Source organism: Hominimerdicola aceti (assembly GCF_025567495.1).
Lineage (GTDB): Bacteria > Bacillota > Clostridia > Oscillospirales > Ruminococcaceae > Hominimerdicola > Hominimerdicola aceti.
On the sequence record NZ_JAOQJZ010000014.1, the window covers coordinates 1 to 57,671 of the forward strand.

General features: G+C 40.8%; 45 protein-coding genes, 3 tRNA genes and 3 pseudogenes (1 of these 51 running past the window's edge). 32 read left to right on the forward strand and 19 right to left on the reverse strand.

From position 1 onward, the window contains the following. Positions 1–175: 175 nt before the first annotated feature. Positions 176–1,285, reverse strand: a complete 1,110-nt coding sequence (locus tag OCV57_RS11830; RefSeq protein WP_267301716.1) for a tyrosine-type recombinase/integrase — start codon at positions 1,283–1,285, stop codon at positions 176–178. A gap of 277 nt (positions 1,286–1,562) precedes the next feature. Between OCV57_RS11830 and OCV57_RS11835 the strand changes: the two genes are divergently transcribed. The 10 genes and pseudogenes from OCV57_RS11835 (at position 1,563) to OCV57_RS11880 (ending at position 14,029) form a co-directional block, all read left to right on the forward strand. Continuing rightward, positions 1,563–2,315 (forward strand): zinc-ribbon domain-containing protein, encoded by a 753-nt coding sequence (locus OCV57_RS11835; protein WP_041337444.1) that lies wholly within the window; start codon positions 1,563–1,565, stop codon positions 2,313–2,315. 13 nt (positions 2,316–2,328) lie between these two features. Continuing rightward, positions 2,329–2,970, forward strand: a complete 642-nt coding sequence (locus OCV57_RS11840) for a zinc-ribbon domain-containing protein (protein ID WP_041337446.1) — start codon at positions 2,329–2,331, stop codon at positions 2,968–2,970. A gap of 2 nt (positions 2,971–2,972) precedes the next feature. Then, positions 2,973–3,938, forward strand: a complete 966-nt coding sequence (locus tag OCV57_RS11845; protein WP_041337447.1) for a zinc ribbon domain-containing protein — start codon at positions 2,973–2,975, stop codon at positions 3,936–3,938. 39 nt (positions 3,939–3,977) lie between these two features. Further along, positions 3,978–4,670 (forward strand): vWA domain-containing protein, encoded by a 693-nt coding sequence (locus OCV57_RS11850; RefSeq protein ID WP_041337448.1) that lies wholly within the window; start codon positions 3,978–3,980, stop codon positions 4,668–4,670. Positions 4,671–4,744: 74 nt separating this feature from the next. Then, entirely contained in the window at positions 4,745–6,142 is a 1,398-nt protein-coding gene (locus tag OCV57_RS11855) for a protein phosphatase 2C domain-containing protein (protein ID WP_267301719.1), read from the forward strand. Continuing rightward, positions 6,132–8,045 carry a protein kinase domain-containing protein gene (locus tag OCV57_RS11860; protein WP_041337450.1) on the forward strand — a complete coding sequence of 638 codons (1,914 nt, stop codon included), beginning with the start codon at positions 6,132–6,134 and terminating at the stop codon, positions 8,043–8,045. The genes OCV57_RS11855 and OCV57_RS11860 overlap by 11 nt, the downstream gene beginning before the upstream one ends. Before the next feature lie 343 nt (positions 8,046–8,388). Further along, positions 8,389–11,118 (forward strand): zinc ribbon domain-containing protein, encoded by a 2,730-nt coding sequence (locus tag OCV57_RS11865; RefSeq protein ID WP_267301720.1) that lies wholly within the window; start codon positions 8,389–8,391, stop codon positions 11,116–11,118. A gap of 39 nt (positions 11,119–11,157) precedes the next feature. Next, on the forward strand, positions 11,158–12,330 hold the full coding sequence (locus OCV57_RS11870; RefSeq protein WP_117864413.1) for a tetratricopeptide repeat protein: 1,173 nt from the start codon (positions 11,158–11,160) through the stop codon (positions 12,328–12,330). Between the two features lie 13 nt (positions 12,331–12,343). Beyond that, positions 12,344–12,805, forward strand: coding sequence for a CFI-box-CTERM domain-containing protein (locus OCV57_RS11875; protein ID WP_147337891.1), 462 nt, complete (start codon positions 12,344–12,346; stop codon positions 12,803–12,805). A gap of 323 nt (positions 12,806–13,128) precedes the next feature. Beyond that, positions 13,129–14,029 (forward strand): annotated as a pseudogene (locus OCV57_RS11880) (IS256 family transposase). 396 nt (positions 14,030–14,425) lie between these two features. Here OCV57_RS11880 and OCV57_RS11885 read toward each other — a convergent pair. From OCV57_RS11885 to OCV57_RS11895, 3 genes and pseudogenes are all read right to left on the reverse strand, one after another. Continuing rightward, the gene (locus OCV57_RS11885) at positions 14,426–15,172 is read right to left on the reverse strand and encodes a hypothetical protein (RefSeq protein ID WP_195388591.1); all 747 of its coding nucleotides are present in this window, start codon (positions 15,170–15,172) and stop codon (positions 14,426–14,428) included. Further along, the gene (locus tag OCV57_RS11890) at positions 15,166–16,116 is read right to left on the reverse strand and encodes a MarR family transcriptional regulator (RefSeq protein ID WP_117893587.1); all 951 of its coding nucleotides are present in this window, start codon (positions 16,114–16,116) and stop codon (positions 15,166–15,168) included. Before OCV57_RS11890 ends, OCV57_RS11885 begins: the two co-directional genes overlap by 7 nt. A 146-nt stretch (positions 16,117–16,262) precedes the next feature. Next, positions 16,263–16,391, reverse strand: a pseudogene (locus OCV57_RS11895) (AbrB/MazE/SpoVT family DNA-binding domain-containing protein); the annotation flags it as partial. 343 nt (positions 16,392–16,734) lie between these two features. On the opposite strand from OCV57_RS11895, the gene OCV57_RS11900 reads away from it, so the two are divergent. From OCV57_RS11900 to bglS, 5 genes are all read left to right on the forward strand, one after another. Next, positions 16,735–17,757, forward strand: coding sequence for a glycoside hydrolase family 5 protein (locus OCV57_RS11900; RefSeq protein WP_267301722.1), 1,023 nt, complete (start codon positions 16,735–16,737; stop codon positions 17,755–17,757). 421 nt (positions 17,758–18,178) lie between these two features. Beyond that, the gene (locus OCV57_RS11905) at positions 18,179–19,036 is read left to right on the forward strand and encodes a hypothetical protein (protein WP_267301724.1); all 858 of its coding nucleotides are present in this window, start codon (positions 18,179–18,181) and stop codon (positions 19,034–19,036) included. A 17-nt stretch (positions 19,037–19,053) separates the two neighbouring features. Beyond that, positions 19,054–20,478 carry an ABC transporter substrate-binding protein gene (locus tag OCV57_RS11910; protein ID WP_022288049.1) on the forward strand — a complete coding sequence of 475 codons (1,425 nt, stop codon included), beginning with the start codon at positions 19,054–19,056 and terminating at the stop codon, positions 20,476–20,478. A 119-nt stretch (positions 20,479–20,597) separates the two neighbouring features. Then, complete coding sequence (locus OCV57_RS11915; protein WP_117878607.1) at positions 20,598–21,359, forward strand: helix-turn-helix domain-containing protein; 762 nt, start codon at positions 20,598–20,600, stop codon at positions 21,357–21,359. 114 nt (positions 21,360–21,473) lie between these two features. Then, the gene (gene bglS / locus OCV57_RS11920) at positions 21,474–22,241 is read left to right on the forward strand and encodes a beta-glucanase (RefSeq protein WP_081856063.1); all 768 of its coding nucleotides are present in this window, start codon (positions 21,474–21,476) and stop codon (positions 22,239–22,241) included. 227 nt (positions 22,242–22,468) lie between these two features. Here the strand turns inward: bglS and OCV57_RS11925 are convergent, their stop codons facing one another. Continuing rightward, on the reverse strand, positions 22,469–22,690 hold the full coding sequence (locus tag OCV57_RS11925) for a hypothetical protein (protein ID WP_117956564.1): 222 nt from the start codon (positions 22,688–22,690) through the stop codon (positions 22,469–22,471). Positions 22,691–22,963: 273 nt separating this feature from the next. Between OCV57_RS11925 and OCV57_RS11930 the strand changes: the two genes are divergently transcribed. After that, the gene (locus OCV57_RS11930; RefSeq protein WP_117956561.1) at positions 22,964–23,278 is read left to right on the forward strand and encodes a hypothetical protein; all 315 of its coding nucleotides are present in this window, start codon (positions 22,964–22,966) and stop codon (positions 23,276–23,278) included. 113 nt (positions 23,279–23,391) lie between these two features. Here the strand turns inward: OCV57_RS11930 and OCV57_RS11935 are convergent. Then, a pseudogene (locus tag OCV57_RS11935) lies at positions 23,392–23,721 on the reverse strand (transposase); the annotation flags it as partial. Between OCV57_RS11935 and cas13d the strand changes: the two are divergent. Continuing rightward, on the forward strand, positions 23,684–26,131 hold the full coding sequence (cas13d, locus tag OCV57_RS11940) for a type VI-D CRISPR-associated RNA-guided ribonuclease Cas13d (protein ID WP_267301726.1): 2,448 nt from the start codon (positions 23,684–23,686) through the stop codon (positions 26,129–26,131). The pseudogene OCV57_RS11935 and the gene cas13d sit on opposite strands and share 38 nt — an antisense overlap. Positions 26,132–26,182: 51 nt before the next feature. Here the strand turns inward: cas13d and OCV57_RS11945 are convergent, their stop codons facing one another. After that, positions 26,183–26,530: a hypothetical protein gene (locus OCV57_RS11945; RefSeq protein WP_041337481.1), complete on the reverse strand. Its 348-nt coding sequence runs from the start codon at positions 26,528–26,530 to the stop codon at positions 26,183–26,185. A 766-nt stretch (positions 26,531–27,296) separates the two neighbouring features. Further along, positions 27,297–27,373 (reverse strand) — tRNA-Pro (locus OCV57_RS11950). Positions 27,374–27,599: 226 nt separating this feature from the next. Between OCV57_RS11950 and OCV57_RS11955 the strand changes: the two genes are divergently transcribed. Continuing rightward, a complete protein-coding gene (locus OCV57_RS11955; protein WP_267301727.1) occupies positions 27,600–31,085 on the forward strand; it encodes a hypothetical protein in 3,486 nt (1,161 codons plus the stop codon). Positions 31,086–31,678: 593 nt separating this feature from the next. Here OCV57_RS11955 and OCV57_RS11960 read toward each other — a convergent pair. From OCV57_RS11960 to OCV57_RS11970, 3 genes are all read right to left on the reverse strand, one after another. Then, positions 31,679–32,776, reverse strand: coding sequence for a glycerol dehydrogenase (locus tag OCV57_RS11960; protein ID WP_022286582.1), 1,098 nt, complete (start codon positions 32,774–32,776; stop codon positions 31,679–31,681). Positions 32,777–32,986: 210 nt separating this feature from the next. Further along, positions 32,987–34,309 (reverse strand): sensor histidine kinase, encoded by a 1,323-nt coding sequence (locus OCV57_RS11965; protein ID WP_267301728.1) that lies wholly within the window; start codon positions 34,307–34,309, stop codon positions 32,987–32,989. Next, a complete protein-coding gene (locus OCV57_RS11970; RefSeq protein WP_022286578.1) occupies positions 34,309–35,022 on the reverse strand; it encodes a LytR/AlgR family response regulator transcription factor in 714 nt (237 codons plus the stop codon). The genes OCV57_RS11965 and OCV57_RS11970 overlap by 1 nt, the downstream gene beginning before the upstream one ends. A gap of 225 nt (positions 35,023–35,247) precedes the next feature. Here OCV57_RS11970 and OCV57_RS11975 point away from each other — a divergent pair, with 225 nt between their 5' ends. The 4 genes from OCV57_RS11975 to OCV57_RS11990 all read left to right on the forward strand — a co-directional run bounded on the left by OCV57_RS11975 (position 35,248) and on the right by OCV57_RS11990 (position 41,981). Next, positions 35,248–36,966: a GLUG motif-containing protein gene (locus OCV57_RS11975; RefSeq protein WP_267301729.1), complete on the forward strand. Its 1,719-nt coding sequence runs from the start codon at positions 35,248–35,250 to the stop codon at positions 36,964–36,966. Positions 36,967–37,167: 201 nt separating this feature from the next. Beyond that, positions 37,168–39,099, forward strand: coding sequence for a GLUG motif-containing protein (locus tag OCV57_RS11980; RefSeq protein ID WP_267301730.1), 1,932 nt, complete (start codon positions 37,168–37,170; stop codon positions 39,097–39,099). A 508-nt stretch (positions 39,100–39,607) separates the two neighbouring features. After that, complete coding sequence (gene pckA, locus OCV57_RS11985; protein ID WP_186491626.1) at positions 39,608–41,212, forward strand: phosphoenolpyruvate carboxykinase (ATP); 1,605 nt, start codon at positions 39,608–39,610, stop codon at positions 41,210–41,212. Positions 41,213–41,333: 121 nt separating this feature from the next. Then, positions 41,334–41,981: a YczE/YyaS/YitT family protein gene (locus tag OCV57_RS11990; RefSeq protein WP_242998826.1), complete on the forward strand. Its 648-nt coding sequence runs from the start codon at positions 41,334–41,336 to the stop codon at positions 41,979–41,981. A 111-nt stretch (positions 41,982–42,092) separates the two neighbouring features. Here the strand turns inward: OCV57_RS11990 and OCV57_RS11995 are convergent. After that, positions 42,093–42,182: transfer RNA gene (locus tag OCV57_RS11995), tRNA-Ser, on the reverse strand. A 22-nt stretch (positions 42,183–42,204) separates the two neighbouring features. Continuing rightward, positions 42,205–42,293: transfer RNA gene (locus OCV57_RS12000), tRNA-Ser, on the reverse strand. A gap of 245 nt (positions 42,294–42,538) precedes the next feature. Here OCV57_RS12000 and ilvB point away from each other — a divergent pair. The 3 genes from ilvB to ilvC all read left to right on the forward strand — a co-directional run bounded on the left by ilvB (position 42,539) and on the right by ilvC (position 45,874). Continuing rightward, complete coding sequence (gene ilvB, locus OCV57_RS12005) at positions 42,539–44,164, forward strand: biosynthetic-type acetolactate synthase large subunit (RefSeq protein ID WP_267301733.1); 1,626 nt, start codon at positions 42,539–42,541, stop codon at positions 44,162–44,164. A 118-nt stretch (positions 44,165–44,282) separates the two neighbouring features. Continuing rightward, on the forward strand, positions 44,283–44,780 hold the full coding sequence (gene ilvN, locus OCV57_RS12010) for an acetolactate synthase small subunit (protein ID WP_022287490.1): 498 nt from the start codon (positions 44,283–44,285) through the stop codon (positions 44,778–44,780). A gap of 68 nt (positions 44,781–44,848) precedes the next feature. Continuing rightward, complete coding sequence (gene ilvC, locus OCV57_RS12015) at positions 44,849–45,874, forward strand: ketol-acid reductoisomerase (RefSeq protein WP_041337504.1); 1,026 nt, start codon at positions 44,849–44,851, stop codon at positions 45,872–45,874. A gap of 168 nt (positions 45,875–46,042) precedes the next feature. On the opposite strand, the gene OCV57_RS12020 is transcribed toward ilvC, so the two are convergent. The 6 genes from OCV57_RS12020 to OCV57_RS12045 form a co-directional block, all read right to left on the reverse strand. Beyond that, positions 46,043–47,572, reverse strand: coding sequence for a hypothetical protein (locus tag OCV57_RS12020; RefSeq protein ID WP_267301734.1), 1,530 nt, complete (start codon positions 47,570–47,572; stop codon positions 46,043–46,045). Further along, positions 47,569–48,060 (reverse strand): RNA polymerase sigma factor, encoded by a 492-nt coding sequence (locus tag OCV57_RS12025; RefSeq protein ID WP_117864722.1) that lies wholly within the window; start codon positions 48,058–48,060, stop codon positions 47,569–47,571. The genes OCV57_RS12020 and OCV57_RS12025 overlap by 4 nt, the downstream gene beginning before the upstream one ends. A gap of 113 nt (positions 48,061–48,173) precedes the next feature. After that, a complete protein-coding gene (locus tag OCV57_RS12030; RefSeq protein ID WP_267301735.1) occupies positions 48,174–48,668 on the reverse strand; it encodes a hypothetical protein in 495 nt (164 codons plus the stop codon). Further along, on the reverse strand, positions 48,668–49,336 hold the full coding sequence (trmB, locus tag OCV57_RS12035) for a tRNA (guanosine(46)-N7)-methyltransferase TrmB (RefSeq protein ID WP_267301737.1): 669 nt from the start codon (positions 49,334–49,336) through the stop codon (positions 48,668–48,670). Before trmB ends, OCV57_RS12030 begins: the two co-directional genes overlap by 1 nt. 18 nt (positions 49,337–49,354) lie before the next feature. Then, on the reverse strand, positions 49,355–49,891 hold the full coding sequence (locus OCV57_RS12040; RefSeq protein ID WP_022287484.1) for a hypothetical protein: 537 nt from the start codon (positions 49,889–49,891) through the stop codon (positions 49,355–49,357). 13 nt (positions 49,892–49,904) lie between these two features. Next, positions 49,905–51,149, reverse strand: coding sequence for a galactokinase (locus OCV57_RS12045; protein ID WP_394804285.1), 1,245 nt, complete (start codon positions 51,147–51,149; stop codon positions 49,905–49,907). Positions 51,150–51,548: 399 nt separating this feature from the next. Between OCV57_RS12045 and iorA the strand changes: the two genes are divergently transcribed. The 7 genes from iorA to OCV57_RS12080 all read left to right on the forward strand — a co-directional run. Beyond that, positions 51,549–53,276 carry an indolepyruvate ferredoxin oxidoreductase subunit alpha gene (gene iorA / locus OCV57_RS12050; RefSeq protein WP_117893695.1) on the forward strand — a complete coding sequence of 576 codons (1,728 nt, stop codon included), beginning with the start codon at positions 51,549–51,551 and terminating at the stop codon, positions 53,274–53,276. A gap of 28 nt (positions 53,277–53,304) precedes the next feature. Then, positions 53,305–53,880, forward strand: coding sequence for an indolepyruvate oxidoreductase subunit beta (locus tag OCV57_RS12055; RefSeq protein WP_046441561.1), 576 nt, complete (start codon positions 53,305–53,307; stop codon positions 53,878–53,880). Further along, positions 53,880–54,377, forward strand: a complete 498-nt coding sequence (locus tag OCV57_RS12060) for an HD domain-containing protein (protein ID WP_267301739.1) — start codon at positions 53,880–53,882, stop codon at positions 54,375–54,377. Before OCV57_RS12055 ends, OCV57_RS12060 begins: the two co-directional genes overlap by 1 nt. A gap of 64 nt (positions 54,378–54,441) precedes the next feature. Next, entirely contained in the window at positions 54,442–55,749 is a 1,308-nt protein-coding gene (locus tag OCV57_RS12065; RefSeq protein ID WP_195551234.1) for a phenylacetate--CoA ligase family protein, read from the forward strand. 18 nt (positions 55,750–55,767) lie between these two features. Then, complete coding sequence (locus OCV57_RS12070; RefSeq protein WP_022287478.1) at positions 55,768–56,202, forward strand: ACT domain-containing protein; 435 nt, start codon at positions 55,768–55,770, stop codon at positions 56,200–56,202. 155 nt (positions 56,203–56,357) lie between these two features. Then, positions 56,358–56,528 carry a DUF362 domain-containing protein gene (locus OCV57_RS12075; protein ID WP_022287477.1) on the forward strand — a complete coding sequence of 57 codons (171 nt, stop codon included), beginning with the start codon at positions 56,358–56,360 and terminating at the stop codon, positions 56,526–56,528. A 543-nt stretch (positions 56,529–57,071) separates the two neighbouring features. Then, positions 57,072–57,671 carry the 5' portion of a transglutaminase-like domain-containing protein gene (locus tag OCV57_RS12080; RefSeq protein ID WP_138338225.1) on the forward strand. It continues 597 nt past the right edge of the window, so only the first 600 of its 1,197 coding nucleotides appear in the window; its start codon is at positions 57,072–57,074; the stop codon falls past the right edge of the window.

Below are 57,671 nucleotides of genomic sequence, written 5' to 3' on the forward strand. Positions count from 1 at the left end.
TTTCTTTCCGCATTTTTTGCAAAACATAATAAAGCTCCTTCACTTGAATAAATCTAAGTGTCTATACCTATCTTATAATATACCACTATAAGAAAAAGAGCCCCGCAATCCCCGATAAATCAAGGCTTTGCGGAGCTTTCCGACCACAATTCTGACCAGAAATAAAATAAAAAAGCTAAACGCAGGCATATAATTTTTCAAGCTGCTTACGTTTCATATCCATATTGGAATGTACATACCTCTCAAGTGTAATTTTCACACTTGCATGACCTAAAAGTTCGCTGACAGTTTTAACATCAATCCCAAGCCGAATGCATTCCGTAGCAAAGGTATGCCGCAGAACATGAAAATTCCTATACGTTACACCAATGTGTTTCAGAAAAGTTTTGTACCTGTACTGATAAGTCCTCGGTTCGGTATGTTGAACTGATTGTGTCAGGAAGCAGCAGTCAGGATTGACATTTCGTTTGATTTTAGCAATCTGCGACAGCATAAAAGTCGGAATAGGAATATCACGGATAGACTTAGCGCTTTTTGGCTCATCGATTAGCACAACTGTTTTAGGTGTTATTGCATTAGGGTTTTTAATTCTCTGGAGCGTTTTCCGTACACGAATCACCTGATTTACAAGGTCAATATCCTGCCACTTCAAAGCGCATATCTCACCTATTCTCAGACCAGTATAAAGGCAAAGCAGAATACCGAGAATTTGGCAATCATCACATAAAGCATTCTTACGAATTTTCTCTATTTCAATGCTTGTAAAAACCTCAATTTCCTTATGCTCCGATTTTGGCAGCGATACATTTTTAGCAGGGTCATCAAGCTTGTATTCAATTTCTCCGTAAGCAAATACAGATTTCATCATGATTAGAATTGCCTGCACGCTCCTTGATGAAAGTCCTTTTCCGTCATCTCTGCCGCATTCCAACAGTTCGGACACATAGCGATTGATCATAAATGAAGTCACTCTGTCAACACGCATATCTCCAAGCGGTGCAGCGATGTAATTCTGATACATGGTGCGATAACTGACATAGGTTGATGATTTAATACTATTTTTACGGCTTGCAAGCCAGACCGCAAACAACTCGTTCACAGTTATCGGGTTGTTTTTTGGCAACAAATCAACTTTAGCAAGCTGTAGCTTCTGCGAACATTCCACATAGCTGTAAGCGTAAACAGACGAATACTTTGCTCTACCGTTTTCCATGTAACTTGAAATATACCTGCCCTCCCAGCGACCGTCCTTGCGTTTGAATATGTTTTCTCCTCGTCTTGACATAGCGATACCTCCTTAAAATATGTACTTTAAGTATACACCCGTTTTGACGAGATTTTTGACCAGAAATAGAAGAAAAAAGAGTTATAAACATCTCGAAATCCTTGATATTTTACCGTCAATTATATAGATTGACAGAAAGCTATCATTGAATTTGTACAAAATATATAATTAGTTTTGTCAGTTTTAGTCAATCCGTGGATTGACATTTTTATCTTTTAGTGGTATATTATAAGATAGGTATAGACACTTAGATTTATTCAAGTGAAGGAGCTTTATTATGTTTTGCAAAAAATGCGGAAAGAAATTATCAGACAACACAGTTATTTGTCCCGTTTGCGGAGAACCTACGGGAATGCAGCCGACGCCTTTCCCTCAACCAAAACCTACGGGAATGATGCCGCCGCCTTACACTCCACCAAAACCTACGGGAATGATGCCGCCTTACACTCCACCACAGCCACCCATTCATCCGGATCCTGCCACTCAGGTGAGTTATTGCCGTAAATGCGGTGCTGCTTTGCCTTATGGGCAGACTCTATGCAGCAATTGCCAAGCAGGTCAACTAACCGGGCAAAACCCGAAAGTAATAACATTTATGATCTCACTCTTATTATTCTATATGAAAGGTGAGATTAGAATGGAACAGAATTTTATTAAAACCAAACTTCCGAATGCGATTTTATTCATACCATTTGGCACTAAACGAAAAAGTATTCCTATTAATCAAATTTCATCAGTCAATTCAAATTTCTCATTGAATCCAAAATCCTTTATTTGCGGACTTGTTGCTTTAATTGCTGCCATTATATGCTTAGGTGGATCTCCTGCATGGGGAATTATATTGTTATTACTGGCAGCATTGTATATTATAGATTCTTTTACAACAATGCTTGTCATAGAAAAGACATCGGGAAACGTAGAAGAAATTCCATTTTACATTATGGAAAAAACAAAATGTGAAAACATTGAAGAGATGATAAATCAGATTATTTCTCAAAGAATGTATTCAACCATGCAAAATAATTTTTAGGAAGTGACCAGCTATGTTTTGCAAAAAATGCGGAAAGAAATTATCAGACAACACAGTTATTTGTCCCGTTTGCGGAGAACCTACGGGAAAGCAGCCACGCCCTCAACCACAGCCACGCCCTCAGCCGCAGCCTGCTCCTGCCCCTCAGGTGAGTTATTGTCCTAAATGCGGTAATGCCGTTGCACCTAATGCGGAATTCTGTCTACATTGCGGATGTGTTTTAAATAACTTCAACCCTCAAGATGGAGGATTTGCAGCAATAATGAAAACTAATAAAAAACGTAATATACTTATTGCTATTATATTAATGTTGTTTATTGTTATAATTGCTTTTATTTTATTCAGGATATTTGAGAGCAACGAGAGTAAGATTCAAGGAAAATGGTTGCTTTATTCTGATGGTACCGAATTGGTAGATAAAGAAGATCAAGTGACTTGGGAATTTACCAATGGAAGGTTACTCATTTCCGGTGCTTATTCCGAGGAAGGCTACTACTCAATCGATGGTGATACTCTTGAAATATATGATGATGATTATAGAGTAAGTAAGTTACTTGGACATTCTAAAAGGTATGTAATTGAAAAACTTTCCTCCAACAAATTGATTTTGAGGAAAATAAATACAGATAGAACGTATGTTTTTAAGAGGTTATAACTATGATTTGTAAAGAATGCGGCAATAAAATAGATGATAACTCAACTTTTTGCAAATTTTGCGGATACAAAGTATCTGCGGAATCATCTTGCCAGAAAGCGTATTTAAATACCCCAACCGAAAACAGTTCTGCAATAAAGTCTAAACAAGTGAAAAAAAATATTATAATATCACTATCCTCTATTATAACTGTATTAACTGCTATAGTTTTGATAACAGTTATTATTAAAATACATAATAAACAAGAAAATATTGTCACGGATGACGATTTATCAAAAACAGAGATTGGATCTGGTGTTACTGATAATGCTATTAAAAGCAAATCAGCCAAATCAATAACAGATTCTAATACAAACGTTGAAATAGAGTCTGAAAAAACAGACTCAAATAATAAAACCTATGAATCGATTGAATTCATTGGAATCGATAATTATGACGACTGGTCAGCTGCAAATTTTTATGATACTGACGGAAACGAAGTAGAGTATATCGATAACAAATACTTTTCTGATTTCGAAGAAACAGGTTGTTCAATAACTGTTACTTTAAAATATCTTAATACTGATTATTATGTATTTGCACCCAAAGATGCTGTAGATTGGAATGCTCTTTATAAGCTTGACGGGAATTACATAACCGGTGTACCTACGGCAGCAGATGCAGTCAGCATTAATAATGAATCATATACTTTTCCAAATGAGATCAGTAATGACATTATTGAAAATACAAGAACATTTATACAATCAGACGGTTTTTTCTGTTTATTTGACTTTAAGCCTGAGACAGTTTCTTTCAATCTTTCTGCAAAAGCCATATCTTATCTAAAAAACAACGCTACTATAAACGATGACAATACAGAATATGGTGGGATAGTATTTCAAATGTACGGATGTATTATTACTGATTTGGTAATTGATGTGCCTCTCTCAGTTAATGATGTAGGTATGATTATAAAATCAAACCAGTAAATATTCTAATTATATATAACAAATTTAGGAGGACTTATTATGCCAAAATTAAACCAAAGAGATTTCAATGACGAACCGGTAAAATACGTTACGGAAAAACACGTTGCCTGTGTTTTTCTATTGGATACGTCAAGTTCAATGAACAGCAATGAAGCAATAAAACAGCTTAACGAGGGACTCAGAGTATTCAAGCAGCAGACCCTATCAAGTCTTGATACCCATGCAAAGGCTTGTATTGATGTGGCTGTTGTTACGTTCGACAGTGATGTCAAGGTAATTCAGGATTTTGCTCCGGTAGAAGAAATGGAATTACCTGAACTAAAAGCATATGGAAATACTGCTATGGGCAAAGCCCTGGAAACTGCAATGGATATGGTCACGATGCAAAAAAATAAATACAACTACGCAGGAACACCTTATTTCAGACCTTGGATCTTTTGCGTAACTGATGGTGGTCCAAATGATGATTACCGTGAGTCAGCTGAGAGATTAAAGTGGATGGAGAATAACGGAAAGGCGATTGCATACTGTGTTGGCGTGGACGGTTTTAGAGCCGATATTATGAAACAAATATTTGATCCAAATAATATATACGGATTAAAAAATTGTGATTTCACTGGGCTGTTTAAATTTGTTTCATCCAGTCTGGATGCTTTGAGAAACAGTACTGAGGAATCCGGTTCGTTAAATATTCCTGCACCTGATACAATGTTTAAGGTTCCGCTTGATTGAGCCTGCGGAAATTTTTAAAGATATGAAATAGATCGGAAGATACACTCTGCTGATAAAGGAGTAAGTTTGTAAGAATGATTGGATATTTTAAAATTTCGGCAATAGGAACAGCACATTTAGAAAATCCTGACGGTGTATGTCAGGATTATTCTGATGTGCTAAAGCTTGACAACGGATATACAATAGCTGTAATTGCCGACGGTTTAGGCAGTGCAAGTAAATCGGATATAGGTGCAAAAGTGGCTGTGAATTCATTCTTGGCTTACATAAATTTGCATATTAAAACCAAAAAAAGCGATAAGTTTTACATTGATCTTATATCACAGGCATATCAAGAAGCATATAACAACGTAATGAATACTGCCGAAGACATGAAAATAGATTTTTCGGAATATAATACAACCCTCACTGCTGCGATTTATAATGGTAAAAACTTATATTACGGTCAATGCGGTGACGGCGGTATTATCGTTTTAACGCCGAGCGGTAATTATGATTGTGCAACAGAAGTAAAAAAGGGAGAAGCATTCAATGAAACATATCCGCTCTTGGGCGGTCCCGACAATTGGTCCTTTGGAAAATATCCCGACGAGGTCTGTGCATTAACGCTTATGACAGACGGCATATTTGATATTGTGTGTCATCCTCTGCTTGCAAATGAAGCTCAAAAAATAAATATTCCATTTATCCGCCGATTTATGGACAGAAATATTCTTAGGGCAAATAACAAAACTGATTTTGAAAATCTGCAAAAAAGCATATCTAAATTTGTTTCGGGAAACGGCTTGCCTAATGTAACAGATGATAAAACTATCGTAGGATTGATAAACACTGATATTTTAGCAGATTTAAAAGACGAGGAATATTACAAGGAACCTGATTGGGATAAGTTAAACGAAAACATGAAACGCAAACTCCGTGAAGGCCGCAGACCTACTCCTATTGATATAAAAAAGCCTACAAATATAATCAAAGTAACTCCTACTGGTGAAAGCGTAGTAATTAATGATGAATCCAGAAAGTTAAAGAAAAGATTACAAAATTCGTATAGAATCAACCGCCAACTAAGGAAAATCGTTTTGATACAGCTGATAGTGATATTAGTGCTTATTATTATTTGTTCTATCTGTATTGTTTTTTTAAACAAAGGTAACGTTCAGGATACATCGAAAAAGAGTATGGAATCTTCCAGTATAAGTAAGGATAGCGCTTACAACGGCAAACATACGCAGGAAAGCGCTATTGCGGATGATGATACTTCTGATCATGCAGATGATTCTACACAAAGCGATAGTATGGCGTCAAATTCTGAAAATGATAAAGCTAAAGATAAAGCTATAAAAGATGCTTTACCAAGAATGAAACAAGCTCTCCAAGAGGTGGGAACATCGACTCATTTTACTTATATTAATTCAGAAGCTGTTGATGAGCACTATAGTAATATAACGGGGGGTTCCAGCAGTGGCTTCTAATAATGATAGAAGAATTTATTACGATTTGAATAGCGGACAAAAATATGTATTATTTGAAGAAAGCATTACTTCCGGCGGCGAGGGCAGCATTTATAATATAGAAGGTATGCCCGATTTGGTTGCAAAGATCTATCATGAAAAGAATCGTACCGAAAACAGGAAAAATAAACTTCTGGCTATGCTTGAAACAGATTCAAATGACTTGTCTGAATGTGCATGGCCTCACGCCATTCTGTATCAGGATAACAATTTTTGCGGATATGTAATGCAAAAAGTGTCAGGGTTAAGCAGCTTGATAGATTTTTACGTTTATGATAACAGAAAAAAATATTTGTGGTCACAATATGTAAAAGTGGCAGAAAATATTGCTGCCGCCGTGAATAATGTTCACGACAGCGGACATATAATCGGAGATCTGAACCCAAATAATTTCATGTTAGATGTGAACACTGGTCGAGTTATGCTTGTAGATACGGATTCATATCATATCAAAAGTAAATCAGGAGAAATTTTTCCATGTACTGTAGTTACTCCGGAGTTTATTCCTCCTGAGCTTCAGGGTAAAACTTTTGATGAAAATAATGCACGGAATATGTTTAACGAAAGCACAGACAATTTTGCTCTTGCAGTTATTATTTTCAGGCTTTTAATGAACGGCGTTCATCCTTTTTCATGCGTTGTTACCACCAAAGAATCTATGAGTAATTTCCAACCTGTAAAGAACATACAAAATGGATATTGTCCTTATTTTACAAAAAGTAATATTAATGGGAAAATAGCAAAAACGCGCTATTCACCTAATATAGGTATTCTTCCGAGAGATATTCAAAAGCTATTTGAAAGAGCATTTATTGAAGGTCAACAAAGCAAGAGCGCCAGACCGAGAGCAGACGAATGGTTTTACGCACTTGATTCTTTAAGTCAGAGATTGTGCAAATGTACCGACAATCCAAAGCATGAATACTTTATAGGACTAAGCAGTTGTCCTTGGTGTAAGCTTGACATGGAAATAAGAAATAAATCAAAGCCAAATCCGGGAGATTTGAAAATTGACGACGGATGGGAGGAATTTCGCAGGAAGCAAAATAAAGAAAAAGCATCAAAAGATGAAATAAATACAAAAACTCACAACGAAGACAAGAAAGCGACAAGAGCATTGATAGCTACGATTCTCATAATATCATTTTTTTTAATACTTGCTTTGATTGGTATTTATTCAGATGAATCCTCCCCAAATTATGCTGAAAATGTTACTGATACATATAATTATTACGATGATACTATCGACAGCAGTTTGTATAAAACAAATTCGATTTTTACTCCGATGTCAACTATAGATAAAAATGAATTGTCAGAAAATAAACAAGAAATATCAATTGAAAATATAGAAACTAATGTTGATGAAATATCGGCTTACGCTGAGATAGACTTTGACGAGGAGGTAATTTGGGATGTTCCCGAAACTATCTCTTCGTATGAGTCGTCTACAATACCTGCACCTACCCTCAGTTTTAGTGTTAATATTTATGATATCGATATATCTTTTGATTCGGACGCAACGGTTTATGACCTTATCGCAGAAACGGATTGCGATAAAGCTTATGTAGATCCATTTTCTAAAAATGGTATTGACTTTTATGATAAAGAAAACGGTCATGCGACCGTAAGCCTTTTCTATGCAGCTCCATGTTCAGGAAATCTATTTATAAAAAAATCAAATGGTGAAGTTTTAAAAAAAATCCCGATAGATATAGCGTGGAAAGACTGTGAATTTGTTTCAAGTAACGAAGATATTATAACATTTGGTGATGAACAGTTTGAAATAAAGTCTACAGGCAAGTTAACGATTTCTTATATTTATGGTGATGATGTTGTAGCAGAAAAGGAAGTTGAAGTAATTTAATACATATTAAGGCGTTGATTATAGATGATTAATACAGGAGTGAGATAGTTTATGTATTATGAATGGTTATTTTTTTAATAAAAATGGTACCTTTATAGCATACTGTTATCCGCCGGAAGATTCCTTTTTATCATGTCAAATTCCGAAAGGAAGCGCAAAATTCGTTTATACGGCATTTGACAAACCCGAAGACGGAACGAGATCGCTTCTGACATTAAAAAATGATGAGCAATATATTATAAAAATTGATTATAAGACAAAAACGATAGAAGTATATACGGAAAAAAGGAAAAATACTCAACAAAGCCACAATTTCAAAGTAATTCATAGGAAGTGACATACAATGAATAAAAGATGCCCTAAATGTGGGAAGCTGCTAAATGAAGATGCGAGAAGCTGTAATATATGCGGATATAAATTTAAAATTAATATACCCTACGATCCCAACTACGATCCCATTGTTATGAGGAAATGCAGCAAATGCGGCACCGGATTTACCATTCACAGCTCTAACCCAGGAAAATTATGCCACAATTGCATGGAAAATAGGTCTAAAATAAATTCTTCCCGGAAGAAAAATCGTGTTGGGAAAATAGCTGCTTGTGTTTTTTCTGTTGCAGTTCTGGGAATAGGAGCTTTTTTTGCATATAAATATCTATCCTCAAATAAACCTACTGTTCAACAAGTCCAAACCGCTTATGAAAGCTATGAAAAGGTAAACTCTACTTTGAGAGATATAATATCCGATCCTGATTATAAGAATGGATCAGAGAACGACAAAAAAGAAAAAATCGAAAATGCATTAAACTGTATGGTCGAGGAATCAATGATCAGCGACATTGACTACAGTGAAGATACTATGATTTATGAATATGTCTATAACGATGGCTCTTTGGGCGGAGTAATGCTGGAACCTTTTGACGAGAGTGTTAATGGAATAGCAAAAAACTATGCCGATATAGATCAAAACGGTCAAATCAAAGCAATCGATAATAAAGTAGCCTTTGATTCGGAAAAATATTCATACAGCAAAACTGATATGAAAGCAAAAGTAATGTATGGTCTTGGATACGATGATATGCTTGAATTGTTAAATCAGCGTTCAGATGTGTGGACAAGCGAAAAGCTTTTAACAGATATCGACACAGATTGTACTGTTGCAGATTTTGCAGAGGAATTGGCTGGATATGATTTTATTGATATTGAAGAGCATGGTACACTTTATAATGATACTCCTATTATATGTACAAAGGAAGTTGTGACTGAACAAAATATCGGAGAATATTTTGATGATATAATTAACGGTAATATTATTCAAGTGACATATGATGACGATAGCTCCGGAAATACTTATTACTGTATTATGCCGTCCTATTTTACATCTCACTATAAAAATAACGAGCTTGAAGGATCAATAGTATTTTTAGGTTCCTGTAAAGCATACATAAACGATAAGCTTGTGAATGCATTCAAAGACGCAGGAGCATTAAGTGTAATTGCAAATACAGAAACAGTATATACATATTACAATTACTATATTCAGGACGCATTTGTTTATAGCTTAATGTGCGGAGACAGCATAGACGAAGCCCTTGATTTTGCAACAGATATCTGGGGTGAAAGTGATATAGAATGGGCTGATATGTATCTAACCGATAATGAGATCAAGCCAGAAGTTGCTACTCCCAAAATTGCAATAGGAGGTCAAAATAAGCTTGTTGAAGTAAATGAAAACACATCTCAACAAACGCCGGAATTCGTTGAAGAAATATTAAGCTGGTCGGAAGAACATGAACCTATGGACAGCGGTACCGGTTGGCTTGATTCATATGAAATGTATAAAGGTTATATTGGTCATAATTATGCTGAAAAGGATGAAATGTGGTTCCAGGATCTAACCGGAGATGGGGAACCTGAACTTATTATTGGCGGATATGGACTTATGATCGGACAGGAGGAGCAAAAATGCTTCACTGTTTATGAAAAAGATAATGGAATTATTGCAACGGGAGAAGATCTCTATACCGTATGGAGTAGTAACAGAAGTGATTATGGACATGATGCGTTTACCTTTACTCCATATAAAGATTCAAACGGAAAAATAATATTGGCAGACGGACAATTTTATGCATACACAGGTACAGATCTTCCTGAAGATGCAGGCGCATATACCTTAAATGAAGTTGTTTTAGGAGAGAACGATAAAAAAGTAAGGTGTACCGAGAAGATATACTTTAATTATGACGGTGAAAATAAAAAGTATTCTTCATTTAAAGTAGGAAATGATGAAACTACATCAAGTGAAGTCATTAATACATATAACAATTATTTTGCAGATAAAACTCCTTTAAAAGCGTCAGTTAAAACTATAAAAAAGCTGGATTATCTAAAAATGACTCAGGAAGAACGTAAAAAGGCATTGACTGAATCTTATTATGCTTTTAAATATACCGAAGATAAAAGCATTAGGCCTCCGCTTAAAGATATGATCGATAGTATTCCTAAAGACAGTTCTGATAAAAAGGACACCGATAACATAGAAAAAAATAAAAATCCCGACGATGGTAAGAACACTGATGTTAAAGATATATACAGTGCATATCTTGACAAATTATCGGAATTAAATCAACAATCTTCCGTAGAACCCGCTTACGCTTTATTTGACATAAATAGAGATGGTACAGATGAATTGATTTACATATATGATATAGCAGCAGCCTCAAGGTTTCATGTATATGAATATGACCCTGATGATGGATCGGTAGTATCTACAGGTGATAGTGATACTGGCTGGGATGATCTGTATTATTCAAAAACGCTCAATTGCCTTGTAAATTATTATTCTCATGGTTGTGATGTTAATGCAAATACACCCAGTGGAATAATAACCTTTCTTACAAAGTATTCCTTGTCTAATGGTAAATTAACGTCAGAGGAAATTTATAAAGGAGATGCACTTGAATTTTCTGAGAATGAATATTCATATTACAATTTTTACGAAATAACTATTGAGCAATGTAATGGCTGTACTATTGATGATTTAAAATCAAATGCCGAAAGAAATAAATTTTGATTGATACGGGTTGAAAAATATAAAGGAGGTCGGTAATATATGGACTTAAGGAATTGCACAAAACAAGAATTGTCTCAAATGCCTTATGAATATGTTCGTGAAGCATATTATCAGCACAACCCGAACGCTGTATGGATATTAGGAGTATTTTTTCGTCACGGAAAAAATGGTGCACCTCAAAACTATGAGAAAGCAAGACAGCTCCTTGAAATAGCTTACGAATATGAAGGTGCAGGATCGGGATTTATTTTGGGGAATATATATGAAGAAGGACTTGGAACAACTGTTGATCTAAAAAAAGCAGAAGATTATTATTGTGCATTTTCTGAAGAAACGCATGATCCAACCGGATACTCAGCCGCAGCTTTTTTATATCTGAAAAATGAAAACTTGCCGAATAGAGATGAAAAAATTCCGGAGTATCTAAAGAAAAGTGAGGCATTAGGCGGATGTCCATTATCAGATACGCTTATTGGTCAGTTATATATTGCAGGTACACCAGACTTTCCGAAGGATATTAATAAAGCTGTATTTTATCTTGAACGTTCAAAAAATTATAAAATACTTGGTGATTTATTTTCAGATGAAAAAAATATTGAGCCAAATTATAAATTAGCAAGCTATTATTATGAGCTCGGAATGTCGGATAATATGGATTGTTGTGCAAAATATGCATTTTTAAATTTATATTATGGTTCTATAAATGAATCGTGGACAAATGTCCCAAAAGGTATATCAGTAGCAAAAAAATATTTAAAAACCAATAATAATTATGAAAGTTCATTTTTTATTTTAAAAGCAATGTTTCTTTTTTTTGATAAAGCGAAAAATATTGAAGGTCTTGAATTGTGTACTGATTATTTATATATTATTGGTGAATGTAATAGTGATTCTGAAGATAAAAATCAATTATATTATTCAATTATTGATTCATTAAGTGATCTATATATAAATGAAAACCATACGGATAAATTAGATGGTCTTTTATCAAAGCTTTCTAAAATGACTGACGCTTATCCTCAGATTGCTGAAATCACATTTTATTTAGAAGGCTTATTATGTTATAAACACGGTATCTTTTGTTTAAATATAAATGAGATTTCAATGGCTTATGATTCTTTTGATTCAGCATATAAACTTGGGTTTGAAGATGCAAAAAAATTTTTGATCAGATTCAAAAGGGATATTTTCGGAAAATTAAAATTCAGATAGGGAAATGATAATTATGGATTATGTAGAAATGAATAAATGCGGTTCCTGTAAGTATTATACTTATGAGGGGGAATATAAGAAAGGCTATTGCAGTTGGTATAAATCTTATTACTATGCAGATGACTCGTGTAGCCATTGGGAAGAGGGAAACATATCAAGCACCGGAGGATGTTTTTTAACAACAGCTTGCTGCGAACATAAAGGCTTACCTGATGATTGCTACGAGCTAACAACATTAAGATCTTTAAGAGATCATTATATGAAACAGTCTGTTTTCGGAAATGGGTTAATAAAAATTTACTATGAAACAGCACCTGCAATTATAGAAAAGATCAACAAATTAGATAGAAAAGATGAGATTTACAATGAAATCTATAGTAAAATCGTTTATATCGTAGATCTTATTGAAACTAAAAAATACGACGATGCTGTATGTGAGTATGTACGTATGATGTTTTGGGCAGAAAAATTATGACTCGTAAAATTAATAAATAGTATACTAAAAGACATTTTCAATATAGTGACGTATCCATTAGGTCCTATTTCGGTTCTGAAAAAACAACTGTGTAAATGCGTATAACACCCAAAATAAAATCAATACTATATTTGCAGCCAAATAGGGCAACGCTGAGGAGCGACCCTATGCAAGCTGCGAGATAAAACGGTGGAAAGCAGCGGCAGCAATGTCGCTGCTTTTCGACCCTCTGAAAAAAAAGTCTGTAAAAAGTCAGTCAACTGTGGTAAAATAGAAATAACACAGGAGGCTGATTTTTTATGGGAAGAAGAAAAAGAGAACCAATGAGTGAAGGAAAAAAGAACATCATCGGAATGCTGCTCAAGGAGTATGATATCCGGTCAGCAAGGGATATAGAAGATGCTCTGAAGGATCTTCTTGGCGGCACTATACAGGAAATGCTTGAGGCAGAGCTGGATGAACACTTAGGGTACAGTTCATATGAACGCTCGGACAACTCCAATTACCGTAATGGAAAGAAAACAAAGAAGATACGTGGAAATTTAGGCGAAACCGAGATCGAAGTACCACAGGATCGAGACGGAACATTCGAGCCTAAGGTCGTAAAAAAGCGTCAAAAGGATATTTCAGGTATCGAACAGAAGATAATATCGCTGTACGCAAAGGGCATGACAACACGCCAGATAAGCGATACCATCGAAGATATTTACGGATTTGAGGTCAGCGATGGTATGGTATCCGATATCACAGACCGTCTCCTTCCGCAGATAGAGGACTGGCAGAAACGTCCGCTTGATGAGGTTTATCCCATTGTATTTATTGATGCTGTACATCTTTCTGTACGAGAAAACGGACAGATAAAAAGCTTGCAGCGTATGTTGTTCTTGCTGTCAGTCTTACAGGACATAAGCAGGTATTGTCCATACATATCGGTGAAAACGAGAGTGCAAAGTACTGGCTTGGCGTTCTGAACGAGCTAAAAAATCGTGGCGTAAAGGACGTCCTCGTGATATGTGCCGATGGTCTTTCGGGTATGAAAGGAGCCGTAACAGCGGATACCGCCGTCTGAACAAACAGAGAAGCGTATTTCCGAGCGATACGGCGCTGTTGAAGGCTCTGTATCTTGCAACTCATAAAATAGCGAAAAAATGGACTATGCCACTGAGAAACTGGTGCAGAGTTCTTGGTGAGCTTGAAATCATGTATCCCGACAGGCTTGGCTGAGCGAGCCGCTGAAAATCAGCCTGATTCCATTGCGCTGTGCTCCACTCCATCAGGCTGATTTTCAAAAAGAACCTTGACAAATTACAGTACCCATTGTATACTGTAAAAAATTAGAGTGGCAAATTTTATGCCACTCCCAACTAATGTTTTTATCACAGTTGATTAATTTACAGAGATTTTTTCGCAGAGCCAGCTTCGCTCACAAACGGTAAAAAATGCGTGTCTGCACTATCCGTCCGGTTTCCGTTTTACTTTATGCACAACCTATCCGTCAATCTCAAAAACGCAAGCAGAAAATATAATAAAAACGCACCAATTTCAAAACGGAGTTGAATTTTTTTGCTGTAGCATAAAAACACAACCGCTGTACTTCATAATAATTAAGAACACTGCTTATCATCCAAAGATCCTATGTAATACCTCTACTACATCATCATTTTTAAGTCCATAGCTTTTCAAGGAATTGCTGTCAAATGGGTCTTGCCCCAACAAGTCAATAAAAGTATCAATATCTAATTTAACTTTTGCGGGTAATTCAGATACGCTTTCAAGCATTAGCTCAGCTGTTATTCGTAAAATGTCCTTTTTGTGCTTCTTTATATCGCTCGAATCAACAGCTTCGCCTTTCTCTTTCATTTGTTTCAAGTCAAGATATGCCTTTGCCTTGAACAGAATAATATATTCAGGGCGAAGAACAGACAGGCCGTTTCTTACAACTTTTCCTTCCAGCAAAGCTTTATAATACTCATCATCAAGCAGAATTGCTGACAGACTTGAAACAGAATCATCTATGTGTATTGGTGTGATCCCTGTCATTTTACGAAGTTCAAAATTATTCCTACAAAACAGTTCTATCATTTTAGGATAGGTATCATCTTCAGGTTTATCAAATCTGTAAAACTGCGGCTTTTGTACACTTGTTGTCTTATTTCGGTATCTCCCGTTCTGAATAAATTTCCAGAATCTTTCTCCAAACTCAGGCGTAAGAGCCTCGACTATCAAAACCATATCCAGATCCCTTGTTGCTCTGAAAGTTGCGTCATTGCTTTCAAATATAATATCACAGGCTGCACCGCCTATAAGCACATATTGTTCTTCGTAGTCGGCAAAATAGTTTCTGAAAGTATCTAATCCTTTTACCACACATATTCCTCCAACATCTCGTTTATAGATTTCATTACTCTTTCGTCCTGCAATTCTTCATCGGTCAATGACAGGGATGCGCTTAGTGGGTCTTGTATCGGCTTATGGTTATAGTCAATGAAATAGCCCACTTCAAGAACTGCACAGCCAATAGCTTCTCCTTTTCGAACTTGCTTCAGCTTTTTTACCCCTGTGTCAGATAACTCTTTTTTTGTCACCGCATAGGTAGTGTAAGCATTATCAGAGAGCAATGAATACTCGCACAGAGCAGTGATTCCTGCCTTTTTGTCTAAATATATATCATTCGGAAACTCGTATCTTCTAATAACAGGGCTTCTAAGAATGTGCTGAAGCTGTTCCCACAGCTGCTTTATATCAGACGGAACGGTAACAGCTCTTGCTTTGCCCTTTGTATCAAGGATATTGACATTCAGATATTCTATTTCATCAAAGCACCTGCTCGCAGACGTTTTGGATACGCCCAGCTTTGTGGCAGCTTCTGATACTGTTACCTTGTTCCACCTTTCATAGATTGCCATAAGTATTAGCTTTTGCGTCAAGTACGAAATAATATCAACAGGTGCAATATCACGTTCACCTGAATTAGACAGCAGGCAGCCTATAAACGGCAAATAAACCTGCTTGCCTTTCAGTACAAATGGGATGCCGTCCTCGACAAGTTTTTCCTTGATATAAGGGGTGGTCGATTTAAGAAATATTGCACAGTTAAGTCCTGAAATATTCTGAACTTTAGCTCTGTCCTTTCGGAGCGCAATAAGACCAACATCGCCTTTTGGTTGAATTGCAAGCCAGTCTATTCCGTTGATTTCAACATCAAATAGATCGTATCTCCCTTTGAAAGCAAGCGGCAATCGGTCGTATAGGTCATTATTCTCTTTTATTTTAACGTTTTGTCTTAACGTTTTTTTTAGGTATTCTCTCATATGCTCACCTTTTAAATCTATAACGTAATTTAAGTTACAGATTTAAAATAACACATTCTTATCAAAATGTCAAGCTGTTTATAGTTTTTGCTTTTAATTTATTTTATGTACAGCCTGTCCGCAATTCTCAGCAGACACATACAGCATTCCAGTTCGTAGTTCAACGTTGTCTGTAACGGGTCGCCCTCACGGATACGCATGGTGCGCCTTATTTCTTTAGGTATGACAACTCTGCCGAGATCGTCGATCCTGCGGACAATTCCTGTTGCTTTCATATTTATGACCTCCGTTGTTTTTTCAAAATTGCAGTAATATTATTTGCAGAGGTGGGGAATTTATGTAGGAAAAAAAGCAAATAACGTGTTTTGCGGTCGTTGACAAGTTTTTGTGCGGAGATATAGCCTTCACCATGTAATAGATCACACGAAAAGACCCGAAACTTGAAGCTCGGGACATATAACTATTGGAGAGAAGACATATAGATATCAAAATACATTTAAAATGTCATAATAACATTACGATTTTTACACGAATATTAAAATTATGATATAATTTTCAGCCGTATAGTGCTACGATATAGTTGCAAACAAAACTAGAATCAGAAAGGACGGTTAAAATATGAGAAGATTTAATGGCTATATGCACGGCATCGATATCGGAGGCTGGCTGTCACAATGCGATTACAGTAAGGAACATCTTGATAATTTTATTACAGAGGAGGACATCAAGCGTATAAAGGGCTGGGGCTGCGACCACGTTAGAGTGCCTGTGGATTATAATATCTTTCAGGACGAAAACGGCTTTATAGAGAGCGGCTTCGACTATGTTCAGAAGTGTATCGATTGGTGCGGAAATAACGGTATCAATATGATACTTGACCTCCATAAGACAATGGGCTTTTTCTTTGACAAGGCTCAGGCTGAAAGCGGATTCTTTGATAACGCTGAGCTTCAGCAGAAATTCTATGACCTTTGGGAAGAGTTTGCAAAGCGTTTCAGCAAATATTCTGACAGGGTCTCTTTTGAACTTCTCAATGAGGTAACTGATCCTAAGTTCAGCAAAAAGTGGAATGCTATCGTTGAAAATGCCATAAAGCTTATTAGAAAATACAGCTCTGATATAAATATTATTGTGGGCAGCTACTGGAACAACTCTATTGATTCAATGAAAGACCTTGATAAGCCTTATGACGAGCATATAGTTTATACTTTCCATTGCTATGACCCATTTCTTTTCACTCATCAGGCTGCCTATTGGGTAGATGAGATGCCGAGAGATTTCAGGATCGATTATCCTGGCAGCGTCCCAAAATACAGAACTGAGATAAAGCGTCTTGGTCTTGAATATATGCAGACATATGAGGAGGTCAAGACAGAGAAATTTACGCCTGATTATTTTATGGGAAGATTTGCTGAGGCTGTAAGGGTCGCAGAGGAAAGAAATGTTCCTATGTATTGTGGCGAATACGGTGTTATAAATCTTGCATCTGCTGAAAATACTCTTAACTGGTACAAGGATATAAGCAGTGCCTTTGAGAAATGTTCTATCGGAAGAGCGGCTTGGTCATACAAGGGTGTTGACTATAGCTTTATTGACGGACATCTTGACAGCGTTCTTGATGAACTGGTAAAGTATCTTTAATAGATCATTGCTTAATATAACTCCATTTTTGGACAAGCTCGGTCACGTTTGCCGAGCTTGTTTTTTTATGCTTAGTTTCATAAATTGATGTTTGCTCATAAAATTCTATTTACGATAATTATTTGATATAAATAATTGAATATTGATATAATAGTTTTGAAACAAAGCGTATAATATAAACATATTAATTCATAGTCACTTTCTTATAATAACTTCCGAATAAACAGACCTGCTTGAATATCAAGTGGGTCTGTTTTCATATATTTATAATCTTTCATAAATTCGATATTAAACACTTTTATGATATTTATGTTACATTTTTGATATAAACAAAACGATTACATAGTTATAATATATACAGAAACAACAAAATAAATTGCTTTTAGCGAAAAATTTTATTGAAAAATAGGAGGAAAAGGTTATGAAGATCAAAAAATTTGTAGCAGGTCTTTCAGCAGCGGTTCTCGCAGCAACAATGATGTCAGTTTCTGTTTCGGCAGCAAAGCTTGGCGATGTTGTTCACCCGTCAGAGGAGGACTCAAAAATGAATGACTCATATTATTCTATCGGAGCAATGGGCTTTTATATGGGTCAGGACTGGACCTGGAATCAGGGCGACTGGGTAGGCATTGATGATACTGGCAAGATAACTGTTGAATATAAGATAAGCAAAGTTGTCACCGACAAGACAATGTCAGGCAAGGGAACTCTTGGAGATATGGGCGTTATGGTGGCTAATCTTCCTGATGGTGTTTATCCTGTGGACGTTAAGATATCTGACGCAAAGTTCGTTGCCGAGGACGGCACAACAACGGTTTTTGATTCGCTTAATTCTATCACTTCATTGGACGAGGACCCAGAGGGTGGAATAAGAATACATATCAGACCAACTGAAGAGGTCGATGATGAAACAGGCGAGGTAACAAAGAAATCTTGTCCTGAGGTCGCAGGCTGGGAGAAGGAAGGCGCTTTCAACGGCGGCACACTTTCAATGACGCTTGATTTCGGTGTTGCATCTGCCGAGGGCGGAGAGTCAAAAACAGATGCTTCAAAGGCAGATTCAAAGTCTGATGCTTCAAGCTCAAAGGCTGATACGTCAAAGAAAGACGCTTCTTCATCTAAGGCAGATGCAGGCAAGACTTCTGCAGCAGCGGCTACATCTTCAAAAGCATCTGACGATACATCTAAGGCAGCAGAAACTGGTGCGGCTGTTGGCGGAGCATTTGCTGTTATCGCTCTTGCCGGCACAGCAGTGATCGTTGCAAAGAGAAGAAAGTAATATTTGGAGGTATGGCTATGAATAATGCAAAAAGAGTTTTGACATTTGCCCTTGCGGTTTGCTCGCTTTCCGCATTTGCATCTTGCGGAAGTTCAAGTGATTCATCAAGCAAGGTAGTTGACAAAAAGCTAAAGGAAGATCAGCAGCAGATAGTTCAAAGACTTGCTGATGATATGAAAGATGTGAGAGATCTCAAGAGCAACGAAATAAAGTGGTTTTCACATTGGGATATCAACCCTACTGAGGCAGAGGACAAGGAGATAGGTGCTGACCTTGCTTTGTTCAAGACAAAGTATAATGGTAAGATAAACTGGGTGCAGACCACTTGGGAAACTAAGTTTGACGATCTTGCGGCACTTGTAATGTCAAATGATTCACCTGATTTCATCGGTGCTGATGATATGGACGTTTTCCCTAAGGGTGCTATAAAGTCAATGATAGAGCCTATCGACGATTATATCGATCTTTCAAAGCCTCTTTGGACAGACATAAAGGGTGCGACAGATCAGTTTATGCTTGGCGATAAGCATTATGTGAGCGTTATCAGAACAGACCCTGCATATGTTTTTGTATACAACAAGCAGACAATGGAAGATAATGGCTATGACGATCCTGCTGAGCTTTTCAAAGAGGGAAAGTGGAACTGGGATACATTCACAGAAATGTGTCTTGATTTTACTGACGCTGAAAGCGATAAATACGCACTTGACGGCTGGTATTATGAAAAGGCTTTGCAGCAGTCTTCTGGTGTGCCGCTCATCGGTATCACAGACGGCAAGCTTGTAAATAATATTTCTGACCCTATGATAGCAAAGGCTCAGAATATGATGTATGAGCTGCAGAAGAACAATGTTGTTTATCCAAAGCACGAGAATAATTGGAAACTCAGAGGCGACGCAGAGGGCAGCGGAATGGCAACAGGTCTGACGCTTTTCTATCCTATCGGACTTTGGGCACTTGAGAATGCTCCATCAACAACTGTAAACTATGGCGATGTATCAAAGGGAGAGGTAATGTTCGTTCCTGTTCCTTGCTCAGCTGATAGCGATAAACAGTATATCCCTTCAAGAGTACACGGCTTTAGCATTGTAAAAAACGCTCAAAATCCTGAGGGCGTGGCAGCTTTCCTTGAATGCTGCCGTTATGCAGAGCTTGACGAGGCTGCACATCAGATAACCCTCGATCAGTACAAGGACGATTACGGCTGGACAGATGAGATGCTTGAAATGAGAGAAACTATCTATGATCTGTCTGCACAGAATCCTGTATTTGACTTTGAACAGGGCGTATCTGCCGACCTTAACTCTATTTGCGATACTGCAATAAGAGGAACAATGAATCCGCAGGAGTCAAAGAGCTGGTCACAGGTCGTTCAGGAAAATGAAAAGGCTATAGATTATCTTATCGACGAGGCTATGACTTCAATGAAAGAGGCTAAATAATATCTAATTATCAGAAAAAAGGGCGGCAGGGTGATTTGCCGTCCTTTTTCTATAAATATGAGGCTTTACTTGTGTCTGTAAATATGATATAATAAGCTAAAAAGCAGGGGGTGAAAGCTATGGAAATAAACAGAGAATTGTCTAAGCGGCAGTTTATGCAAAAGGAAAATGACTATCATCATTCACCATATGAAACGGAACTGGAATTTTATTCTGCGGTGCGAGCAGGCGACCTTGAAACAGTCAAACGTTTGTATACGCCGCTGGATACAAACGGAAAGGGCAGACTCAGCAAAGACGACCTTAGAAACGTCAAGTATCATCTTGTCATAACCATAGCTATGCTGTGCAGGTTTTGCATCGAGGGTGGACTTGACCCGGAAACTGCATATACCATAAGCGATATATACATTAATAAATGTGATGAGTGCCGCAATGAAGAAAGCGTTATGGCTGTACACAAAGAGGTCATCGTTTATTATACAAAGCAAATGAAAAAGGCGGCGTCACAGAACGTTTACTCGAAGCATATCCTTATGTGCTTTGACTGCATTTTCGATAATATTTACAAGGGCGTGACCGTCAATCAGATAGCTGATGAACTGAACATAACTCCTCAGTATCTTTCAAAGCTTTTCAGAGAGGAAGTTGGCGTAAAGATCTCTGATTTCATTATGTCAAAAAGGATACAAGCGGCTGAAAATATGCTGAGATATTCTGAATATAGTCCGCTTGATATAGCCAATTATCTTGCTTTCAGCTCGCACAGCCATTTTATTGCCTGCTTTAAGAAACAGACAGGACTTACGCCGAAACAGTATAGAGATCAGTTTTTCCGTGCAAACTGGAACAAGCATAGCACAAGCAGATCGAAAATATAAGTTGATATTAATATTATAATATTTGCATTACTTTTATGATATAAATATCACATCTGTTGAATTATAATACTTATAGAAGATAAAATTTTGATATTTATTCGGAGGTAATGAAAAATGAAAAAAGTTTTGGCTATGTCGATTCTCACAATGATAGTTATGTCTATGGGTGGCTGCGGTGCTTCATCTGACAGCAGTTCTTCGCAAGATGTCAGCAGCAAGGCGGAAACGGAAAGCAATTCCCCATACACGGTTGAGGCAGATTTCAGCAAGGGTGCGTCAAATGATTTTTCCATTTCAGCAGGCTGGTCAAATGGTGATCCGTTCAACTGTTCGTGGAGCGAAGATAACGTAACTTTCAATGACGGAAAAATGCAGCTTACCATTGACAGTATGGGCGATTCCGAAGCGTACAGAGGCGGCGAGTATCGTTCAAAGGAAAACTATGGCTATGGACTTTATGAGGTATCGATGAAAGCCATAAAGAATGACGGCGTTGTATCATCGTTCTTTACATACACAGGCCCGTCGGAGGATAATCCTTGGGACGAAATAGATGTTGAAGTCCTTGGCAAGGACACAACAAAGGTGCAGTTCAATTACTACACCAATGGTGTTGGCAAGCACGAATACATGTATGATCTTGGATTTGACGCTTCTGAGGATTTTCACACTTACGCATTTGAGTGGAAAGAGGACAGCATAACTTGGTATGTTGACGGAAAGGAAGCATACAAGGCTACTGAAAATTTGCCTGTTACGCCTGGTAAAATAATGATGAATGCGTGGAACGGCATTGGCGTTGACAGCTGGCTGAAAGCCTTTGACGGCACAGTTCCGCTGACGGCTGAATATGAGTGGGCAAGGTTTACGGCAGAAAAGTAAAGTGATCCGCATATTACGCTTGCGTTTATGTCTTGATTTTTTTAGTTAATGATATTGATATTTGAACCGACCCCATTTGCTAGGTCAAAAAGTCTAGCGAATGGGGTCGGTTTATTTTGCAAAGATAAACTTCATATATTCACTCTTCTCAGAGCCTGACTATTTATGATATCATGAGTATATTTCTGTATAGGGGTGTTTTTTTGCTATAATTTTCATTTATATTCTCACATCTCAACTTCTCGGTTATACGCCTCTGCCCCCTCGACATACAGCGTTCTCATTTCTTCAAACGAGTCGCTTGGGGATAGGATAACGCCGTCTTTGCCGAACTTATTGAAATAGTATTTGACTTGGATAGGCGGGGAGATGAACTCGTTGACAGCGTTGGGCTTGGGCTTTTCATTGCCTTTCAGTATGGGGCGCTGATAGAGTATTTTGCCGAACATTTCAACGCCTTTTTCTACTTAGATGCGTACAGCTTGGCATATCAATTCGTGACCTTGACTTGCTCACGATTGGTATGGTCAATGATATGTATGCAGAGAGCAGCAATGATGATTGGAATTATAATAAAGTCGCTACGCAGTCGGATTTTGATAAGTTCTAATTGTAAAAAAAGTGTAAACTCTTAAAAAAAGACTTGAAAAGATAGCTTAAAGTGATATAATATTCTCAGGAGGTTGAACAGACCCCTGAATATAATATTGGAGGTACTTATTATGAGAGTACAATTTTCGGTTGACTCTAACGAATTGTCAAAACTTCAGCACTTAGCCTCTGCGAATGGCTATCCTGATGTTCCGACCTATTGCAAAGATATTTCCTTAGAAGAAAGGACTTATGCGAATCTTTGGGATAAGGTAAAAAAAGGAATTGGCAAGATGCCATCAGGTCACGTATTTGCTCTAAGGGACTTAATACAATCCCCACCAGCAAATTTGGGAGTAAAATTATATGAAAATCAGGCTACCTTAGGTATAGCTGTAAATGCTAAGAAAGACAGCTTGAACACTAACACATTCACTAAATTATAATCTTACTCAACAATAAAATTTATTAGGAGTGATTGAACTGATCCCAAAAAGTTAGACAAAGATTCAAAAGAAAAATTATGCAATGCGACTAAGAGGAATCTTGGTCGCTTTTGTTATGCAGCTTCCTGTCTGAAATCTATAGGAGATAGACCATTAAGCTTGATGCGTTTGTTGTTGTACCATTCTATGTATTCATGAAGCTCTTGAATAAAATGCTCGATGGAATGAAATTCCTGCAAATAGAGAAGCTCTGTTTTCAGCAAGCCGAAGAAATTCTCGGCACAGGCATTGTCAAGACAATTCCCCTTTCGGGACATACTCTGCCTGATGCCTTTCTCTTTGAGCATTTTCTGATAGTGCTTGTGTTGATACTGCCAGCCTTGGTCTGAATGAAGAATCAGATTTGTGTTGTCCGGTATTTTTGTAAATGCTTTTTCCAGCAAGCATGGCTTTGAGAGCGGTGTGGAGATAAACACTTCAAACCCTACTCACAGAAGCGGTGAAAGCTCGTCTGTAAGAGGGGATATGCTGGGGCTTAAATCGGAGCTTGAAAAGCGCTTTTTCGGCAAGACTTTTGATGATAATATACATATCCAGCTTATTTACAACATTCTGGATATCGAAAAGATACTTGCAGTGTATGTGACGAATATCGTTTATGCACTGAACAATATGCTTGGTGTAAAGGGTTCTGAAAGTTATGATGATTTTATGGGGTATCTTTCTGCCCAAAATACTTATTATATTTTTACTCACCCTGACAAAAGTAATCTTTCCGATAAGGTAAAGGGTAATATCAAGAAAAGCCTTAGCAAGTTTAATGACCTGCTGAAAACTAAGCGTCTTGGCTATTTTGGTCTTGAAGAGCCTAAGACGAAAGATAAAAGAGTTTCGGAGGCATACAAAAAGCGTGTTTATCATATGCTTGCAATTGTGGGGCAGATAAGGCAGAGTGTTTTCCATGATAAGTCAAATGAGCTTGATGAGTACCTTTACAGCTTTATTGACATTATTGATTCCGAATACAGAGACACTCTTGACTATCTTGTAGATGAGAGATTTGATTCTATAAATAAGGGCTTTGTCCAGGGCAACAAGGTCAATATCAGCTTGCTTATTGATATGATGAAAGGCTATGAGGCTGATGATATCATACGCCTTTATTATGATTTCATTGTGCTTAAATCTCAGAAAAATCTCGGTTTTTCTATCAAAAAGCTTCGTGAGAAAATGCTGGACGAATACGGCTTCAGATTTAAGGACAAGCAATATGACTCTGTGCGCTCAAAGATGTACAAGCTTATGGATTTTCTGCTTTTCTGCAACTATTACAGAAATGACGTTGTCGCAGGCGAAGCTCTTGTGCGCAAACTGCGTTTTTCAATGACCGATGATGAAAAAGAGGGGATATATGCTGATGAAGCGGAAAAGCTTTGGGGCAAATTCAGGAATGATTTTGAAAATATCGCCGACCACATGAACGGTGACGTTATCAAGGAGCTTGGCAAGGCTGACATGGATTTTGATGAGAAAATTCTTGACAGCGAAAAGAAGAATGCGTCTGACCTTTTGTATTTCTCCAAAATGATATATATGCTCACATATTTTCTTGACGGCAAGGAGATAAACGATCTTCTTACAACGCTTATCAGCAAGTTTGATAACATCAAGGAGTTTTTGAAGATAATGAAAAGCTCTGCTGTTGATGTTGAGTGTGAGCTTACGGCGGGCTACAAGCTGTTCAATGACAGCCAGAGGATAACCAACGAGCTTTTTATCGTAAAGAACATTGCTTCCATGAGAAAGCCTGCGGCTTCGGCGAAGCTTACGATGTTCCGTGACGCACTGACTATACTCGGTATAGACGACAAGATCACGGACGATAGGATAAGCGAGATTTTAAAACTTAAAGAAAAAGGCAAGGGCATACATGGTCTGAGAAATTTTATAACAAACAATGTTATCGAGTCCTCTCGGTTTGTATACCTTATCAAGTATGCGAACGCTCAGAAGATAAGAGAAGTGGCTAAGAATGAGAAAGTTGTCATGTTTGTTCTTGGGGGTATCCCTGACACGCAGATAGAGCGTTATTACAAGAGTTGTGTGGAATTTCCTGACATGAACAGTTCTTTGGAAGCAAAGTGCAGTGAGCTTGCGAGAATGATAAAGAACATCAGCTTTGATGATTTCAAAAATGTGAAACAGCAGGCAAAGGGCAGAGAAAACGTGGCTAAGGAGAGGGCAAAGGCTGTTATCGGGCTTTATCTTACGGTCATGTATCTGCTGGTGAAAAATCTTGTGAATGTCAATGCAAGGTATGTTATTGCGATACACTGCCTTGAACGTGATTTTGGGCTGTATAAGGAGATAATTCCTGAGTTGGCTTCAAAGAACTTGAAAAATGACTACAGGATACTTTCACAGACGCTTTGTGAACTTTGTGATGATCGTGATGAGTCGCCGAATTTGTTCTTGAAAAAGAACAAGCGGCTGCGCAAGTGCGTTGAAGTTGATATCAATAATGCAGACAGCAGCATGACAAGAAAATACCGCAACTGTATTGCTCATCTTACTGTAGTTCGTGAACTGAAAGAATACATAGGAGATATTCGTACAGTGGATTCTTACTTCTCCATTTATCATTATGTTATGCAGCGCTGTATCACGAAAAGGGAAGATGACACAAAGCAAGAAGAGAAAATAAAGTATGAGGACGATCTTTTAAAAAATCACGGCTATACGAAAGACTTTGTAAAGGCTCTCAACTCGCCGTTTGGATACAACATTCCGAGGTTTAAAAATCTTTCAATTGAGCAGTTGTTTGACAGAAATGAATATCTTACTGAAAAGTAGCGTGGTGTAGATACCGCCGCTCTCTTGGGGGACAGGAGGCGGCGGTGATATTCATTCTTGTAAAAGACGTGGTGGATATTCTGTTTGATTTGTTTTTTGGAAAGAAGAAGTTGGACAAGTGAAAATAAGAGCGCTGTATGCAATGTGGTGCGGATATCTACAAACGCTTAGCAGCATAAAGCTGATGAAGCTCCTTAAAAAGCTGAATATTTTTCGATTTTCTACCTCACCAGCGTCATTAGGGGAATAGTCCCAATCGTCTGTAGAAGCGATAACAACAGTATCGTTCTTAAAGTCAACTATAGCGCCAACACCATATGTAGTGATAAGCTGAGTTTTTCTTATATCTCCAACGGAGATCTTTTTGTTTGAATATGTTGATATGCCATTCTTCTGCATAATCTCTTATTCTAGGCTCGATACTTTCGACACGTTTAAGCATGGTTCGTTTTATCTGCTCTATATCTTTATCATCAGCAGTTTTTCGACGATGGCAGCAAAAATCCTGCTCTCACACAGAAGATCATGGACAGCGTATCGAGGCTTTCTGAGAAGGATCAGAAGCTTGTGTTGGAGATTTCGGAGAGGTTGGGGAAAGATTGAATCGATAAAGTGCCTTAATGCTAGTCATAAGGCACTTTTGCTATGTGGAACATACAAAAAAATAGTTACGCTTTTCGGTTTCTCAAAGCATAACCCTACTTTTTTAGGTAATACAAAAACTCCCCCTGCGGCGTTAAGTTCTGATAATAAAAAAAGCCATGACGGACAATGCCCGTCACGGCGAGTGACTGGTCGAGGTGACGGGACGTTGAACAATGGGTTCAAGCCTGCGTTTCGACTAAAATAAAAAGGCTACGCTTTTCGGTTCCTCAAAGCATAACCCTGCTTGTTTAGGTAATACAAAAACTTTCCCTGCGGTGTTAAGTTCTGATAATAAAAAAAGCCATGACGGACGATGCCCGTCACGGCGAGTGACTGGTCGAGGTGACGGGACGTTGAACAATGGGTTCAAGCCTGCGTTTCGACTAAAATAAAAAGGCTACGCTTTTCGGTTCCTCAAAGCATAACCCTGCTTGTTTAGGTAATACAAAAACTCCCCCTGCGGCGTTAAGTTCTGATAATAAAAAAGCCATGACGGACAATGCCCGTCACGGCGAGTGACTGGTCGAGGTGACGGGACTTGAACCCACGGCCTCTGCGTCCCGAACGCAGCGCTCTACCAAACTGAGCCACACCTCGAAATACCACTGTAATATTATATCACACCCATCAAACCTTGTCAAGGCGTTTTTTCTGTTTTGTATCCTCTTTGTTCTTTTTTTACTGCGTTGACCTTTGGTGTATGACGAATTTATTGAAATCATTCTCATTGTAACTTATTTTCATTGACATATGCCTTGCGTTGTGATATTATATATATAAAGGTGTTCTTGTTTAAAAGTTTTTGTATGAGGTGATGAAATTGATGAATGTGAAGAAAAGAATGTTGAGCATTGTCCTGTCTGGCGCAATGGCTGTTTCTACTGCTGTGTCTGCTAGATCGTTCAGTGCCTTTGCCGTGGCGCAATGTGTTGCGTATTCAGGCTCTAATGTGAATGATCAGGACTATGTGCAATGGTCTGACACAGTGAAATCTTACCTGACAGTGTGTGACAACGGCAATTATATGCGTGTCCAGTCAGGCGCTATCGAGGGCAAGCTCCTTGTGGAATATTACAGCTCTGATTTTGAACCGCTCAGCACTAAGCTTATCGACAATGAACTGCCGATTTTTGGAGCTTTCTATGACTCCGGCAATAATTATTATGTCCTTAGCGGTCAGGAAAATCCGAAACAAAACGACTCCCTCGAGGTTTTCCGTATAACGAAGTATGATAAGAATTGGAACAAAATAAAGTCCTGCGGTCTGTATGGAGCTAACACTACAGTTCCATTCGATGCAGGCTCGGCAAGAATGACCCATAGCGGTGACCACCTGCTTGTGAGAACCTGCCACGAAATGTATAAATCAAGCGACGGCAATAATCATCAGGCTAATGTTACCATTGAAGTGGATATGCCTTCAATGACTATCACTGATTCATATACCGGCGTCATGAACGTTGATTATGGCTATGTGAGCCACTCCTTCAATCAGTTTATAAAAACCGACGGCAACCATATAGTCGCCCTCGACCATGGTGACGCTCATCCACGTTCTGCCGTTCTGGTGAAGTATAATTCTGATTTTACTACAGGCAAATTTTTCCCAAGCTATTTTGAACAGGTCAGCAATATCGACGTTGTAACATACCCTGAATATACCGCCGGTCACTATAACTATACAGGTGCGGCTATAGGCGGCTTTGATGTGTCATCATCAAGCTATATCGTGGCACAGAGTACAGTTGACCTTGATTATATCAATACGTCAGAAACACGAAACGTCTACGTTTCCGCTGTTTCAAAGGATCTTTCCACAAACAAGCTCAATAAGATAACTTCTTATGCAGAGGGTACAGCTTCAGCTTCTGTTCCACAGCTTGTGAAGATAAATAATAACAGCTTTTTGCTATTGTGGGCCAGAGATACAAAGGTAAGCTGTGTGAAGCTAAACGCTGACGGCACAGTAAACGGCAGTATACACACCTTTGAGGGAAGCCTTTCAGACTGCCAGCCTGTTATCAAAAATGGCAGAGCAGTTTGGTATGTTTACGATAAAAATAACGTGACCTTCAACTCCCTGAACCTTTCAAATCTTGACGATATAAAGACGGTTGACGTCAAAACAGGTCATGACTACGAAACAAAGTACGCATCAAAAACTGACGGCACTGTAACACAGACCTGCAAGTCTTGCGGTTATGTGAATAAGTTCACAGTTCCGACCTCTACCACTGTTTATTGGCGCACAGACCTTTCGAATACGTCCTTTTCAAGCGTATTGAGCAAAACTCAGTTCAGTGTGGGCGACAGCATTGATTTCTGGCTTTATGACGATACAGACTACACAGTTGAATTTTCCGATCGCAGCATGGTAAGTGTAAATAAGCTTGAAAACTATGCTAATGATATCAGACGTATCACATTCAAAAACGGCGGTTCACTCACTGTAAAAATTTATCCTACATACAATCCGTCTGTAGCAAAGACATACAAATTCACCTGCGGATGCACGAGCCATACATATGGCAGTGCTGTTATCACAAAACAGCCGACCTGCACATCAGAGGGTACAAAAACCAAAACTTGTACGCAGTGCGGAGCAACAGTAACAGAAACAATTGCAAAGCTTTCTCACAGCTACACAACCACAGTTGTTGCACCTACTTGCACTACTAACGGCTACACACTCCACAAGTGTTCTGTTTGCGGTACTTCATACAAGGACAGCACAACAAAAGCAACAGGTCACAGCTACGGAAATTCTGTTGTAACAAAACAGCCGACCTGCACAGCAGAAGGTACAAAAACAAAGACTTGCACAAAGTGCAATGCGACAGTTACAGAAACTATACCAAAGACTTCACACAAATATGTCGACACAGTTATTGCACCTACTTGCACTACTGACGGCTATACTCTCCACAAGTGTTCTGTTTGCGGTACTTCATACAAGGACAGCACAACAAAAGCAACAGGTCACAGCTACGGAAATTCTGTTGTAACAAAACAACCGACTTGCACATCAGTGGGTACTGCTATAAAGACTTGCACAAAGTGCAATGCGACAGTTACAGAAACTATACCAAAGACTTCACACAAATATACTGACACAGTTGTTGCACCTACTTGCACTGCTGACGGCTACACTCTCCACAAGTGTTCTGTTTGCGGTACTTCATACAAGGATAGCATAACTAAGGCAACAGGTCACAGCTACGGAAATTCTGTTGTAACAAAACAGCCGACCTGCACATCAGAGGGTACTGCTATAAAGACTTGCACAAAGTGCAATGCGACAGTTACAGAGAAGCTTCCTGCAAAGGGTCACACCGCAGTTACCGACAAGGGCTACCCTGCTACTTGCACCACAGCAGGCAAAACAGACGGCTCACATTGCTCAGTTTGCAATACTGTTATCAAGGCTCAGACAGTGATAAATGCCACAGGTCACAAGTCAAGCGGTTGGATAGTCGACAAGGCGGCTTCTATCGGAGTTAAAGGCTCAAAGCACAAGGAATGTACAGTCTGCAAGAAAGTTCTTGAAACGGCTGAGATCCCTGCACTTGCAAAGACTAGCATCTCAAAGGCAAGCGTGACACTTTCCACTTCGACCTACGCTTATGATGGCAAGGCAAAAACTCCGTCCGTTAATGTAAAGGTCAATGGAAAGACTTTGAAAAAGGATACTGATTACACTGTTTCCTACAGCAACAACACCAAGGTAGGAACAGCAAAGGTCACTATCACAGGCAAGGGCAATTACACAGGCTCAGTTTCTAAGACCTACAGTATCAAAAATAACTTCAAGAAAGCCACAGTTTCGGGCATTTCCACAAAGGCTTTCACTGGCAAGAACATCACTCATAGCATTACTGTTAAATACAATGGCAAAACACTGAAAAATGGTACTGACTACACAGTTTCATACTCAAACAACAAGAGCATAGGCACTGCCACTGTAAAAATCGCAGGAAAAGGCTCTTACACAGGCACTATCACAAAGACGTTCAAGATAAATCCTGCCAAGCAGGAGATACAGAAGCTCACGGCAAAGTCAAAGGCATTCTTTGTGGATTGGGCGCAGAAAGGCTCTGCTACTGGATATGAAATTCAGTACGCTACCAACTCAAAGTTCACAAGTGCAAAGAAAGTTACCATAACAAATAAAAAGACCGATACCAAGACGGTTTCTAAGCTTTCGGGCAAAAAGAAATACTATGTTCGTGTTCGTTCGTACACAACTGTAAAGGGTACGAAATACTACGGCGCTTGGTCGGCTTCAAAGAGTGTGACTACTAAGAAATAATTTTATATGAGAACAGCGTATCGCAGGGGGGTGCGGTACGCTGTTTTATTTTTACTTTGATATTGCAGTTCGGGGCTTCAAAAATTATTCTTTTCCTAGTCTTTCAGAAACTTCAAGCACCAATCGCTGGTCTTTTTCCGAAAGCTTCGATACGCTGTCCACGATCTTCTGTGTGAGAGCAGGATTTTTGATGTCGTCATCACGCTTATATTAGTATTATTTCTTGATATATACCGCTAGAAAGGGTTATAATGTAAAAGTAAACTAATTTTAAACGGACATACCTTTGTCTGGCAATTATGCTATACTGAAAGCAAGATAAAACGATGTAATATTAGGATTTTGGACACCCACAAAATGCAGCTCATGGAAAATACTCATATGACACACAAAGAAAGTAACTTTAGATATGGAGGACACCAAAATGTAAACTCATTCGACCCTGCACCTAATTCCGCCTTACTGTGGATTTAATACAGCAAAAAGAGGAAGAGAAACCCATTGATCGGGTTTCTCTGTTTTTTTCGCACAAAAAACCACCCACAGCCAAATCAGCCGTGGGTGGCAATATCATTTTAAATATACACTATTCTTTATTTTCCCAGCGCTATCTTGCCCATTGCGTCTGCCTGCATGATAGCGTCATAAAGCTCGATAGGCTGTACGTCACCTGCAAGATTGTGGATAGTTTCGCCTGGGATACAAGCGTTCTTTGCGATAGTTTCTACCTGCTCAGGTGTAGTTACACCGATCTCCTCGAGTGTGACAGGAAGTCCCACTTCAAGGCAGAAGTTCTGTACCTCTTCAAACTCTTCCTTTGGCGCACCCTCAAGTACAAGCTGAACCAGTGTACCAAGGGCTACACAACAGCCGTGGTCTGCGTGCTTGATTCCCAATGATGTTACGCCATTGTAGAACGAGTGTGCAGCCGCACAGTTTACGTTGTCTGCTCCAACACCTGAAAGATATACGTTAGCCTCGCAGATAGCTTCAAGGGCAGGTGTAACTGCGTGTACCTTGCAAGCCTCAACTGCCTGCTTGCCGTATGTTTTCAGCGTGTCATAGCAAAGTCTTGCAAGTGCCTGTCCTGCTCTTGTGATGCCTGTGCCTTCAAGGCTTGCGGACTCTGTTCTTATGGAAGCTCTGCCCTCAAAATATGTACCAAGTGCATCGCCCATGCCTGCAATAAGGAACTTTACAGGTGCGTTTGCGATAACTGTTGTGTCTACCATTACTGCGTCTGGATTGGTAGGATAGAAAAGATATTTGTCAAAGCTGTGATCATCATTGTATATTACTGACAAACCTGTACATGGCGCATCTGTTGCCGCAACTGTAGGCACGATAACAATGTGCTTGCCTGTGTAGTATGCTGTAGCTTTTGCAGTATCAACTGCGCTTCCGCCGCCAACTGCAACTACTGTGTCGATGTTGTCAGCCTTTACTATCTCTTCCATTTTGGCTATCTCGCCCTTGCTTGATATACCACCAAATACTTCATAGCGTCTGTAATCGTCAAGTTCGCCAAAGCTTTTCTCTATCTTGTCATGACAGGCTTTGTAGCCACTGTTTGAACATACAAACAGCCACCTTTTGCCCATATAGCCCATTTCTTCATGAAACTTAAGTGTAGCATCTCTGCCCTGAACATATTTGAGCGGCTCACGCATTGCTCTGAGTCTTCCCATCATAATGAATTACCTCCGATTTGTTTGATTTATTAACTTTATACGGAATTCTCTCCGTATTTTCAATTAGATTATAGCATTTTGCACAAAAGATACAAGAAACATTTTATAAATGATATGTGAATTATTTGTTGTGGCAACATTTGAAAATGTAAAGCTTGGAGGACGATAAAACAGAAAAAGCGGAGGCTCTTTGCGAGCTTTCCGCCTTTTTCATATGTTCAGCATTACGGAAGCGTAAAACATTCCGTCACCGTATTCAAATTTAGCTACACCATTGTATTTAGCGGCAATGTTCTTGACAGACTCTGTGCCGATCCCTTTGCCTTTGCGTTTTGAGGAAAGGAAACCGCCTTCTGGGTCGGTGAGGATAGTTCCGGTGAAGGTGTTGTCCACCGCCAAGCAAAGGGAATAGCTGTCAGCCTTTGCTCTGATTATTATTTTTTTATTCTTTGCACTGTCAGACACGCAGCCGTGAATGGCGTTTTCGATAAGATTTCCGAAAAGCACAGAGAGGTCGGTTATGTCTATTTTTATATCATCTGGGATGTCAGCGCTCACCTTGTATTCAATGCCGCTGCTTTCCGCTATTTGAGCAAAATATGCAAGAAGTGCGCTTACAGATGTGTTTTTGCAGTAAATGCGTTCTGATATATCGGGCATAGAATCCCTGAAAGAATTGAGATATTCCGAAAGCTTATCGTATTCGCCCTTTTTCAGAAGCTCCTGCATAAGAGCGATATGATGTCTGACATCATGCTTATAGCGTCTTGTTTCTTTTATCTTATCCTGCAAATAGTCATATTGCAGGTTCTGCATTTCAAGCAGGTGGTTATTTTCCTGAAGCCGCAGATTTTTCTGCTGTTCGCTGACCAGCCGTGCCACGATGTAATACACCAGAAACGCCCCTGCGTTTATAAAGAACAGAGCTATGGTGTTCTTTGGCTCCAGAGCAAGCTCTAAGCTGCTTTTCGTAGAGTTGCCGTAGAGCGTATAGTACCATATTATATAGAACGTAAATGGGATAAGCCAAAGATAGCGCCACTCCAGACCTGACGGCTCTCTTTCCACCGCAGGTGTGTAGACCTTTTTCATGTAGATAAAAAGCGGCCCCCATACCACGGCTTCTGTCATAAGCATACAAAGGGAAAACGACCAGCGGTATGATTCATAGGCAAGTGACGGGAACAGAATGCCCTCCAGACACTTTGAGGTAATGACGATAAAGCTTGCGTTATTTGAAAGCAGAAGCAGTGTGAAGCCTGTTTTGCCGACCTTGACCTTCACAGCAAAAAAGTAAAAAGCCGCATAGAGCAGGGTGCTGACTGCACTTAGCAGACCTGCATTTGTGCTGAAAAATGCCGCCTGCCAGCCTAAAAATATCTGCACCAGTGAAAGAGCCACAACAAGTCCCACAGTAGCTGTTTTGGAAAAGCGAAGCCTATGCCGGAATGGATAAAGGGCAAGCACCATAAGTGGCAGAAAATTCAGAAGGGAATATATGCCCACTTCCACAAGGCGGTATAAAGGAGGCATTACTGCTCACCACCTTTTCGCAGATCACTGAAGCGAAACTGAGCGAAGGCGTCTAGTGTTTCTCTGGATTTTCGGCGGCTTATGGGGATATGTGTGCCGTCGCTCATTATGAAAAGGTCGCTTTTTTGCTGGGCTATCTCATAGAAATTCACGATGACGCCTTTGGTGGAGGTGTAAAAGTATGAATGACTGCAAAAAATGCTCTCGATCTCAGCGAAAGAATTTCTTGAAACTATGCTTTCGCCGTCTGTGCAATGGATTGTCACGATATGTGACGCACAGTCTATGTAGATAACATTTCTGAGTATCACGTTCTGACCGTCGGGAAGCTTAACTGAACGCATACGATCAATTTCATCAGAACCGATCCGGTCAAGCATGGCTTTTACTTTGTCAGCCTGAAAGGGCTTGCAAAGATAGTAGCAGGCGTTGAGGTCGTAGCTTTCGCTTGCAAACTCGTTGCTTGAAGTGCCGAATGCGATATGCACGTTTTTGTCTGTTTCACGAAGCTTTTCTGCGACCTCTATCCCTGTCATTTTCCCCATGAATATATCAAGCACCACCAGATCATAAGCTCCCATCTGCCAACATGACAAAAAGCTTTCTCCGCTTGAAAACGTATCTATCTGACAGCTGTGAGCGGTTTGTTCGGAAATATATTCATGAAGAAGTGCAAGGTCGTTTTTATTATCGTCTACCAATGCCACTCTCATATTGTAAAAATCCTTTCTTATACATGATTTCTTAATATATAATAACACACATCAAAGCAAAATTCAAGCATTATTCATTTATTTTGTTACCGCTTGTGCAGATTTTTGACCGTTTGTGCCAAATCTATTGACAAAGTGTGTAGGCCGTGTTAAAATAATCGAGTAAAATTATGTTCTGAGTAAAAAAGAAATATCAGCAACAAAAAATATTATGGAGGAATTAGAATGAAAAAGAAAATTTTAAGTCTTTTGGTGACGGGCTGTCTTTTGTTTGTGCCGACAACGGCATTTGCAGACGATAATAAGACGGTAATAAAAACTGTTGACGACCTGTTGGCGTTTTCAAAAGCGGTAAACAACGGAGATTATGACAAGAATAAGGACGCAGTTGTTGTTCTTGAAAATGACCTTGACTTGACAGGTGTTGTATGGACGCCTATCGGAAACGTTTTCGATGAAAACGGCTATATTGAACATTGTTTCAGCGGCAAATTCTACGGAAACGGTCATACTATTTCAAACATTGATTTTACGTCTATTTATGGTAAAGATTTGTTGGTCGGTTTCTTTGGCGATATCGAGGAAGCAGAGGTATCAGGTCTGACTATAGAGGGAAATCTGGATGTGACAAATACTGATAACGAATATACTGTTTATGGCACTATTGCAGGATTTGCAGGTGATTGTACTATTTCTGATTGTGTGTCAAACGTATCGTTCAACAATAACGGCAAATATGTTTATGGCTTCATAGGCATGGTAGGTCAGGCATACGGCACAACTTTTGAATATTGTGAGAACACAGCAGACATAACTATCTCAGGCGACAACGAAAGTGTTTATGTCGGCGGTATAGTTGGATATGCGCAGATTGGAACGGAAGTCCGCTATTGTTCAAGCACAGGCGATATGGTATATGCTGCACCAGACGCCGGCGGTATCGTAGGACGTTTGTATGGCGATTCCAAGGTTATAAACAGCTATGTTACAGGAAAACTCACGCCGGTTGGCAACGGAACCACAGATGTAGGCGGTATCGTTGGTTCAGTAGCCGGCGGTTCTGTAAGTGATTGCTATTTTGCAGGAGAAATTGACCTTTCACAGTACTCAGCCAAAAAGCCATATACACGTTTCGGCGGAATAGTGGGGAAGGATTCCTCGTCTACAACTGACTTTAAAAACAACTATTTCACAGAAACAGAAAATGTTGAAGCTTGCGGTTCAAATAAAGAAGCAGGCAAGGCTAAAGCATATGACTATATGACAACAAAAGAATTTTATGACGAGTTGACAGCTGGCGGTGCAAAGTATCAGTATGTTGAGGGAAAAACGCCTGTCCTGCCAACTAAGGAATATGCAGTTGATTTTGAAGTAACACCTGCTGACCTGAAAAATGTTGTAATAAAGGTAGACGGAAAAGAGATAACAAGCAATACTGCAATGCTTACATCAGGCACTTACACAGTAGAGGTAACTGCTGACGATTGCGAGCCTCTCAGCAAGGAAATAACTATTTCAGCAGATATCGCAACACATACACAGGCTTTTGAACTTGTTTACAAGTCAGCAGACTATACAGAGCTTGACAAGGCAGAGAAAGCCGCAAAGGCTCTCAACAAAGACGATTATGAGGACTTCTCAGAAGTTGAAAAGGCTCTTGCCGCTATTGACAGAACGAAGAACATCACAGAGCAGGCTGACGTGGACGCTATGGTAAAGGCTATAAATGACGCTGTGGCAAACCTTGTAAAGAAAACACCTGCTTCTTCACAGCCTGATAGTTCCGCTTCTGACAGCTCATCAGCCGACAGCAAGGCAGACAGCAGCTCAAAGGCAGCTTCAAACGCTTCAAACACAAACCCATCGACCGGCGTTGCTGGAGGAGCATTCGCTCTTGCACTTCTGAGCGGTGCGGCTGTGGTCATGGCTAAGAAGAAAAAGTAATATATCCATTAAATAGATATATAAAGGAAGTAAGTGGGACTTTCATACATTATTTGTTTAAATGAATACCGCTTGCGCAGATTTTTGACGGCTTGTGTCAAACTTGTTGACAAGTGTGTGGGTTGTGTTAAAATAATCGTGAAAAATCTATGCTCTGAGTAAAAAAATATCAACCCCGAAAAATATAATGGAGGAATTAGAATGAAAAAGAAGATTTTAAGCCTTTTGGTGACGATGGGTCTTGCGGCAAGCTTAGTGCCTGTTTCTGTTTTTGCTGACGGTACAGAGGTCTGGGACGGCTCTATAGCGGAGTCTTTTGCAGGAGGAAAAGGCACAAAAGATGACCCTTATCAAATAGCTACTGGCTCACAGCTTGCGTATTTTGCGAAAAGAGTGAACGCAGAGGAATATGGTGAAAAATATGCAGACACATACTTTGAGCTTACAGAGGATATCGACCTCGGTGGAAAAGAGTGGACTCCAGTAGGAGAAACTGTGGCGGATCTTATTATGGGTGGTCATGAATATTTTGTTTTCTCTGGCAACTTTGACGGAAATGGTTATACTATCAAAAATCTTACCATTGGAACAGAAACATCGCCATACAGTGGCGATGTATGCGGCTTGTTCGGTGCGACCAGCGGCACTATCGAGGACGTAGTTCTTGAAAATGTTTCTATAAACTATGTTGGCGGAAATCACAGCAGTGGATATGGCTTCCGCATGGGAGGTGCGCTTGTAGGTTATTCTATGGGCGATATAGTAAATTGTACTGTTATCGGTCTTGACATGAAAGCAGGCTCTGACGGCAGCTATGTTGCTCTTAACAGCATAGGCGGATTAGTAGGCATTCAGGACGGAGGTACAACAGTGAGCCACAGCCGTGTTTCCGGAAAGATAGAGGAATCAACAAAAAAGGGCAATGTTGGTGGCTTTGTTGGTACGCTCGCAAAAGGCTCATCTGCTAAATATTGCGGTGCAGACGTTTCTGTTGAGGTAACAGGAAACGGACGTGGCATTGCAGTAGGCGGCTTCGTTGGAATAGGTAATGGAGTGACAACTGATGAAACTTTGATAGAAAATTGCTATGCCACAGGCAATATAACAGGTGCAGAATATGCAGGCGGCTTTGTTGGAAACATCTCAGGTCTTAACATCAGCAACTGCTATGCAAAGGGTGATGTAAGCAATAGTTTTGTTGGTGCGTCATTCATGGGTACTGACGCTGCAAGCAATAACTATTATGGCACTGTAAAGAATTGCTATGCAACAGGTCTTGTATCTGATATTTCTTCTTCCGCTTATGCTTTTGCAATGCAAGATACGATGAATAGAAGTACGATTCAAAATTGCTACTACAACATACAAAATACAGCAAAAAATACGGAATCAGCAGCTTCTCTTACTATTGACGATATGAAAACAGACAGCTTTTTAAATGTGCTCAACGGCTCATCAAACGTATGGACTAAGCGTAATAACGATACTCCTGCCTGCGGTGCTGAGCCTGCTGACTACAGCGATGTTTATGAAGTGCTGGGTAATATTCCTGCCGACCTTTCTATCTACACAGATGAAAGCGTTGCAAACTTGTACAGTGCAGTTGAGGCTTTAAGAGGGTATAGAGATCTTGCACAGCAGTCAGATGTTGACAAAATGACAAATGATATAAACGACGCTGTTGAGGCACTTGTTTACAAGTCAGCAGACTACACAGAGCTTGACAAGGTAGAGGAAGCCGCAAAGGCTCTCAACAAAGACGATTATGAGGACTTCTCAGAAGTCGAAAAGGCTCTTGCCGCTATTGACAGAACAAAGAACATCACAGAGCAGGCTGATGTGGACGCTATGGTAAAGGCTATAAATGACGCTGTGGCAAACCTTGTAAAGAAAGCACCTGCTTCTTCACAGCCTGACAGCGTAAGCAGTTCTGATGCTTCGTCAGATACGAGCAGTTCCGCTTCTGACAGCTCATCTTCTGACAGCAAGGCAACTGACAGCAAGTCAGACAGCAGCTCAAAGGCAGCTTCAAACGCTTCAAACACAAACCCATCGACCGGCGTTGCTGGAGGAGCATTCGCTCTTGCACTTCTGAGCGGTGCGGCTGTGGTCATGGCTAAGAAGAAAAAGTAAATAAGATCTCCCCTATTGTTGATATTTCGGAGAAGGGCAGTTCCTTGTGGACTGCCTTTTTTCTGTTTGCAGGAAAGCGGAATTTGCCTGCATAATTTGGGGCGTTTTTTTGCAAAGAAGCATAAAAATGCAATTATTTTATATCGATACTGCAAAATCGTCCGCGCAAGCTTAGACTAACTGTTGATAATAGTCAATATCTTTTATTATCTATTTTATACCATGAAATTACATTTATTCATAAAAAATCGTTATAGATTTAAACGAAATGTAAAAAATCAGCTCACAAAATCTGCGTTTACCCTTGCAATTCAGAAAAATATGTGGTATAATTATATTGCTGTAATAGGAGCACAGCATGAAATGCTGGCAGTGTGTTTTCAATTGTCAGATGAATTTCTGTATAGCTTATGCTTAATAATAAGGAAAGAAAATGAATGTGCCGGCGTGTGCTGTTTCATTATAGCGCCTATTAACGATATTTTTTTTGAAAAGGAGTTATTGCAACATGTCAAAGATCGATTTGAGCAAGTACGGTATCACCGGAACTACAGAAGTTGTTTACAACCCTTCTTACGAGCAGCTGTTCGAGGAAGAAACAAAGCCAACACTCGAAGGCTATGAAAAGGGTCAGGAAAGTGAGCTTGGCGCAGTAAACGTTATGACAGGCGTTTATACAGGCCGTTCACCTAAAGATAAGTTCATCGTTATGGACGAAAATTCTAAGGACACTGTTTGGTGGACTTCTGACGAGTACAAGAACGACAACCACCCAGCTTCACAGGAGGCTTGGAAGTCTGTTAAGGAACTCGCTATCAAGGAACTTTCAAATAAGAGACTTTTCGTAGTTGACGCATTCTGCGGCGCTAACAAGGATACAAGAATGGCTATCCGTTTCATCGTTGAGGTTGCTTGGCAGGCTCACTTTGTAACAAATATGTTCATCAAGCCAACTGCTGAGGAGCTTGAGAACTTTGAGCCTGACTTCGTTGTATACAACGCTTCAAAGGCTAAGGTAGAGAACTATAAGGAGCTTGGTCTTAACTCAGAGACAGCCGTTATGTTCAACATCACAAGCCGTGAGCAGGTAATCATCAACACTTGGTACGGCGGAGAGATGAAGAAGGGTATGTTCTCAATGATGAACTACTTCCTTCCACTCAAGGGTATGGCTTCAATGCACTGCTCAGCTAACACAGACAAGAACGGCGAGAACACAGCTATCTTCTTTGGTCTGTCCGGTACAGGTAAGACAACACTTTCTACAGACCCTAAGAGACTTCTTATCGGCGACGACGAGCACGGCTGGGACGACAACGGAGTATTCAACTTCGAGGGCGGCTGCTATGCTAAGGTCATCAACCTTGATAAGGATTCTGAGCCTGATATCTACAACGCTATCAGAAGAGATGCTCTTCTTGAGAACGTAACTCTTGACGAGAACGGCAAGATCGACTTTGCTGATAAGAGCGTTACAGAGAACACTCGTGTATCTTATCCTATCGACCACATCAAGAACATTGTAAGACCTATTTCTTCTGCACCTGCTGCAAAGAACGTTATCTTCCTTTCAGCAGACGCATTTGGCGTACTGCCTCCAGTATCTATCCTCACACCAGAGCAGACACAGTATTACTTCCTCTCTGGCTTTACTGCAAAGCTTGCAGGTACAGAGCGTGGAATCACTGAGCCTACACCAACATTCTCAGCTTGCTTCGGTCAGGCTTTCCTTGAGCTTCACCCAACAAAGTATGCTGAAGAGCTTGTTAAGAAGATGCAGAAGAGCGGTGCTAAGGCATACCTGGTAAACACAGGTTGGAACGGCACAGGCAAGAGAATCTCTATCAAGGATACTCGTGGAATTATCGATGCTATTCTTAACGGCGACATTCTCAACGCACCTACAAAGAAGATACCACACTTTGACTTTGAAGTTCCAACAGAGCTTCCAGGCGTTGATCCTGCAATTCTCGATCCTCGTGACACATATGCTGACGCTTCCGAGTGGGAGACAAAGGCTAAGGATCTTGCAAGCAGATTTGTTAAGAACTTTGCTAAGTATGAGGGCAACCCAGCAGGTAAGGCTCTTGTATCAGCAGGTCCAAAGGAATAATCAATAACTCTGATACTATTATATAGTATAAAAGCTGCTGTGCCTTTTGGTACGGCAGCTTTTTTGCGCTCTTGAAAAAGTGTGATGAAGGTGGTATAATTGGTATGGAGGCGAATTTGGTTTGGAAAAGAAGAATTATGCCGCAAGGGCGGCTATATATGCCATGGGGCTTGTGATACTTGCCGCAGGGATAACGATGAACATCAAAACAGGGCTAGGTGTATCCACTATTATATCAGTGCCATTTGCCATATCGAGTATATGGGACGTGAATTTTTCTCTTGTGACTTTTGCTACATATGCACTGTTCGTTGTGATAGAAATGATAATAAAAGGCAGCGACAGAACTGTTATAGACTGGCTGCAAATACCATTCAGTATTGTGTTCAGCATTTTGCTGAATATGTTTTCAAAGCTGCTTGATTTCAATTTCGGGCATTTGTGGCAAAACACGCTGTATCTGGCAGCAGCAATAATCTGCACGGGTGCGGGAATGTCAATGATGATAGCCATGAAGTTCGTGCCGAACCCAGCCGACGGTCTTGCTCAGGCTATAGGAAAAGCCTTTGGAAAGAACATGGGCTTTGGCAAGAATATACTTGACGCATCGTGTGTTGCCATTGCCTGCGTGATAGGTCTGCTGTTTGACAAGCGGATAATAGGTATCGGTATCGGAACGGTGGCGGCAATGCTCCTTGTGGGAAGGTGCGTGGCAGTATTCGATCATTTCTTCAAAGACAGAATGAAAAGTGCCGCAGGGCTTGCATAATAAAAAAACGCCGCAGAGGACAGACATCTCTGCGGCGTTTGTGTATTTATATAATAAAAAATCCGCTCTACATAACGTAAAGCGGATACAAGCAAAAGCTTAAACTTTTGCTGGCGCGGATTGAGAGATTTGAACTCTCGCGCCCGTTTCCAGACCTACTCCCTTAGCAGGGGAGCCCCTTCACCACTTGGGTAAATCCGCAAACCTGTATATATAAAAAATGTGGCGGACAGGGTGGGATTCGAACCCACGGTACGTTGCCGTATCACTGGTTTTCAAGACCAGCTCCTTAAACCACTCGGACACCTGTCCACATTAATTATTTGTTTTTGTGTCGTTCTCTCTCAGCGACTTAATTATTATAGCACAGTTCATCTGTCTTGTCAACCCTTTTTTCAAATTTTTTTGCGAAATTTTTTTGAAGCATAAATATTCCTTCGTATGCTAACGATACTTGACGAAATCTTATAAATATGGTATAATAAATCACAGCTTTGTATGTTTTATCACTTTATATGATAATTTATACAGAAATTTTTTATGGAGGCGACTTTATTATGAAGATGACTGTAAGTCAGGCTATGGTTGAATGTTTGAAAGCTGAGAACGTAAAAGTCGTCTTTGGCTATCCCGGAGCTGCTATCTGTCCTTTCTATGACGCTTTGCTGGATGCTGAAAACGACATCAGGCAGGTGCTTGTGAGACAGGAAGCTAACGGTGGTCATGCGGCTAACGGCTATGCACGAATTTCAGGTAAGCCTGCGGTCTGTATCGCTACATCGGGTCCGGGTGCAACTAATCTTATTACTGCTATTGCTACCGCTTATGCGGATTCTATACCTATCGTGTGCATAACAGGTCAGGTGAATACCGATCAGATAGGCTCTGACGTTTTTCAGGAGGCTGACATTACAGGCTCGGCTGAGCCGTTCGTTAAGCACAGCTATCTTCTCAAAGACCCTGAGGACACTGCGAGAGTGTTCAAAGAGGCTTTCTATATAGCTGGCACGGGCAGACCGGGTCCTGTGCTTATTGATATCCCTATGGACGTTCAGAAAGCTGTTATCGACTTTGAGTACCCTGAAAAGTGCGAGATAAGAAGCTATAAGCCTACCACAAAGGGCAACTACGTTCAGGTAAGGCGTGTAATGGCGGCGTTGGAAGAGGCTGAGAAGCCGCTTATCTGTATTGGCGGAGGTGTTTTTGCCGCTCACGCTGAGAACGAGATAAGAGAGCTTGCCGACCTTATGCAGATACCTGTTATCACAACTATGATGGGCATTTCTGTTTTCCCTGATGACGACCAGCTTTTCTGCGGCATGATAGGAACTCACGGTGTTAAAATGGCAAATGCCGCTGTGAACGAGTGCGACGTGCTGTTCCTTGTGGGCGCAAGAGTTGGCGACAGAGCCGTTAAAACACCTTTGGCTCTGGAGAAAACTACTAAGATAATACATATAGATATCGACCCTGCGGAGATAGGCAAGAATATCGGTGCTGACCTGCCTCTCGTTGGCGACGCAAAGCTTGTTTTACAGCAAATGACGGAGCTTGCAAAGCCTATGAAGCACGATGAGTGGATAGCTCACATCAAGACCCTTGGTGGCGAAAGAAAGTATGTTGAGCCTGCAAAGGGTACTGTAAATCCGAGGGTGTTTATCGACAGGCTTGCAAAGAAAATGCCTGCCAATGTTACTGTTGTGGCAGACGTTGGACAAAATCAGATATGGACTTGCACTGAATATAAGTTCCGCAAAGAGGGCAGACTTCTTACCTCAGGCGGCATGGGTACGATGGGTTATTCTGTGCCTGCGGCAATAGGTGCAAAAATGGCTGACAACAGCAGAGCAACAGTTGCTATATGCGGTGACGGAGCTTTTCAGATGTCGTTCATGGAGCTTGCAACAGCCGTTCAGTTCGGTGTTGATATAAAGGTGGTAGTAATGACAAACAACCGCCTTGGCATGGTAAGAGAGCTTCAGACAAACGGCTATCATGACAGACAGACAGCAGTTTTTCTTGACGGCTCTCCTGACTTTATCAAGCTAGCAGAAGCTTATGGCATACCTGCAATGAGAGTTTATGACGATGATACTATGGAAAAGGGCATCGAAATGCTTGCTGAACATAAAGGCATTTGCCTTGTTGAAGTCGTTGTGGATAAGGATATGCCAACATTATAAGGCCAATATTTTAACTATCTGTAGCGTTTACAGTATATAGCGTTTGCGTTCAAAAAATCTTAATAATAAGCTGATATAATAAATAAACAAGGAAAGGTTTCCTTATGGAGGTTGATTTATGAAACATACGATCTCAGTTCTTGTAGAAAACCACAGCGGTGTTCTATCAAGAATTTCCGGACTGTTTTCAAGACGTGGGTTCAATATCGAGAGCCTTGCAGTAGGTCCGACTCATGACCCTGACGTTTCAAGAATAACGATAGTTGCTGACGGTGACGAGCATACAGTTGAGCAGATCGAGAAACAGCTCAATAAGCTTATCGAGGTTATCAAGGTAAAGACATTTGAGGCTAATGAGTATCTCGCAAGAGAGCTTATGATAGTTAAGGTGTCTGCGGTCGCAAACAGACGCAGTGAGATAATGACTATTGCGGATATCACAGGGGCTAAGGTCATGGATATAACGCTTACGACAATGACATTGGAGCTTTGCGACACTTACGCTCACCTTTGCAGATTTGAGGAGGTCATAGCACCTTACGGAATAATCGAAATGGTAAGAACAGGCACTATCGCAATAGAGAAAGGCTCTGACACATTCAATGCAGGCAAATAAACTTTGATTATATAGCCGAAAGGCTACATAAAATAAATCTTAAATTTCTGAATTTGGAGGAATTAACAATGGCACAGGCAAGAATATTCTATCAGCAGGATTGCGACATTAACGTACTCAAGGGTAAGAGAGTTGCCATTATCGGTTACGGTTCACAGGGTCACGCTCATGCACTCAACCTTAAGGAGAGCGGTGTTGACGTGGTAGTAGGTCTTTACGAAGGTTCTAAGAGCTGGGCAAAGGCTGAGCAGCAGGGTCTTACAGTTATGACAACTGAGGAAGCTGCAAAGACATCTGACATCATCATGATCCTTATTCCTGATGAGAAGCAGGCTGCACTTTATAAGAAATCTATCGAGCCATACCTCACAGAGGGTAAGACTCTTGCATTCGCACACGGCTTTAACATTCACTTTGGCTGCATCGTACCACCAAAGAATGTCAATGTTATCATGATCGCACCTAAGGCTCCTGGTCACACAGTACGTTCTGAGTATCAGGCTGGTAAGGGTACACCTTGCCTTATCGCAGTTGAGCAGGACGCAACAGGCAACGCACAGGATATCGGACTTGCATATGCACTTGGTATCGGTGGAGCAAGAGCAGGTGTTCTTGAGACAACATTCAGAACAGAAACAGAAACAGACCTCTTCGGTGAGCAGGCAGTTCTCTGCGGTGGTGTTTGCGCACTTATGCAGGCTGGTTTTGAAACACTTTGCGAAGCTGGTTATGACCCAAGAAACGCATACTTTGAGTGTATCCATGAGATGAAGCTTATCGTTGACCTTATCTATCAGTCAGGTTTCGAGGGCATGAGATATTCTATCTCTAACACAGCTGAGTACGGCGACTACATCACAGGTCCAAAGATCGTTACTGAGGACACTAAGAAGGCTATGAAGAAGGTTCTTTCTGACATTCAGGACGGTACATTCGCTAAGGACTTCCTCCTTGATATGTCTGACGCAGGTTCACAGGTACACTTCAAGGCTATGAGAAAGCTCCACGCTGAGCATCCTTCAGAGAAGGTTGGTAAGGAGATCAGAAAGCTCTACAGCTGGAACAATGATGACGAGAAGCTCATCAACAACTAATTTGCAGATAAATATTATTGCATAAAGAAAAGCGACTTGCAATTAACTTTGCAGGTCACTTTTTTTCTTTTTTTACTTCGCTACTCTATCTTGGAGCATAGCTTTTATTTTGTGGCTCGGTAACTCTACCTTTGTTTAGTGAGCAACCGAGCTACCAACATTGTTTTGTTAAGATAATGCACTGTCATTTTGGTCATAAGTTTCAACGCTGTCATGCTCATCAGTGGTGTATGAATAAACCATATCCCCCTCAACTGTGACATCCACCTGGGTTACATCATATGCACTGCCGTCCTTATCCTTTTCAAAGTATATTGAAAAGTCAAGTCCGGATAAATCATAGGAGCTGGACTCTTTGTCATATGGCAGAGTTTCTACCCAAAGTCCATATGCGAAAAGCTCCGGCGTGATGTTATCTTCTTTGTCCATATCTGGCACATACGACATTGCAAGCTCTTTCGCAAGGTCGAGTGAGGTCACATTGTCAAAGTGAAGCTTCTTGCCGCTGGTGTTATACTTTGTTACAAGCGCCTGCGCCTTTTCAAAAATATACTGCGCCGTGGCTGACGGGTCAGCTTCCACAGTGCTGGTGCTTGAAAACGGAGCGGAATCATACACCGCCCAGCTTCCGTCATTGGCGTAGCTATACAGAGTAAATCTGTTTGTGAACATATCCACAGTGAAATAATCTGTCGCCATATTGAACTGTATGTCCGAATCGTTGACGATATTCAGGGCCAGGAGGTTCAGACTTTCGTTTGTGATATATCCATTTTGCGCATAGTCTGACTTTACATATTCTGTTGTATTGTTGCTGTTCATGATATCGTTGTAATAATTATAGTCAGCAGGGGAGTAGCTAAAAATGGCATTGTCTGGGTTTTTCATAGAGCTTTCGTCATAGATATCCAGCAGGTCATTTTTGAGGGTTTGAGCTATAATTTTGGCATTTTCAGTGAAGCTTTCGCCGCTTCCGTATTTGAGAGAAACGCTGTTATCGCTGTCTGAAATGGTTATCTTGCAGTTGTTATTCTCAATATGGGCTTCTATTCTGCAATTCACCGCCTTGTTAAAAGCGTCCTCATCAAGGGTTTTTATCTCCGACAGGATATCGATTACCAAAGAATTTGGCTCATAGCTGTTATCATCTGTCAAAAAATCCACGCTTGGAAGTCCGCTGTCGGTTTTCTCCAGCAGGTCAACGTAATACCTTGTGCTGTGTTCCTTGCCCTCGATATTTTCGTCATAGTTGCCGCTGTAGACTATATCGCAGTATGCAGGGCTGTTTTGTATTATGTCGAGATTTCCTACCGTAGAATTTGCGCTTTCAAGCACTGTGTCTGCAAGCTTTATAAAGTCTGCTGAACACAACTGCAGTGTACCTGTATCGCCGGATACACTGCTGTTTGCAGGTGGAGCTGTGCCTGCGTTCGGCTCGTAGTCATGGATATTTCTTGTCATGTAAATTCCGCCTGACATTACAAGCGCCACTGCCACCGCTGCCGCAACTACCTTTGCACCCTTGTGTCTTGCGACTATGGCAGGCTGTGTCGGCTCGGTTTGTGGTGTGAAAGTATCCGTATTTATATCTCCGTTTTGTTGTGGAAAACGCTTTTTGAGCGTTTCTTTGAGCTGATCTTTCTTTTGTTCCGATAGGCTTGCGTTTGCAAAATAATTCTTTATATCTCTTTCGTTCATACGCTCATCTCCTTTTCGTAGTCTGAAAGTGAAAGCTTTAGTTTTTCTCTTGCTCTTTTCAGCCTTGATGTGACCGTGCCCTTGCTTGTTCCCAAAATGTCGGCTATCTCATCGGTCTTGCAGCCTTGATAATAAAAAAGATAAAGCACTATCCTGTATTTTTTATCCAGCCTGTTTATAGCGTTTTGCACATCTATCTGCATATCAGGTGATGAAAAATCGCTGCTTGCACTTACCTCATTTTCTGCACGCAGACGTCTGCCTGCCGACCTTAGCAGGTCTTTGGATAGATTTATCGCCGTTCTCAGCAGCCACGCTTTAAGATGCTCGTCATCATTGAAGAAAAGCTCACCCTGCCTTGTGAAATATTTTATTATGACCTCGCTGACTATATCCTCCGCCTCGTGAACGCTGCCTGTGACTGCCAGTGCCGCTCGGTAGATATCGTCTGAAAATTTGTCAACTATGTAGTCAATATCTCTTGTCAAAGCTGTCACCTCCTTTGTTGTTTTGAAAAGCCTTTCATCTATAACACGAATGTAAAGACCGTTTGATTGCATAAAAGAATGGACGAAAAATAATTTTTTCGTCCATAAAAAAATCAGCTTTTACTTGTTTTTACATAAGACCACCCGTCACCGAGGTTATCCTCGCCCCCTGATGAGCTTATGGGTGAGCGGTAAATATAGTAATGGTCATAAATGGTATAAAATTTCACTGTCAAGCCGTCGCTGTCGATGTATGTAACGTTCCTGCGCTCCAGCTCCTCAAGCTCTTTCTTCACAGACTTGCAGGCATTGTTTTCAGTGAGCGATTTAATGGAGCATTTGCCCTTTGGTAGTGTCGGCTTTTCGCATGAAATGCTTTCTATCATAAACTCCGCAGTGGTCTGAAAGTTAGCCTTATTGTCATCGAAAACGGCTTTTATCTGGCTGTCAGAGCGCATATAGTGCTGATGCCAGAAGCCGAGTGCTACTGCTAAGATTATGACTATCCAAATTATCCACTTGACTTTTCTGCCTGTTGACCATTTGCGAAGCTTGCCGTCAGCACCCATATCTTTCTCGCTGACAATTGGATTTATCTGCTCGCTCATTATTTTACGAACGCCTCCAATCTGTAGATAGGCATACCCATGTCTGAGAATTTCTTCTCATATTCCGTTACGATATTGCCCTCGAAGCCGCTGTTGTGAAGGTCGAGAGAAATGTTTTTAAGTCCGTAATTTGCCGCAGAGAACTCCTCCAAGGAGAACTCAAAGAAGTGCATATTGTCGGTCTTTTGGTATATCTCGCCACTGTCCACAAGAATACGTCTGTATATTTCAAGAAAAGCTCGGTATGTGAGCCTATGACGTGCATATGTATTTTTAGGATACGGACAGCTAAAGTTAAGATAGATACACTCCACTGACTTTTCGGGGATAAAGCAATCCAGATATTCAGCCTCGCCCCTTGCAAATCTCAGGTTCGGTATGCCCTCGTCTATAGCCATTTGTGCGGCGTCAACTATAACATTACTGCTTTTTTCTACTGCAAGGAAATTCTTGTCAGGATTTCTCTTTGCTATCTCTCTTGCAAACTGACCCTTTCCACAGCCTATCTCCAGCACAAGGGAATTGCTGTTTCCGAATATCTTCTCAAAGTCAATAAGCTGTTTGTTTGATTTGTCCTGAAAATTCTTCTCGTCACGGTCAAGATATAAAATATAATCTCCGCAGGCTTCAAGACGTGCCTCAAGATTTTTCTTTCTTCTCATTCTCATATGGAATAAACTCTCCTGTTATTTATTAGAATATTTGTGCAGAAAATAGTCCTTGTCAGACGTGACCTTTAGCCACTGCACAGCCGACCCTGTGAGCATATTTTCATAAGGATAAACTGTGAGCATGACTTCGGGTGTGTCCTCACCGCTGAAATGAGGGGTCACCTTAAAAGCTATCTCGCAGTTGAGCCGTTGGACGACCTCTTCCTCGGTGAGCTTTCTGAAAAGCACTGAGGTGTCCTTTTCGGTGATAGGTATTTTGGTAAACTTCGCCTGATAAATTTTCTTGCCGTCCTTTTTGGTGACAAGTGAAAAGCCATGCTTCACAAGGGTTATCTTTCCGCCATGGTTTTCGTAGTATTCAAGATTTGAAAAGGTAACACGTCCGTCATTGACAGCTTCACCAGATATCGAAACGCAAAGCCCTTTGTCTGACGCTTTCCCTGCACTCTCCACTCCGAAAGCAAAGGGAAGTCCGTCTATCATTATCTCTCCGCAGGTGGAAAACTGCAACTTCACCTGCTTTTTCTTCAAGCCTGCAAATGGATTTTTCATGACAACTCCTATATTAAAGGTCGATCTGCACGCCGCCAACAGGTCTTATGGACAGCACATAGCACGAGCCTTCACCGAATACTCTCTCCATTTCATCCTTGAAAGCTTCAAGCTTCTTTTCGGGTACGAACGCTTGGATAGTTCCTGCAAAGCCACCACCGTGAACTCTGCAAGCACCCTCACTGCCAAGAGCCTGCTTTGCAAGATACAGAGCAAGTGAAAGACCCTGCTCGTTTGGTGCAGAAGAAGCATAGATGTTCTGAAGATACTTGAATGATGAATCGCCTGATTCATTGATAAGGCTCAGGAAAGCGTCAAAGTCGCCATCTGAAAGTGCGGAAGCTTCCTTGCCGACTCTCTCGTTATCGTCAAAGAAGTGGAGCGCTCTAAGCACAGCTCTGTCACTGCACTTTTCTCTAACGGCGCAGATGTTTTCAAGAAGCTGTTCCTTTGTTATCTCTCTCAGCACCTTTTTGCCGAAGAAAGCCGCAACAGACTTCATTTCCGCTGGGATAGCCGCATACTCAGGGGTGAGGTCGGCATGGTTGCCCTTTGTGTCAACGATACACAGTGCGTGACCGCTTTTTGTGAAATCGAACTTTACAGAGTCGATAACAGGGTGCTTTTCGTCAGCAAAGTCGATAGTGATAAATCCGCCTACTGATGAAGCCATTTGGTCCATAAGACCTGACGGCTTGCCAAAATATACATTTTCCGCAAACTGAGCTATCTGAGCTATTTCCACAGCAGAAACCTCGCCCTCGTTGTAAAGACCGTTGAGGATAGTGCCGATAAGCACTTCATAAGCCGCAGATGAAGAAAGTCCAGAGCCTTTGAGCACGTTTGAAGTGGCATAAGCCTTGAAGCCCCCGGCATTGTGACCATTCTTCTTAAAGCCTGCGGACATACCTCTTATAAGTGCCGCTGATGTGTTTTTCTGCTCCTCGTAGATAGTGTCGTCATCAACGTTCACAGTGTCCATTGGGAAGCCCTCGGACTTTATTGTAATAACGTTCTCTTCGTTGTCAGGAGCGACAGCGGCAATAACGTCGAGTGAAACGCCTGCCGCAAGAACACAGCCGAAGTTGTGGTCGGTGTGGTTGCCGCCTACCTCAGTTCTGCCTGGAGCTGAGAAAAAAGCAGTTGGCTTTTCACCGAAAAGCTTTTCAAATTCATCTGCAACTCTGTTATATCTTTCTCTCTGAAACGCTGTCATATCGGCTGTGTAGACCTCGTCAAGTGTGTATTTTTTCATTATGTATATCCTCCGAACGTAAATATAAGTATACTTTTTTATTATACAACATTTATGCTCTTTTTTCAAGTACAATTTTTTTAACAAGTGAGGAGGTAAGAATGAGGAATGAGGAGTGAGGAATGAGGAATTATGGTATCGCCTGGCGGCGATTTATTTTTTGTTGCTCAAAACGTGTAAGCTGGCATAAATTTTTGCACAGAAGCTCCCTTGATATTTTATGCAAACTGACAAAATTGCCGTAAGCAAACTTTTTATAACACTCTATTGGTGCTTTAAATCAAAAAAGCTGTTGCATTTTGGTGATATTTGTGGTATAATTACTTATGTCTATTTTAATTATTGTTTATTTCTACCGACCACGAAAAAATGGTCGGTGCAGTGAAAGGAAAGATTTATTGTATGAAAAAACTAATGCTTGGAAACGAGGCGTTTGCAAGAGGTCTGTATGAGGCAGGCTGTAAGGTTGTATCATCTTACCCTGGTACTCCGTCAACTGAGATAACAGAAGCTGTTGCAAAATATGACGAGGTATATGCTGAGTGGGCGCCTAATGAAAAGGTGGCAATGGAAGTGGCTCTTGGCGCTTCTATAGGTGGTGCAAGAAGCTTCTGCGGAATGAAGCACGTTGGTCTTAACGTTGCCGCTGACCCTCTTTACACAGCAGGCTACACAGGCGTAACGGCAGGTATGGTAATAGCTGTCGCCGATGACCCTGGTATGCACTCGTCACAGAACGAGCAGGATTCACGTCATCATGCTATCGCTTCTAAGACAATGATGATAGAGCCTTCCGATTCAAGGGAGTGCAAGGAGTTTGCTAAGGCTGCTTTCGAGCTTTCTGAAAAGTTCGATGTTCCTGTTATCGTAAGACTGTCCACCAGAGTTTCTCACTCTCAGTCAGCCGTTGAGCTTTGCGAGAGAGAGGAAAGGGAGAATATCCCATATGAAAAGAATATCCAGAAGTATGTTATGATGCCTGGTAACGCTATCCGCCGTCACCCTGTTGTTGAGGCAAGAATGAAGGCTATCGCTGATTATGCCGAAACTTCACCCCTCAACAAGGTAGAGATGAACGATACAAAGATAGGCGTTATCACAAGCGGTATCTCATATCAGTATGCTAAAGAGGCTCTGGGCGACAAGGCGTCATATCTCAAACTCGGTATCGTAAACCCAATGCCAATTCAGATAATAAAGGACTTTGCCGCAAAGTGCGAAAAGGTCTATGTGATCGAGGAGCTTGACGATGTTATCGAAACACACTGCAAAAAGAACGGCGTGAACGTTATCGGCAAGGAGCTTTTCAGCCTTATGGGCGAGATATCACAGACTATCGTTGCTGAAAAGATACTTGGCGAGAAGAATGAGTATATCACATTTGAGGATAACGTGCCTGTAAGACCTCCTGTTATGTGTCCGGGATGTCCTCACAGAGGTCTGTTCTATTGCCTGCATAAGCTGGGCGTTATGGTATCAGGCGATATCGGCTGTTACACTCTCGGCGCAACAGCACCGCTTTGTGCTATGGATTCAACTATCTGCATGGGTGCTTCTATCAGCGGACTTCACGGCTTCAACAAGGCAAGAGGCGCAGAGGCTGAGAAGAAGTCTGTTGCCGTTATCGGTGACTCTACATTCATGCACAGCGGTATGACAGGTCTTGTGAACGTTGCATATAACTCCACAAATTCAACTGTTATCATTCTCGATAACTCTATCACAGGTATGACGGGTCATCAGCAGAACCCTACAACTGGTAAAAACCTTAAGGGCGACCCTGCTTATGCCGTTGACCTTGAAATGCTCTGCCATTCACTTGGTATCAAGAGCGTAAGAGTCGTTGACCCATATCACATGGCTGAAACAGAGGCTGTTATCAAGGAAGAGCTTGCCAAGGAAGAACCAAGCGTTATTATTTCAAGACGTCCATGCGCACTTCTTAAATATGTAAAGCACAATCCACCGCTCAAGGTAAACAAGGATAAGTGCGTTGGCTGTAAGCAGTGCCTGAAGATAGGCTGTCCTGCTATATCTATCCATGACGGCAAGTGCGTTATCGACCATACACAGTGCGTAGGCTGCGGCATATGCAAGGAAATGTGTAAGCTCGGTGCGATATGCGACTAATGATAACATATATTTCGAGGTGTAAATAATGAAAACAAGATCAATTATGATAGTGGGCGTAGGCGGACAGGGCTCTCTGCTTGCGTCAAGAATAATAGGAAACGTGCTTCTTTCACAGGGCTTTGATGTAAAGGTCAGCGAGGTACACGGAATGAGCCAGCGTGGCGGCTCTGTTGTTACATACGTTAAGTACGGCAGCGAGGTATGCTCGCCGGTAGTTGAAAAAGGCGAAGCTGATATCATCATCAGCTTTGAACAGCTTGAAGCCGCAAGATATGTTTCATATCTCAAGAAGGGCGGACATATCATCACTTCAACTCAGCAGATAGACCCAATGCCTGTTATCACAGGTGCGGCTGTTTATCCTGAGGATATCATAGGCAAGCTTAAAGCAGAGGGCGTTGACGTTATCGCTGTTGACGCACTGGCACTTGCGGAGCAGGCTGGTACTGCAAAGGCTTCAAACGTTGTTCTCATGGGCGTTGTGTCAACTAAAATGGCTTTTGATGAGGACGTATGGCAGAAGGCTCTTGAGCAGTGCGTTCCTGCAAAGTTCCTTGAACTGAACAAGAAGGCGTTCGCTCTCGGCAGAGAGGTAAAATAATGGACGAGATAAGCGGTCTTATCATAAAAATGACCGAGTTTTTCGCTGGCGACCCGAAACGTATACAGCACTTTATAAAGGTACATACCTTTGCCCGTGTTATCGGCAGGGCAGAGGGACTTGATATCCGCACTATGTATTGTCTTGATGTTGCGTCAGCGGTGCATGATATCGGCATAAAGCCTGCGGAGGAGAGATACGGAAAGGGTCACTGCGGAGGCAAATTGCAGGAGCAGCTAGGCCCTGAGCCTGCACAAAAAATGCTCAGAGAGCTTGACTTTGACGAGGATATCATAGACAGGGTGTGCTTTCTTATCGCACATCACCACACCTATGAGGGCGCCCAGGGGCTTGACTGGCAGATACTTTTAGAGGCTGATTTTCTTGTGAACGCTTATGAGGACAGTCTGTCCAAAGAGAGCATAAAAAGCTTTCGGGATAAGGTGTTCAAAACGAAGGCTGGCATAAAAATGCTTGAAGATATGTACGGCGTATGATACTTGTGCAAAGTTGATACCCGAGTAATATGACCGAAACCATTTTAACAGGAGGTGTGTTCCAATGGGAAAATATTGGAACGAAGAGATCGAGTGCATGGCGCACGAGGACATGAAAAAGCTCCAGAGCGAAAGACTTGTCAAGCAGGTCAAGCACGTCTGGGACAATGTGCCATACTACAAGAAGCTTATGGAAGAAAAGGGCGTAACGCCTGATGATATCCACGGCATTGAGGACCTGCACAAGCTGCCGTTCCTTTCAAAGGCTGATCTGCGTGAGGCTTATCCTTACGGTCTGCTTGCAAAGCCGCTTTCAGAGTGCGTGAGAATACATTCTACAAGCGGAACCACAGGCAAGAGAGTTGTGGCTTTCTACACTCAGCATGATATCGACCTTTGGGAAAATTGCTGTGCAAGAGCTATAGTTGCCGCAGGCGGATCAAAAGACGACGTTTGCCACGTTGCATATGGCTATGGACTTTTTACAGGCGGAGCAGGTCTTAACGGCGGCTCTCATAAGGTGGGCTGTCTTACTCTGCCGATGTCATCAGGAAACACAGAAAGACAGATACAGTTCATGCAGGATCTAGGTTCTACTATCCTGTGCTGTACTCCGTCATATGCCGCTTATATAGGTGAAACTGTAAAGGAAATGGGCATAAAGCCAGAAGATCTTACACTCAAAGCTGGTATCTTCGGTGCTGAGCCTTGGACGGAGGAAATGCGTCACGAGATAGAGAATCTTCTTGGCATCAAGGCTTACGATATCTATGGTCTGACAGAAACAAGCGGTCCTGGCGTAGCTTTCGAGTGCGAAGCACAGTCTGGTATGCACATCAATGAGGACAACTTTATCGCAGAGATAATCGACCCTGACACAGGAGAGGTGCTTCCTGAAGGCTCAAAGGGCGAGCTTGTATTCACAAGTATCACAAAGGAAGCTTTCCCTCTGCTGAGATACAGAACAAGAGATATCTGTATTCTTACAAGAGAGAAATGCTCATGTGGCAGAACTCTCGTCAAAATGTGCAAGCCAATGGGCAGAAGCGACGATATGCTCATCATTAAGGGCGTAAACGTGTTCCCATCTCAGATAGAGTCAGTGCTTCTTAAGATATCAAAAGCAAGCCCTAACTATCAGATAGTCGTTGACAGGGTGAACAATTCTGATACTTTCGAGATAAGAGTCGAGCTTAATGACGATATGTTCTCTGATACTGTCAAGTCTATCGAGGATCTTGAAAAGAAGATATCAAACGATATCCATAATATCCTTGGCATCAAGGCGAAGATAAGACTTGTTGAGCCAAAGAGCATTCCACGTTCTGAGGGCAAGGCAGTAAGAGTTATCGACAAGAGAAAGCTTGTCTAAAAGACAGGGGGTAATTTTATGACAGTAAAACAGCTTTCGGTTTTTATTGAAAATAGACCTGGCAGATTGTCTGCCGTTACAAAAATACTTGGGGATAATGATGTGAATATCCGTGCAATGTCCCTTGCTGACACAAAGGATTTCGGTATTCTCAGACTTATCGTTGACGATTTTGAAAAAGCAGTTTCAGCCTTGAAAACAGAGGGCTTTTCCGTTACCACCACTCAGGTGCTTGCAGTGGAGATAAATGACCGCCCAGGCGGACTTTCAGAAGCAATGAAGGCTCTCTACAATGACAACATCAGCGTTGAGTATATGTATTCTGCATTCATAAACACTAAGGAAAACACGGCTTATCTTATCCTTAGAGTAGAGAACGTTACAGCCGCTCTGGAAGCTTTGAGTGAAGCAGGATTTGCACTTATCTCACAGCAGGAATTGGCAAGCATCTAGCTGATTAGTGAATACTAACCGAAAAATCACTTAAAATCTATGTGAAATTTTTATGAAATGCCGAAAACCTCTTGATTTTTTCAGAAAATGTGTTATTATATAAGTATAGTATTTGATATGATACTTGTAGAATTTATGCAAGGAGGTCTGTGAAAATGGCTTATAAGATTAGTGATGAGTGCATCGGCTGCGGCGCTTGCATGGACGCATGTCCAGTAGGAGCTATCTCCGAGGCTGACGGTAAGTGTGCTATTAACGCTGACGAGTGCATCGACTGCGGTTCTTGCGCAGGTACTTGCCCTGTAGGAGCACCTCAGGCTGAGTAATTTACTTAAACTAAGAGAAAACGTCTGTCATATGGCAGGCGTTTTTTTGCACTTATTTTTTTGTGTATTAGTTTTCAGCACATTATCATAAAACTGTCACATTGGCGGAGTATCATATAAACACAACAAGAGAAAGACAAAAAGATGAAATTTACACATATACTTTTTTCTCCATATATACTTCATATACTTCAAAAAGGGAACGCTGGCTTGTGCCTGCGTTCTTTTTTTGCGTGGGTGATTTTGTGGATAGATATGTAAAATATCGTGGAAAATATGGGCTTTTGTATCGCAGGTGTCCGTTTTTCGGTATTATTAATAAAAGTTTTGCGAAATTTGTTAAAAGTGATAAAAATAGAACCCTTATTGTCGTTCCTGGAATATAAAATGTACAATGGTTGTAACTTGACGTTCATATAAACTTCATAAACGAGCGAAAAAACGGCTTGAAAATTACAATTTGATTACAATGCCCCTTGACTTTTGTAACCTTATTCATTATAATATGGTGTAGTTTATCACGTTTGAAAGGAGCGTTCTGAATTGGGTTATTTGAAGTCGGGGATATCCCGCTGTGTGGCTGTGCTTTCTGCCTGCGGAGTTGTGACAGTATCTGCTGTGACTTTTGCGACACTTGATAAAAACGTTATCCAGCCATGTGCGGTCATGCCGCCTGAAAATGCAAAGGTCATTTCTGTTGTTTCTGACAAGGAAACATCTGAGCAGATCGGGGATATCACAACTGTTCTTACAACATCAGCCGTCAAGGAAACTGCGAAAAATTCTCAGACCGAGGCTGTAAAGGCTGTAAAAACTGCAAAAAGCGAAACAACAAAGTCAGCTTCTGAAACAGCTTTGAGATCAGAGAGCGTAACGACCTCTGTAATATCACAGAAGCCAGCGTCAGTGACCGCAGTGCAGAGCGTGACTTCCGCTGACACAAAGCTTAGCATATCAGTAAGCCTTGTGACAAAGAAAACTCAGCAGGCTTCAAAGTCTGAAACAAAGGTTTCTGCTGTTACTTCCGCCCCTGTCAGCACTACTGACAGCGATACTGTTGCCTCGAAGGCTACAAAAAAGACTACAACAGTGAAAACTACTACTGCAAAAACTACTACCACTGCAAAAACAACAACTGCCCCT

Excerpts from the sequence above, each read along its gene's own strand:
- OCV57_RS11845 (WP_041337447.1), top strand. The coding sequence starts at position 2,973 with ATGATTTGTAAAGAATGCGGCAATAAAATAGATGATAACTCAACTTTT.
- OCV57_RS12060 (WP_267301739.1), top strand. The coding sequence starts at position 53,880 with ATGGACGAGATAAGCGGTCTTATCATAAAAATGACCGAGTTTTTCGCT.
- OCV57_RS11955 (WP_267301727.1), top strand. The coding sequence starts at position 27,600 with ATGAATGTGAAGAAAAGAATGTTGAGCATTGTCCTGTCTGGCGCAATG.
- OCV57_RS11850 (WP_041337448.1), top strand. The coding sequence starts at position 3,978 with ATGCCAAAATTAAACCAAAGAGATTTCAATGACGAACCGGTAAAATAC.
- OCV57_RS11965 (WP_267301728.1), bottom strand. The coding sequence starts at position 34,309 with ATGCCTCCTTTATACCGCCTTGTGGAAGTGGGCATATATTCCCTTCTG.
- OCV57_RS11910 (WP_022288049.1), top strand. The coding sequence starts at position 19,054 with ATGAATAATGCAAAAAGAGTTTTGACATTTGCCCTTGCGGTTTGCTCG.
- OCV57_RS11840 (WP_041337446.1), top strand. The coding sequence starts at position 2,329 with ATGTTTTGCAAAAAATGCGGAAAGAAATTATCAGACAACACAGTTATT.
- OCV57_RS11915 (WP_117878607.1), top strand. The coding sequence starts at position 20,598 with ATGGAAATAAACAGAGAATTGTCTAAGCGGCAGTTTATGCAAAAGGAA.
- OCV57_RS11930 (WP_117956561.1), top strand. The coding sequence starts at position 22,964 with ATGAGAGTACAATTTTCGGTTGACTCTAACGAATTGTCAAAACTTCAG.
- OCV57_RS12070 (WP_022287478.1), top strand. The coding sequence starts at position 55,768 with ATGACAGTAAAACAGCTTTCGGTTTTTATTGAAAATAGACCTGGCAGA.
- pckA (WP_186491626.1), top strand. The coding sequence starts at position 39,608 with ATGTCAAAGATCGATTTGAGCAAGTACGGTATCACCGGAACTACAGAA.
- OCV57_RS11905 (WP_267301724.1), top strand. The coding sequence starts at position 18,179 with ATGAAGATCAAAAAATTTGTAGCAGGTCTTTCAGCAGCGGTTCTCGCA.
- trmB (WP_267301737.1), bottom strand. The coding sequence starts at position 49,336 with ATGAGAATGAGAAGAAAGAAAAATCTTGAGGCACGTCTTGAAGCCTGC.
- OCV57_RS12020 (WP_267301734.1), bottom strand. The coding sequence starts at position 47,572 with ATGAACGAAAGAGATATAAAGAATTATTTTGCAAACGCAAGCCTATCG.
- OCV57_RS11865 (WP_267301720.1), top strand. The coding sequence starts at position 8,389 with ATGAATAAAAGATGCCCTAAATGTGGGAAGCTGCTAAATGAAGATGCG.
- OCV57_RS11925 (WP_117956564.1), bottom strand. The coding sequence starts at position 22,690 with ATGTTCGGCAAAATACTCTATCAGCGCCCCATACTGAAAGGCAATGAA.
- OCV57_RS12055 (WP_046441561.1), top strand. The coding sequence starts at position 53,305 with ATGAAAACAAGATCAATTATGATAGTGGGCGTAGGCGGACAGGGCTCT.
- OCV57_RS11830 (WP_267301716.1), bottom strand. The coding sequence starts at position 1,285 with ATGTCAAGACGAGGAGAAAACATATTCAAACGCAAGGACGGTCGCTGG.
- ilvB (WP_267301733.1), top strand. The coding sequence starts at position 42,539 with ATGAAGATGACTGTAAGTCAGGCTATGGTTGAATGTTTGAAAGCTGAG.
- OCV57_RS12065 (WP_195551234.1), top strand. The coding sequence starts at position 54,442 with ATGGGAAAATATTGGAACGAAGAGATCGAGTGCATGGCGCACGAGGAC.
- OCV57_RS11855 (WP_267301719.1), top strand. The coding sequence starts at position 4,745 with ATGATTGGATATTTTAAAATTTCGGCAATAGGAACAGCACATTTAGAA.
- OCV57_RS12040 (WP_022287484.1), bottom strand. The coding sequence starts at position 49,891 with ATGAAAAATCCATTTGCAGGCTTGAAGAAAAAGCAGGTGAAGTTGCAG.
- ilvN (WP_022287490.1), top strand. The coding sequence starts at position 44,283 with ATGAAACATACGATCTCAGTTCTTGTAGAAAACCACAGCGGTGTTCTA.
- ilvC (WP_041337504.1), top strand. The coding sequence starts at position 44,849 with ATGGCACAGGCAAGAATATTCTATCAGCAGGATTGCGACATTAACGTA.
- iorA (WP_117893695.1), top strand. The coding sequence starts at position 51,549 with ATGAAAAAACTAATGCTTGGAAACGAGGCGTTTGCAAGAGGTCTGTAT.
- OCV57_RS11980 (WP_267301730.1), top strand. The coding sequence starts at position 37,168 with ATGAAAAAGAAGATTTTAAGCCTTTTGGTGACGATGGGTCTTGCGGCA.
- OCV57_RS11890 (WP_117893587.1), bottom strand. The coding sequence starts at position 16,116 with ATGAGAGAATACCTAAAAAAAACGTTAAGACAAAACGTTAAAATAAAA.
- OCV57_RS12075 (WP_022287477.1), top strand. The coding sequence starts at position 56,358 with ATGGCTTATAAGATTAGTGATGAGTGCATCGGCTGCGGCGCTTGCATG.
- OCV57_RS11970 (WP_022286578.1), bottom strand. The coding sequence starts at position 35,022 with ATGAGAGTGGCATTGGTAGACGATAATAAAAACGACCTTGCACTTCTT.
- OCV57_RS11975 (WP_267301729.1), top strand. The coding sequence starts at position 35,248 with ATGAAAAAGAAAATTTTAAGTCTTTTGGTGACGGGCTGTCTTTTGTTT.
- OCV57_RS11945 (WP_041337481.1), bottom strand. The coding sequence starts at position 26,530 with ATGCAGAAGAATGGCATATCAACATATTCAAACAAAAAGATCTCCGTT.
- OCV57_RS11960 (WP_022286582.1), bottom strand. The coding sequence starts at position 32,776 with ATGATGGGAAGACTCAGAGCAATGCGTGAGCCGCTCAAATATGTTCAG.
- OCV57_RS11900 (WP_267301722.1), top strand. The coding sequence starts at position 16,735 with ATGAGAAGATTTAATGGCTATATGCACGGCATCGATATCGGAGGCTGG.
- OCV57_RS11835 (WP_041337444.1), top strand. The coding sequence starts at position 1,563 with ATGTTTTGCAAAAAATGCGGAAAGAAATTATCAGACAACACAGTTATT.
- OCV57_RS11875 (WP_147337891.1), top strand. The coding sequence starts at position 12,344 with ATGGATTATGTAGAAATGAATAAATGCGGTTCCTGTAAGTATTATACT.
- bglS (WP_081856063.1), top strand. The coding sequence starts at position 21,474 with ATGAAAAAAGTTTTGGCTATGTCGATTCTCACAATGATAGTTATGTCT.
- OCV57_RS12030 (WP_267301735.1), bottom strand. The coding sequence starts at position 48,668 with ATGAGCGAGCAGATAAATCCAATTGTCAGCGAGAAAGATATGGGTGCT.
- OCV57_RS11870 (WP_117864413.1), top strand. The coding sequence starts at position 11,158 with ATGGACTTAAGGAATTGCACAAAACAAGAATTGTCTCAAATGCCTTAT.